This window comes from Alcaligenes phenolicus (assembly GCF_032063905.1).
Taxonomy (GTDB): Bacteria; Pseudomonadota; Gammaproteobacteria; order Burkholderiales; family Burkholderiaceae_B; genus Alcaligenes; species Alcaligenes phenolicus.
This window is the reverse complement of record NZ_DAMBOE010000002.1, coordinates 513,922-569,855: the sequence shown is the minus strand read 5'-3', so window position 1 is coordinate 569,855 and position 55,934 is coordinate 513,922. Positions and strand designations below refer to the sequence as shown.

The following is a 55,934-nucleotide window of genomic DNA, read 5'->3' as shown; positions in this document are numbered from 1 at the left end:
CGATGCCAGTGCTGACCGTTATACCGTGCCCGCGCTGGAGCGGGGCCTGTTGATTCTGACCCAGTTCAGCCGGGATCAGCGCACTTTGGGTGCGCCCGAAATGGCGCGACGCCTGGACTTGCCCCGCTCGACCGTGTTTCGCCTGCTGTCCACGCTGGAAGGCATGGGTTTTGTGGAGCGAACCGAGAATGGCCGTGATTACCGTTTGAGCGTCGGTGTCTTGCGCCTGGGTTTTGAATACGTGGCCTCCCTGGACGTGACCGAACTGGGCCGTCCGGTGATGGAGCGTTTGTGTGAGCAGGTGCGTCTGCCCTGCAATCTGGTGGTGCGCGATTTGCGCTCGATTGTGTATGTGTCCCGCATTGCGGCGCCAACCCCGTTTGCCAGCTCGGTGACGGTAGGGACCCGCTTGCCAGCGCATGCCACAGTGCTGGGCCATGTGTTGCTTAGCCAACTGAGCCTGACTGAGTTGAAAGAGCTGTACCCCGAACCGGAACTGGAGCGCTTTACCTCCCATACTCCAGCGAATGTGCCCCAGCTGTACGAGTTTTGCCAAGCCATACGCGAACAAGGCTATGCACTGAGTGAGGGCTATTTCGAGTCCACGATCTCAACCATTGCGGCCCCTGTGTTCAATGGTGCGGGCAAGGTAGCAGCTGCACTGGGCGTAACCGCCATGGCGGCCAGTTTTGAAGGCGAGCGTCTGGCCGAGATGATTGCTCAGGTCAAGGCCGCCGCCGCCGAGCTCTCGGAGCTCGTCAGGCATTCCCCCCATAGTTAAGACTCCCTTAGACGGGTCGTGGATGAGCGATCGGTCCGGGGCAGGAAGAAAGAGATAGAAAACCATGAATGTTGACAATAGGGTGCAGTTCTCCAGCGATATGCTGGCTGGTCGCGTGGCCGTCGTCACTGGCGGATCTTCAGGCATAGGCCTGGAGACCGTGCGCATTCTGGCGCAGGCCGGTGCCGCCGTTGCGTTTTGCGGCCGCAATGCTCAGCGTCTGGCCAGTGCCCGTGAAGTGGTCCAGCAATCCGTGCCACAGGCGAGTCTGTACACACAAGAGTGTGACGTCCTGGATGCGCAGCAGGTGGCCGACTTTGCCCAGGCCAGTCAGGACGCGCTGGGAGCTGCTTCCATATTGATCAACAACGCTGGTCAGGGGCGGGTATCCACCTTTGCCACGACCAGCGACGAGGATTGGCGTGCGGAGCTGGACTTGAAGTTCTTTTCCGTACTCAACCCCACACGTGCTTACTTGCCACAGTTGCGGGCCCAGCGTGCGGTTCAGGGTGATGCGGCTGTTGTCTGTGTGAATTCCTTGCTGGCACGTCAGCCCGAGCCCCATATGGTGGCCACCTCGGCAGCGCGCGCAGGCTTGTTGAATCTGGTGCGCTCCATGGCCACTGAATTCGCGCCGGACGGCTTGCGTGTCAATGGCATTTTGATTGGGCTGGTGGAATCCGGGCAGTGGCGACGACGTTTTGACGCGCGTGATGACGCCAGCCAGAACTGGGATGAGTGGAGCGCACAACTGGCGCGCAGCAAGCAGATTCCATTGGCACGCCTGGGCAAGCCACAAGAGGCCGCCAACGCCATCGTTTTTCTTTCATCCCCACTGGCTTCCTACACCACAGGCAGCCACATCGATATTTCTGGAGGTTTGTCCCGTCATGCGTAACGCCCCGAATAAACAGCCGCTCGTGACCGTCGGTGCCGTTGTTGCGGCTTTTCTGGAGCAATGCGATGTAAAGACCGCCTTCGGCGTTATTTCCATCCATAACATGCCCATCCTGGACGCTTTTGCCCAGCGTGAGCAGATCCGTTTCGTGCCCGCAAGGGGCGAGGCGGGGGCGGGCAATATGGCCGATGCGTATGCGCGTTCCACGTCCAGTCTGGGTGTGTGTCTGACCAGTACCGGCCCTGCTGCTGGCAATATCGCGGGCAGCCTGGTGGAAGCTTATACCGCTGGTGCGCCTTTGCTGCACATTACGGGTCAGATCGAAACGCCTTTTCTGGACCAGAAAATGGCATACATCCATGAAGCGCCCGATCAACTGACCATGCTGGAAGCCGTGTCCAAGGCGGCCTTTCGTGTACGCAGCGCAGGCAATGTGCTGGGCGTGCTCAAGCAGGCCGTGCAATGTGCGCTGACAGCCCCCAGCGGTCCAGTCAGTGTAGAGATTCCGATTGATATTCAGCAGGCCTTGATCCCCATGCCGCTGGACTTGTCCCCCTTGCCAATTCCTTGCTTTGAGCCGCAGCCTGCTGCGCTGGACCGCCTTGCCAAGTCCTTGCAATGTGCTCGCCGTCCCTTGTTGTGGCTGGGTGGTGGGGCTCGCAAGGCCGGTGCCGCTGTGCGTCGATTGCAGAAGTTGGGCTTTGGTGTGGTCAGCACCGTGCAGGGTCGCGGCATTGTTCCTGAAGACGATGCAGGCACGCTGGGGGCCTACAACATTCACAAGCCGGTTGAAGATTTTTATCAGACTTGCGACGCCATGCTGGTGGTGGGTTCGCGTCTGCGCAGCAATGAAACCCTCAAGTATGAATTGAAGCTGCCCCGTCCTTTGTATCGCTGCGACGTGGATGCCGAGGCACAAGGCCGCGCTTATGTCAGTGATGATTTTGTTTGTGGCGACGCCGAACGTGTGCTCAATGGGCTGGCCGATCGTCTGGAAGCTCAAGGCTATCAGGCTGATCCGCAGCTGTTGAAAGATCTGGTCAAGGTACGCGAAAGCGCGGTGGCCAGTTTGCATGACGGTCTGGGCCCTTACACCGAACTGGTTCAGCAGTTGCAGAAGCTGGCTGGCCGGCAGTTCAACTGGGTGCGTGATGTGACCATCTCCAACAGCACCTGGGGCAATCGCGAACTCCGTATTTTTGAAGCCGATGCAGGAGTGCATGCCACTGGTGGCGGGATTGGCCAAGGCATGCCCATGGCTATCGGTGCCGCTGTAGGCGCACAGGAAACTCAGTCGGGTCGCAAGACGATCTGTCTGGCCGGAGATGGCGGCTTCATCCTGAACCTGGGTGAGCTGGCAACAGCGGTGCAGGAGAAGGCCGACATGCTGATCGTCCTGATGAATGACCAGGGCTACGGCGTGATCAAGAATATTCAGGATGCCCAATACGGCGGCCGTCGCTGCTATGTGGATTTGCACACGCCTGACTATGAACAACTGTGTGCTTCATTGCAGTTACCGCATGCACGAGTGCAGCAGCTGGAAGATTTGCCGCGTCTGTTGCAGCAGGGTTTGCAGGCTCAAGGGCCGTTCATGCTGGAAATTGACATGGTGTCCATTGGCAGTTTCAAAGGCCGTTTTGCAGGCCCGCCCGTCAACACGCTGAACCAGATTCCCGCCCTGGCGGGCAATCCGGAGTGAGGGAGGCGGACATGCTGACTATTGCCGTAATTGGTTGCGGGGCTATTGGTACCGCTTTGCTGGAAACCATCCAGAAGGACCGAAATTTGCGTGTCGGGGCGATTGTGGTGCCTGAGGCCTGGGTGGAGCAGGCTCGGGCCACCGCTTCCCGTTTGGCTCCGCAAGCCTGGGTAGGTGAGCTCGTGCCGGTAGACGGCATTGATCTGGTCATAGAGGTGGCTGGACATTCGGCCATCGAAGGGCATGTATTGCCCGCCTTACGTCGCGGTACCCCGGCTATTGTCGCGTCGGTGGGAGCCTTGTCGTCAGCGGATCTGGCTGAACAGCTGGAAGCGGCAGCCTTGGCTGGCGACACGCGTGTGGAGCTGATCGCCGGCGCGATTGGCGCAGTAGATGCGATTGCCGCCGCTCGTATTGGAGGCTTGGATCAGGTGGTCTATACCGGCCGCAAACCGGCCCATGCCTGGCAAGGCACGCCCGCGGAAGAAAGTTTTGATCTGGAACAGCTGGAAGCACCCACGTTGATCTTTGAGGGCAGTGCCCGCGAAGCGGCTCGCTTGTACCCCAAGAACGCCAATGTAGCGGCCACGATTTCCCTGGCAGGCCTGGGTTTGGATCAGACGCGGGTTCGTCTTTTGGCAGACCCTGGTGCCCAGCGAAATACCCATACGGTTGAGGCCAGCGGCGCATTTGGCGAGCTGTTGCTGACCATGAGCAACAAACCTTTGGCGAGCAATCCCAAGACCTCGGCATTGACGGTATTCAGTGCCGTGCGAGCCCTGCGCAATAGCGCGGATGCCTTGGCGATTTGAGTCAGCAACAGGATTAGAGGTTTTTATGATTTTCCAGAACGTGCTTGATATTTGCGTAGCAGGCCAGTGGCGTCAGGGCGGGGGCGATGTGTATGAAAGCCTGTACCCTGCCACCGGCGAGCCGATTGCACGTGTGCGCGCTGCGTCCGAGGACGATGTGCTGGAGGCGATCGAGAAGGCGGATCATGCATTCCGTCACAGCGGGTGGGCACAAAAACTGCCACATGAACGCGCCACTGTATTGCACAAGATTGCCGCCTTGATTCGGGCAGAGGCAGAAGAGCTGGCGCAAAAGCAGCGCCTGGACAATGGCAAGCCCATTAGCGAAACCCGTGCGCTGGTGGCCAGCGCCGCTGCAACCTTCCAATATTTTGCCGCCGCCTGCGAAACGTTGGAAGAAGCGATTACGCCGTCTCGTGGCCCTTTTGTGACCATGAGCGTGTACGAGCCTATGGGGGTGGTAGCGGCCATCACGCCCTGGAATTCGCCGATTGCCAGTGAAGCCCAGAAGCTGGCACCTGCTTTGGCGGCCGGCAATGCCGTTATCGTCAAACCTGCTGAAGTTACGCCCTTGATGGCGCTGGAACTGGCACGAATTTGTGAACAGGCTGGTGTGCCTAAAGGAATGGTCAGCGTGCTGCCCGGCAAGGGTTCGGTGATCGGAGATGTAATCACCCGTCATCCGCTGGTCAAGCGCGTGTCTTTTACCGGCGGCACGAGCACTGGCAAGCATATTGCCCGTATCGCCGCCGACAAGATGATGCCGGTTTCCATGGAACTGGGCGGTAAATCACCCACCATCGTGCTGGACGATGCGGATCTGGATCACGCTGTCGCTGGGGTGTTGTACGGCATTTTCAGCAGCTCGGGCGAGTCCTGCATTGCGGGTTCCCGCTTGTTTGTATCCGCCCCGATTTACGAAGAATTCATGAATCGTCTGACCGTGGGCGCACAGTCCTTGCGCGTGGGCGATCCGGCGCGTGATGACACGCAGATGGGCCCCCTGATTACGGCTCGTCATCGTGACAGCATCGAACGCTATGTGGAGCTGGGTGTGTCGGAAGGTGGAGTGATACGCAGTGGCGGGGTGCGCCCTGACCATGCTGGTTTAAGCGGCAGTCTGCGCAATGGCTACTTCTACACCCCGACCATTATTGAAGGTTTGACCAATCAGGCACGGACGGCCCAGGAGGAAATCTTCGGCCCCGTGCTGGTTGCCATGCCGTTCGAGAACGAAGAGTCCCTGATCGAAGAGGCCAACGACAGCGTGTATGCACTGGCCGCCGGTATTTGGAGCCGTGATTTCAAGCGGGCCTGGCGTTTGGGCCGGCAAGTACAGGCAGGCACCGTCTGGATCAACACCTACAAGCAGTTTTCGGTGTCGACGCCTTTTGGAGGTTGGCGCGATTCGGGCTTGGGGCGTGAAAAAGGGCGGGCAGGGATTTTGCAGTATATGGAGCAGAAAAGCATGTATTGGGGCACGAATGAGGCCCCCATTGTCTGGGCAGGTTAAGCCTTTTGGGCATGCCGTCTGGCCTGAGACTTGATCGCGCAGGCCTATAAAAGCAGCGCGATCATCTGTAGTACACCGTCAGCACGGCAAGACCCATAAAAAAACAGAAATTTGGATGGAGCGGAGATGAGCATAGTAGGCATTGATCAGATCACCTACGGGGTGGAAACGCTGGACGAATCGCGCCAGTTTTTCCAGGACTGGGGTTTGACGCTGGCAAAAGAAACGGCGGACACCTTGTACTTTGAGTGCTTGAACGGTTGTCAGGTTCTGGTGGTGGATATTGGCAAGGTGGATTTGCCGACCGCCATTGAAGATGGTCCAACGGTACGCGAAGTGGTCTGGGGTGTGGAGAGCGAGGCCGACCTGGATCGCTATGCGGCTGCCCTGCGCGATCAGCCGGGTTTTTCTGATCAAGCAGTTCGGGGTGTACGACAGGTTGCGTGCCAGGACCCCAATGGTCTGGCCATTGCCTTGCAGGTGACTCGCAAGCGCGAGGTAGAGATCGATAGTGCACCCATGAATACCTGGAACGAGCGCCGTCGTGTCAACCAGCCAGCCCCTATCTATGAACGTGCCGTGCCGATTGAAGTCGGGCACGTGGTGTTCTTTGTGGCGGATGTGGATCGCGTGGAACAGTTCTACGTTGAACACCTGGGCTTTGTGTCGTCGGATCGCTATCCGGGCCGTGGCGCCTTCTTGCGCTGCACTGAGGATGGTGGGCACCACGATCTGTTCCTGCTGCAGCTGCCTACTGGCAAGCGAGGCATTAATCACGTCGCCTTTACGGTGCGCGATATTCACGAAGTTTTTGGTGGCGGTTTGCACTTCTCGCGCTGCGGCTGGGAAACCCAACTGGGCCCTGGTCGTCACCCGGTGTCATCAGCCTATTTCTGGTACTTCCGCAATCCGGCTGGAGGCCTGATCGAGTATTACGCGGATGAAGATCAGTTAACAGCGGATTGGGAGCCACGCGAGTTCGAGCCGGGCCCCACCGTGTTTGCAGAATGGGCCATTGATGGCGGCCTGGATGGCAATACCCGCCGTCAGAAAACTGCGCTGGCACCGGAAGGGGCCTTCTTGACCGAGAAAAAATAAGGGATCGGGTCTCAGCCCCGACAAGCGGCTGCCAGGAGTCACTCTTAGCCCGCTCATTTTCAATACATGAACGTATTTCAGGAGGAATTATGTCTGTGCGTTATCTCCAGGCCAATCAAGCGCAACGGCGCGAACCCACCTTGTACGAAGACCTGCTTGGCGATGCAATCGAGCGCGCCTTTGCCAAGGGCGTGCATGATTTGCCCGGCCTGGTTCAGCAATTGAATCGTGAAGGCTTGTCCACCCCTGATGGACAGGCCTGGACAGAAGAAAACTACAGCGACGCGATTGCGGCTCTGGCCCAGTAAGCGCCGGCCCTCGCGTCCACCAAACCTGTTTAAGGAGACTCCCATGAACCATACGCCCGACCAGGCTGTTGAGCATTTACTGAAGGTTGGTCTGAAGAACCTGTGGTATCCGATTTGCCCCGCTTCTTTCATCAAAGAGACGCCCATTGCCCTGCGTCGTCTGGGACAGAAAATTGTGCTGTGGCGCGATACCACTGGCACCGTGCATGCCTTGCTGGACCGTTGTCCGCACCGTGGTGCGCCGCTGTCGCAAGGTGTGGTGCTGGGAGATCGCATCTCCTGCCCGTATCACGGCGTGGAAGTGCGCAGTGACGGGGTAGTGACTCGTGTGCCCGGCAGCCCCGGCTGTTCTCTGGAAGGGTCGCGTGCGGGCCGTCGTTTCCATGTGCGTGAGGCTGTGGACACGATCTTCTTGTACAACGATGTCGAGCCCGTGGATGAACCGCCCGAGCTGGTCTTGCCTGAAGAACTGGCCAACCAGGAGTCCTACTCCAGTTTCCTTTGCTACAACGAGTGGAAGAGCGATTACCGCTATGTGCTTGATAACGTCATGGACCCCATGCACGGCACCTTTTTGCACAAGCAGTCGCACTCCATGGCCGAGGGCGATAGCCAGGCCAAGTTCGTCATTCGTCAGACCGATATCGGTTTTGTCTTTGAAAAAGAAGGCCAGCGTGATGTGAACTTTGACTGGACCGAGTGGGCCGACACCGGCATGCACTGGACGCGTCTGGAGATTCCGTATCCCAAGACGGGTGGCCCTGGTGGCAACTTCATTATTGTGGGTTGTGTCACGCCGATTGATGAAACCCTGTGTTCGGTTTTCTTCTGGCGTATTCGCCGTTTGCCCAAGGGTTGGCAGCGTGATACCTGGCGCTTCCTGTACCGCAACCGCCTGGAAGCGCGCCATTGGCATGTGCTGGAGCAGGACCGCGTCCTGTTGGAGGATATGGAGCCCAATGCTCGTGATTACGAGAATCTGTATCAGCATGATCTGGGCATTGTCCGCTTGCGCCGTCATCTGCGCTCCTTGGCGCAGGACCAGGTAGAAGCAAGCGTTTGATTGCCTGCAGGTGGCCCGCCAGGCGGGCCGGTTTTTCCCGATAAGGTCCGCTGTTGAAGGCGGGCAAGGTGTTCTCTTATGTCAACCCAGACTCTCACAGCGCGCATCCATGCCATGCGTTATGAGGCGGACGGTATCGTCAGTGTCGAATTTCAGCCTGCGACGGAACAGGTATTGTTCCCGTCCTTTGAGCCTGGCTCTCACATTGACCTGCATTTACCCAATGGCCTGGTGCGCAATTACTCCCTGTGCAATCCCCATACGGATCAGCAGCGCTATGTGGTGGCTGTTTTGCATGATCGCAAAAGCCGTGGCGGATCGCGCTATGTGCACGAGCAGTTACGGGTGGGTTCGACCATTGAAATTTCGGCACCACGCAATAACTTCGCCTTGAGTGATCAGGCCCCCAAGTCTGTGCTGGTAGCCGGTGGCATTGGCATTACCCCGCTGTGGTGCATGTTGCAAAAGCTGGCCGAACAAGGGCAGGCGGTCGAGCTGTTTTATTGTGCGCGCAATCGTCGCGAAGCGGCCTTTGTGGCCGAAATCCAGGCGCTGTGCGACAGCCACAACATCCTTTGCCATTTCCACTTTGACCAGGAGCAGGGCGCAGGTCCGCAGCTGGAGACCTTGCTGGCCGGTCATGGTGCTGACACGCATTACTACTGCTGTGGGCCTTCGCCCATGCTGGATGCCTTTGAAGCGGCTTGTCAGTCCCTGGGCTATGAGCACGCGCATATCGAGCGTTTTGCGGCGGCCCCCCTGGTGCAGAGCGCGCCGGACGACGCTTTCGAGCTGCGTCTGGCCAAGAGCGGCCAGACGATTCAGGTGCCCGCCGGCAAATCCGTTCTGGATGCCTTGCTGGATGCAGGAATCCCGATTGAACACAGCTGCAAGGAAGGAGTGTGCGGATCGTGCGAGACGCGCATTCTGGAAGGAGAAGCAGACCATCGTGACGGGGTCTTGTCCAAAAAGGAGCGTGAGGCGGGTCGCAGCATGATGGTGTGTGTATCGCGTTGCAAGCGAGGGCCTATGGTGCTGGATATTTAATTCCCAAGGCAAGACCTGACGTTAGAGGCACAGCGTGAGACTGTGCCGTTTCGCCTAGGCCTTCCACTCTATTTTCAGTTGTCTGGCATATGCCGGTCTTGTTTCCAGGACCTGGGCAGGGGCGGTTTGTGCCTGCAAAAAAGAACGATAAGCATACTTATAAGAGAGGACGGAGCAGATGAAAAAACCTGTCGTTGTGGTGGGTGCGGCATTCAGCTTGGCGGGGGCGGTGCAGGCAGCTCCCAATACGCTGGAGATCTTTGGCACCCTGGATATGGCTGTGACGCATTTACGTACGGATGGCCAGTCCCAAACCGGTCTGGCGCACAGCGGTTCCAATATCTCGCGTTTCGGGTTTCGAGGGCGTGAAGATCTGGGCTCGGGCTATGCCGCCGGGTTCTGGTTGGAAGGGGGCTTGCATCCGAATCTGGGCAAGGGCGCGGCCGAGGATGGTGGTCTGGACTTTCGTCGTCGAGCAACGATTAGTCTATTTAGCCCGTATGGCGAACTGCGTTTGGGGCGGGACGATTCGACCACGTTTCTGAGCACCTTGTTGTTCGACCCCTTCATGACTAATGGGGTAGCCGGTACCAACTCCTTCATGATGCTGGGTGGCCCCATCCAGATCAGCAATGCGATCAGCTATTTTCTGCCGCCCAATCTGGGAGGTGTGTATGGGCAGCTGCAATACGCCTCCGGGCCTACCTCGACACCGACCAGTGGCAACTATCGCGGTGCACGTTTTGGCTATGCACAAGGGGCGCTGAATGTGGCGCTGGCGGCGGGACGGCAGCAGGACAATGTGCAGCCCAGCTTGAGTCTGGCCAACCTGGCCGCAACGTATGACTTTGGCTTCATCAAGCCTTCTTTGATTCTGGCGCAGGAAAAGCGTGGTTCGGCCCGGATTCGAGCTTATCAGCTGGGGGCGACGGCACCGATTGGCCAGCACCTGATTCGCGGCAGCATTGGCAAGTACGACGTCACCGGTCAGCAAGCCAATGCGGACTGGATCAAGTACAGCGTGGGCTACGCCTACAACTTCTCCAAGACCACGCAGATTTATGCCTCCTATGCCTATGTGCATAACCAGTCAGGCTCGGCGCGAGCGATCAGCGTGCAAGGCATGGACTCGCCCATCAACAGCGCAGGTCGAAACTCCCAGGGCTACCAATTTGGTATCCGGAAGTTCTTTTGATCGCGTCCTCCAAGAGCAAGAGAGACATCATGAATCCAAAGACATTTCGTTGGTATGGCGTGATCACCCTGTTGATCGTTGTGGCCATCTCCTACATTGACCGCATCAATATTGCGGTGTTGATTACCGATCAGGACTTTTTGAGGCATATGGGCATGCAGGCCCATGACCGCGTCAGCCAGGGCTTGCTGGCGACGGCTTTTATGGTGGGCTATGGCGTGTCTTCAGTAGTTCTGACACCGTTTTGTTCGGCCTTGCTGGGTGTGCGCCGCAGCCTGGTGATCGGGCTGATTTTCTGGGGGGTAGTCACTTATGTATCTCCCTTGATGCACAGTTATGGGCTGCTGTTGATGTCGCGTGCCTTGCTGGGAATTTCAGAGGGGCCTCTGTTTGCTTTGGCAGGGGCGTATATCAAGGCCCACTTCGAGGCCAGCGAGAACGGCAAACCTAATTCTCTGGTGAATATGGGAACGGGTTTGGGGCTGGCCATTGGCTATCCTTTCATCGGCTTCTTGCTGAGCTCGCATAACTGGGATAACTCCTTTCATATATTGGGCCTGATGAATATTTTGCTGGGTATTCCTCTGGTTCTGGCCTTTGTGCGCATGCCCAAAGTGGAACGCGGGACGGCCAAGGCTTCCAGTGCCAAGGCCAGCTTGCAGCAAGTGGGGCAGATCATTCGCGGCTCTTTGCAAACCCGCCATCTTTTTCTGATCACCTTGCTGACCTCGGCTTTCTTGGCGTACTTGTGGGGTAGCAGCAACTGGCTGCCGGCGTACTTGAAAGAAGCTCGTGGCTTTAATCTGCGCGACCTGGGCTGGATTGCCTCCTTGCCGCAGTACGCAACCATTGTGGCGGTCTTTATTGGCGGCATGATTATTGATCGTTTGCCGCGTGAACGTGTGCCCTTGATCTTTGTTGGTGGTGCAACGGGGGTGGGCTTATGTATCTGGCTGGCGATCAGCGTGCCAGATCGTTATACCGCTGCCATGTGTCTGATTGCCGCCAACTTTTGTTGGGGGCTGGCCAGCCCGGCAATTCCCAGCACAGTCCAGTATTTTTCCCAGGCCCAGCACGTTGCCAGTGCATTTGGGGTGGTTAATGGCGTGGGCAGTCTGTTTGCCGGGTTCATGCCAGCGATCATGGGCTGGGTCATCACGCAGTTTGCCGGCGGTAATGCGGCTAGCGGCGCCGGGTTTGCGGCAGGTTTTGGTGTCTTGATCGGAACCCAGATTGTTGTTGCTGTGTGTGGTTTGGTGCTGTATTTCCAGGAGCGCCATAGCCCGCATCGGCTGGCTGAACCGATCAAGTCATAGCCTGCTTCTTCTTGGCACAAGCCTGTTTACTAAGGAGCATTTACAGCAGCGGGTACTTTAACCTCTGCCAGGTCTGGGTAGAGTTCGACCAGCTCCGATAAAAGCTTGTCTTCGCTTAAAGGGATGATGAATAGATGTTCACCATCCTGACTGGCCAGCGTAGGGTAAGTCAGCTCGAAAGTCTCGCTTTCTTTCTTGAATGTGCGGCTGTAGTTGAACAGCGCGTAGGTGCGGCCCGTGCTGGTTTTGCCGAATCGGGCAGTTTCCAGATCGTAATAGCCGGTAAGGATTTCTACTGGCTGCTGCTCGTCCAGAGCGCGGCCAAACTTCGCAATCTCGACAAGTGCTTCTTGCCGGCTTTTTCCCATGGCCTCCGCCATTTTTTGGATTTTTCGAGGAGGCTGGAACTGCAAGAGGGTTTCCATGTCGCGGGCCATGGTGGCACGCAGCAGGGTTTGCATGGCAAGGTTCAGATTGTCTCGATTTACAGTGGCGCAGACTTGCTGCGCCCCTTGAGCGGCTGCCGAACCCTCTGTCCGCTCTTTGGCAGATACGGTGGTGGAGGGCAGTATTGCAAAGACAAAGGCCGACAGGATGCTTGCGAGCACTTGTCGTGCAAAGAGGGAGACACGTGTCATGGTAATAGCTATTCGGGTTTGTGGAGTACAGTGTGTGCGGCTCACGTTGGTCGATTGTAGGGCTTGGGCGTGAGGATGCTTATCTGCGCAGCAGGACTTGGCAATAAAAAAGCCCGATGAATATTCATCGGGCTTTTTGTATTCGCAGGCTCTGTACGGTGCCAGAGCCTTGTCGCAGTCTTACTTGGCGGCGTTAACCATGTGCTGGATGGCAGCACGGATTTCGTCGTCGGAGGCTTGAGAGCCACCGCGTGGAGGCATGGCGCCTACACCGTGAATGGCTTTTTGAACCATAGTGTCCATACCGGATTCGATATATGGCTTCCAGGCAGCTTGATCGCCAAACTTGGGCGCGCCAGCAACACCGGCTGCGTGACAGGCAAAACAGATGGTGTCGTACAGCTTGATACCGGCTGGGTCGACCTTGTTGTCGTCAGCAGCGGCGGTTTCAGTGGCTTTAGGAGCGTCAGCAGCAGGTGCTTCGGCAGGCTTGGCGTCGGCAGCAGGAGCGGCTTCGGACTTGGCATCAGCCTCTTCACCTTCTGGAGCAGGAGCTTCAGGTTCCTTGAAGTCAGCGCCAGCAGCGTTAGCCATGTAAGCAACAGCACGAGCCACTTCGATATCGTCCAGCGAAGGGTTACCACCCTTGGCAGGCATGGCACGAATACCGTGGATAGCGTTTTTAACCAGTTCGTCCTGACCCAGCTTGAGCAGCTCGCCCCAGGCGCCCTTGTCGCCAAATTTAGGCGCACCGGCTACACCGGCGCCGTGACAGGCGGTACAGGTGGTTTCGTAAACTTGCTGACCAGTCTTCAGCTCTTTGACGGCATTGGCGTCAACCAGTTTGAAACCGGCAACAGGCTGAATGCGGGCTGCAATGGCTTCAGGGGAAAGGGCGGCAGAGCCAGCACCTGCACCCATGGTGGAGGTAACCAGGCTGACCAGCATGACAATAATCGCGATGGGCACCAAGAAAGCCAGAGCCACGGTCACAAGCAATTGTTTAGGGGTTTTGATCATGGCTGAGTGACCCTCGTTGTGTTCTTCGGGTTTTTGTTCCGTGTTGCTCATTATCGGATCCTGCGAGTTCGTACAAGAAATGACGGGAGGGCCTTTAAAGGCCACCAATAAAGGCTTGCGCCTACCTAATGGGTGTGCGCAAGGACGTGTCTACCAAGCCACCGACCCAGATCGCGCAACCATGGATTATAGCGGAGTGTGTCGCTCTTGTATCTGACTCTTGATTTAGCGCACTCATAATTGCCGGATAGATGCTGAAAAAAACTCGAAACTCGCGCTACAATAGCGAGCTTGGCGTCCGTAGTTCAATGGATAGAATTAGGGTTTCCGAAGCCCTCGATACAGGTTCGATTCCTGTCGGACGCGCCAGAACTCCTTGTTTATACGGCTCTTTGGGGCAGTTTTTCAAGGCCTGGTTTGAATTTCCAGTTATAAAGTGTCGCGATGCAAGTAGCCAAAGGCTGCTTTTTTTTTGCCCGTTGTTTGCCAAAACACGGCCTCATGCACGGTTCAGATGAAGTAGGCTAATTATTGATCTCGATCATTTGGCCTGGGACGAAATTGCGTATTCCCCTGCGTTGACAGGCAAGCTTGCGCTTGGGAGTTTGGCCGGGACAACGATCAGGCGTATAGGCAATGGCGATGTCTGGACAGGCAGTGCCTGGAGTCTTGAACTTGTGGCCGTCGCTACAACCAGATGTGCTGCCATCGCAGTCTATGCAAGACAAAAGGGGCCGAGGCCCCCTTTGCTTTTTCCTGAGCAGCTTTCTGGTTTTTAAACAGCTTCGGCACAAATCACATAGTCGTGGCCATGGCGCAGACCACCCAAGGTCTGGTTCAAGGCCAGAGCTTGCTTGCGCAAGGCCTGAACATGCTCGGACAAGGCCATGGCCAGGTTGCGGTCCTTCAGACGGCGCAAGCGCCCGTCACACATATCCAGTTGACCGTGGATAAAGCTGTCGCCGTAACGAATGCCAAAGCGTTGTGTATCCACGCAGCGATAGCCGGATTGCCGCAGATGGCGCAGAACCCAGTCCATCGGGTACTCGCGATACGGGCGCTCGCCTGCCAGCAGCAGGCAGGCATCGCGCAAACGGCCTATTTCCACAATCAATTTGCCCGCCGGGTCCGTGCTGCTATAGGGCACGTAGGGCTCCAGACCAATAATGTAGAGACGCTGGCCGGTCAGCGGCCGCAGGCGGCTGAACAACTGGTCCTGGGTGTAGGGGGCAAAGCCGTCTATGGCACCCAGTAGATAATCGGCCAGAACCGTATCAAAGCGTTCGCCCTGCAAAAATTCAGGGTCACTCCAGTTGCCCACCAGCAGACGGTCCTCGGGGCGTTTTTGATCGCCCAGCTCACGGGTCACCTGTTCGGCCATGCCGGGGGAGGCGGTAATGGCCGTCCAGCATTCTGTGTCCAGCGTCAGCAACCAGCGCAGCGAACCCTTGCCGGTGCCCGCATCCAGAAAGTTGCCCCAAGGGCGCTCGCCCTGCATGTCGGCCACGATCTGGTACAGACGGCTACCCGTGTGTATGGCGGTCTTGCTCAAAATGCCACCTGTATCCCGGCCAGGATGTTGCGTCCCATCAGCGGGGCCTGACGGGCAATAAAGGAGGTATGGCGGTAAGCCAACTTGTTCAGCAAGTTATTTCCTCTCAGGTACAGGGTGTAGGTGTTCTGATCCATATGCAGGCGGTAGCTTAAACCCATGCTGAGCAAACCGTAAGACGGCGAACGCTCTTCATGTTCAGCCAGTCGGTCCTGGGCAAAGGTATGGGTGTAGCCAACAAAGCCGGACCAGTTCTGCCAGTTCAGATCCGTGCGAATACCCAGGCGGGCGGCGGGCATGCGGGGCAGGTTGCGGCCTGGATCTTGCAGTTTACCGCGCACCAGATCGCCATACACGCTGACCGAGGCCCAGGACGTGACGGGGTAAGAGGCTTCTGCTTCCAGACCCCAGAATTGGGCCTTGTCCTGGCTGTATTGAATCAGCTGAAAGTTTTCGTGACGGTCCAGGCTGCGGCCATAAATGTAGTTCGAGCTACGGGTGTAGAAGGTACGCAGATCAAAGCGCAGATCGCCCAGGTGCTTTTGCAGTCCCAGGTCGACAGTATGGCTGGTCTCACGATCCAGGTTCGGGTCGCCACGCTCATAGCTTAGCGTGGCAAAGTGCACGCCTTTGGCAAACAGTTCTTGAGCTGTGGGCAGACGCTGAGAGCGGGACACGGACAGGCTGGCGGCGTATTCGGGTGCGAAGTCCCAGACCGTACCTAAAGAGAAGGAGGTCGCTGTGCCCTTGCGGCGTTCCAGCGTTTGCGAGTCGGGCGTGACGGTTTGCCATTCCTGGCGTGCGCCCAGTTCCAGACGCCAGTCGTCCCAGTTCACGCTTTCCAGAAGGAACAAGCCCTGGCTGCGAGTGCGGGTGGGCGGGATGAAGTTTTCCGAGCCGTCGCGGGACGCAAAATCAGACTGGCTGGTTTGCAGGCCGATTACCCCTTCAAACGGACCCAACGGATTGTGTTCCAGCTCCAGGCGCGTGTCGTAACCGCGATTGGTGAAGCGGGTGCCATCAATATCGCCATCTTTTTCAACGTGCTGGTAGTTGGTCGCACCAGCGCGCAGGCGAGCTCGTTTGAAGCCGGGCAGAGGGTCACGCAGTTCGCCACGGAGATCGAAACGCTGGGTGCGCAGGTGAGCGGTGGCCGAGTGCTCGTGATCATGCTCGTGGCTGTGGCCATGATCGTGGTCATGGCCGTGATCGTGACTGTGGCCGCCGCAATGCAGAGTGGCACCGTGCGGGTGGCAGTCCTCGTATTCGTGGCTGTGACCGGGTAAGCCGTAGCTGCCTTCACGGTAGGAGTAGGCCGCGCCTATATAGCCACGGTCCCCAATAAAGGAGAGGCCAACGCTGCCTGTGTCCGTGCTGGAGTCGGAGTCCTTGACCCGGCCATCGCTCCAGTTGGGGACGCGATAGTCGCGGCTACGGTGCGAGGCACCTTCTACGTGCAAGGCGATATTGCCTTCACCGGCTGTCATTTCCACTGCGCCGATCCTGCCACGATCAGCCGTGGAGCCCTGGGCACGTACCGAGCCTTCAAAACCCTTTTCGGGAATGGCCGTGGGGATCTTGCGATCCAGTACGTTGACCACGCCACCAATAGCACCGCCCCCGTAAAGCAGGGCCGAGGGGCCGCGCAGCACTTCAATGCGATCTGCTTGCCAGGTGTCGACTGTGATGGTGTGGTCGGGCGAGATGGCCGACGCGTCCATGACTTCCGCACCATCGCTCAGAACTTTGACGCGGGGTGCAGTTTGGCCGCGAATGACGGGGCGGCTGGCACCGCTGCCAAAGCTGTCTACATGGATGCCGACTTCACCGTCCAGCAATTCACCCAAGGTGCTGCTGCGGCGCAAATCCAGTTTGGGGCCTTGCAGGACCGTGCTGGCGGTGGCCAGCTCTGTTTGTCGCAAGGCCAGGGGGCTGGCAGAGATTCGGATAGGGGCCAGTTCAGGGACAGCTTCTTCAATTTCATTGGCTTGGGCCGAGGCGCACAGAAGCAGAGCCAGGGCTAGTGGCAGGGGACGGGGTTGGAAACGCATCTCATCTTCCGGTTTGTTAATTTTCGAGATGTTATAACATAACAATAATTATTTGAAATAGAGGAAAAGCCATTTTGAGAAAAGGGAGAAAGAGAAACTTTTTGCTGGGTGACCGGGAAAAGTCGGCTGCTGTATGAGCCTGCAGGTAGCGGCCAAAAAAAAGCCGCCCTTTGGGGCGGCGGTTTGTCGCTGTGTGTCGCTTAGCTGTTTTCCAGTTCAGGCGGAATCAGATTGCGTTCGTAGCGATGGACGTAGTCCTCAAAGGACTCCTGATCCTGCGCTTCGATATCAATCTGGGCTTGCAGAGAATCTTTGGCCTGTTGCTCGAAAGAGGCTTGCTTGTCGGCAGGCAAGGGATGGGCCAGCAAGGTTTGGTGATGCTCGCGGCTGCGTTGCAAGGCGTAGTCGTGAAAGCTCAAACCGGTTTCGCGCAAACGGCTCAGCAATTGGGCCGACGGAGTCAGCTCCGGATTCTCCAGCTTGCGGATTTGGGCTTGCACGGCTTCGGTGTGACCTTGGGTGTTCAGGGCCTGATCCAGCATTTGCGCATACGGCAGCAGCGATTCCAGAATTTCTTGCCCCCAGTCTTGCAGGCTGACGCTTTCTTTTTGCTGATTGGTCAGCATCAGGCCGGGGCGGCGGCCTTCGCGCACGACCGTTGCAAAATTGTTCTTGCTGTCCTGACAGTAGCCGCCGTCCGGGAAGAAGGGGCTGTCTTGCACGGCACAGAACAGCAGGAACGTATCCAGGAAGCGGCAGGTTTGCTCGGATATTCCAGTGGGTGATTCAGGGTCTATATCCAGGCAGCGAACTTCAATGTATTCCACACCGCGCTGGGCCAGGGCTGTAGCCGGGCGCTCGCTGCGCTGGGTGGTGCGCTTGGGGCGAATGCTGGAGTAGTACTCGTTTTCAATCTGCAGGATATGGGTGTTGAGCTGAATCCATTCGCCATTGCGGTGAGTACCCAGTTTTTCGTAGTCCGGCCAAGGGGTCACGGCGGCGTGATACATGCGCATCACAAAGGTGTCCAGGTCGTTGTAGCAAAGCTGAAGCTCGGCCTGGGCTTCCTTGTTGTGATAGCCCAGATCGCTCATGCGCAAGCTGGTCGCCCAGGGCATGGTCAAGGTGTCCTCGTCGATCTTGTCCAGATTGTTGCTGCGACCTTGCAGGAAGTTCGCGTCCAGTACGGGCGAGGCGCCAAACAAGTACATCAATAGCCAGGAATAGCGCGTGAAGTTGCGGATCAGCGCCAAATAGCCGTTGGAGCGCTGGTCTTGCAGATTGTCACCACAGACATTCAACAAGGGCCAGATGCCATCAGGCAGGGAAAAGTTGTAATGCACGCCGGCAATACATTGCATGGGCTTGCCATAACGTTCGGCCAGACCACGGCGGTATACATGCTTGAGCATGCCCGTGTTGGACTTGCCGTACCAGGCAATGGCAATGTCTTCTTCGGCGGGCAGCAATGCGGGCATGGACTGGCTCCAGATAATCTCCTGGTCCAGCTTGCTGGCCACAAAGGTGTGGATGTCGGTCAGCTCCTGCAGCACGTCCTCGACCCGGGCTCGCGGCTCGGTAATCAGCTCCAGCAGGGCTTCGGCGTAGTCGGTCGTGATATGACCGTTGGTCAGGGCCGACCCAATGGCTTGCGGGTGGGGGGTGTTTGCCAATTGGCCCAGCGCATCGACGCGCAGTCCTTCTTTTTCGATGCCGCGCAAGATTCCCGTCAAAATCTCGGGATTCTGTTGCAGGGCAAGGCGGCGTTCGTGGCTGGTGTTCATGGTGGTGTTTCCCACTTTCGAAATCGGGTGCAAGATACGGGACTGTTCAAGGGGGCCTGGCCCCGTCTATAAATAGTAGTCCGACCAGACTTGCTTTGTTAAGTTGCGCCAAAAGGCGTATCGGGCAGGGCGAGTATAAGACGGCTGTTTAGCCAGCCGATGAAAAGCATGAAACGGGATATGGGATTAGCACCATGATGATCAGGCGCATTACCGCGGTACTGGCGGCTTTCTTGATGTTGGCAGCCTGCAGTCCAGAGTTTAACTGGCGCAAGGTTCAGCTTGAACAAACGGGCCTGTCAGCCATGCTGCCCGGCAAGCCCACGACCAGTCACCGACTGTTGGTTTTCGAGCAGCATCAACTGGATTTTTACCTGACTACCGCCACGGCGGGCGGGCAAAGCTACACCGTGGGCCATGTGATTTTGCCCAAGGAACTGCAGCAGGACGAGGCCGCTCGCCAACGCTTGTACGAGGCACTGCACGATTCCCTGCGCGAGAAATTCATACCCGATGGGCAAGTCAGCGAGAAAAACCAGATACAACTGCCGCCACCCGGACAGATCTTCTTCATGACGCGCGATGTGGGCGGTGTGGCCTTGCGCCTGGAAGCGATGATACGCATGGAGCCAGGCTGGCTGGTGCAGGGTTTTGTTATGACGGATTCCGGGAAGGCCCCGGACGCGGCTCAGGCAAAGGTTTTCTTTGACGGCTTAGCTCGCTAGCCGGGTCGCCGCTGATCAGGTGCTGTTGCAAGGCCAGGGTAATGGCAGCTTGGCGGCTATAGACTCCAAGCTTGGCGTAGGCGTTCTGGAAGTGGAAGTTGATCGTGCGTTCAGTAATGCCCAGGATGATGCTGATTTCCCAGCTGGTCTTGCCATGGGCAGCCCAGTTCAGGCAGGACTGCTCGCGTGAAGTTAAGTGCGTCACGGTAAAGCCATTCCTCATGCATTCGTGGTAGACGTCGGGCCAATGTACTCAAATTTAGCTTAGCTGGCAGACAAATGTGCATGAAAATAATGATGTAAATCAAAGCATTGTCTTTTCTCTGACGTTACCGTTGCCCAGAGTTCTGAATCGATCCTGGCTGGTCGATTTGGACGTCGCGCCGCAGCGATGCTAGAATTTTGTCTTATACGTTTTGCGCCGATTTGCCTGATCCGCTTGCGGGCGCTCCATAAATCCAGCTAAAGAGGTCCTGATGGCCACTGATTCCGTCCCTAGCGCCGACACTGGCGCCCTTAGCCCATCCTGCGGTTTGATCCCCGAAGGTTCCGTGGGCCCTGTACATGCCGAACTAATTGCCTTTGACGAACCCCTGCATCTGCGCAGCGGGCAAGTGCTGCCCAGCTACGAGCTGGCGGTCGAAACCTACGGCACCCTGAACGAAGAGCGCAACAATGCGGTATTGGTGTGTCATGCACTCAATGCCTCGCATCACGTTGCCGGTTATTACGACGACGATCCTAAAAGCACTGGCTGGTGGGACAATATGGTCGGCCCCGGCAAAGCTGTTGATACGGATCGTTTTTTTGTCATCGGGGTCAACAATATCGGCTCCTGCTTTGGTTCTACCGGCCCGTCCAGCATCAATCCGGCTACTGGCAAACCTTGGGGCTCCGAGTTTCCCGTTTTGACGGTAGAAGACTGGGTGCGTGCCCAAGCCCGTCTGGCCGACTACTTTGGCATTCGCAAGTTTGCGGCTGTCATGGGTGGCTCTTTGGGGGGCATGCAGGCCCTGAGCTGGGCCATCAGTTGCCCGGAGCGCGTGGAAAACTGTGTGGTCATTGCCAGTACTCCGCGCCTGTCGGCCCAGAACATCGCTTTTAACGAAGTGGCCCGCAGCGCCATTTTGTCCGACCCGCAGTTTCACGGTGGTAATTACTACGAACATGGGGTGGTGCCCAAGGCCGGCCTGGGTGTTGCCCGCATGGTGGGCCACATCACCTACCTGTCCGATACTGTCATGGCCGAGAAGTTTGGCCGCAATCAGCGCGCCCCAGCCCAAGGCGGCGAGTACCACTACAACTACGGCGTGGAATTCGAGGTCGAGTCCTATCTGCGTTATCAGGGCGAAAAGTTCTCGCGTTACTTTGACGCCAATACCTACCTGATCATCACCCGTGCGCTGGATTACTTTGATCCGTCGCGTCAGCACCAGGGGGACCTGGTCAAGGCGCTTGAAAAGGTGCAGGCCAAATTTCTGCTGGTGTCTTTCACCACGGATTGGCGTTTCTCGCCCGAGCGCTCGCGCGAAATCGTGCAGGCTTTGTTGCGCAACCAGCGTCAGGTCACTTACGCCGAAATTGATGCCCCGCACGGGCACGATGCTTTCCTGCTTGAGGACCCTCGTTATCATGCCGTTGTGCAGGGATACTATGACCAGATTGCCGCTAATTTGGGTTTGCCTGCGCGCACCCGTACTACAGGGGTGTTGGCAGAATGACTAAGCCGCAAACTCAGGTGGATGCCGTCATGTTAAGACCGGACTTGCTGCGCATTGCGCAGTGGATTGAGCCAGGTTCGCGTGTGCTGGATCTGGGCTGTAACGATGGCACCTTGTTGGCGCATCTGCGTGACACGCGCCAGGTTGTCGGAACGGGGGTGGAGCTGAACGACCAGTTTGTGATTGCTTCGGTACGCCGTGGAGTCAATGTCATTCAGCAGGACTTGGAAAAAGGCCTGGCGCTGTTCAGCGACCAGCAGTTCGATACCGTTGTCCTGTCCAAGACACTGCAATCCATGCACCATACCGAGCACATCCTGCGCGAGATGGCGCGGGTGGCGCGGTATGGTATCGTCTCGTTTCCTAACTTCGGTTATTGGCCGCATGGCTGGAGCATTTTGCGCGGGCGCATGCCAGTCACGGGCGAAATGCCTTACCAGTGGTACAACACGCCCAACATCCATTTGTGCACCATGAAAGACTTTCAGGATCTGGCCCAGGCGGTGGGCGTACGTATTCTTGATCGTGCTGCCTTCAATGGGCGCGACACGGTGCGCTTTTTGCCGGGCTGGCGCAGTACCTTGGCCATGTATCGTTTCGAGTCTCCCCATTTTCTTGCTGCTTAGCGCTAATAAGGCCTGACGTGTCACGTGTCTATACCAGTCCCCGAGTCTTGCCTTTGCTGATTCTGGGGTTCGCCAGCGGCCTGCCTCTGGCCCTGGTTTCAGGCACCTTGCAGGCCTGGGCAACAGTTGAAAATGTTTCGCTGACCGAAATCGGTTTCCTGACCCTGGTCGGCTCGGCCTACACGCTGAAGTTTCTCTGGGCTCCCCTGATTGATCGCTATGCGCCGCCGTTCATGGGGCGCAGGCGCGGCTGGATCCTGGTCACTCAACTGCTGCTGGCCGCCTCCATTGCGGCCATGGGCCTGTTTTCTCCCTCGGTGAATTTGACCGCACTGGCCTTGCTGGCCGTGTGGGTAGCTTTCTTGTCGGCCACGCAGGACATAGCCTTCGATGCGTATTGCACGGACGTGCTGCAAGCGCATGAACGGGCGGCGGGGGCGGCGGTCAAGGTCATGGGCTATCGCATTGCCATGATTGTGTCCGGCGGCCTGGCCCTGATTCTGGCGGACCGCTGGCTGGGCTGGTCAAACACGTATTTTCTGATGGGTGCCTTCATGGCGCTGTGCGCGCTGGTGACCCTGATTTCACCCGACCCACAGGAACAAAGCCGTCCACCGCGCAGTTTGTCAGAAGCCGTGATCGCGCCTTTGGCCGATTTTTTCTCGCGTCCAGGTGCCTGGAGCGTTCTGGCGCTGATTGTGCTCTACAAGCTGGGTGATGCTTTTGCAGGCGCCTTGTCCACTACCTTTCTGATTCGTGCAGCCGGTTTTACCTTGTCCGAGGTCGGCACCATCAATAAGGTATTTGGTCTGGCTGCTACGGTCGTCGGAGCCTTGATGGGCGGGGCGATCATGGCCCGCCTGGGGCTATACCGGGCCTTGATGATTTTTGGTATTTTGCAGGCCGTCTCCAACCTGGGCTATTGGCTGATCGCGATTGAAACCGCGCCGTCCATGTGGCTGATGGGGATTGTGGTCGGTCTGGAAAACCTGTGTGGTGGCTTGGGCACAGCGGCTTTTGTCGCTTTGCTGATGGCCTTGTGCAATCGAACTTATTCCGCCACTCAATTTGCGCTGCTGTCGGCCTTGTCGGCAGTGGGACGCACCTATCTGGCCGGGCCCTTGACGCCTGTGCTGGTCGAATCCTTGGGCTGGCCGGGCTTTTTTATTTGTACCGTCTTTATTGCTGTGCCTGGCTTGCTGATGTTGCGTTGTTATCGGGGCCTTATTCAACAGCTTGATGCTTAAAAAATATCATGCTTTTACTTGTTCTCTACATTATCGCCATCACCGCAGAAGCCATGACCGCAGCGCTGGCCGCTGGCCGTCGTGACATGGATTGGGTGGGGGTCTGTACCATCGCCTGTGTCACCGCCCTGGGCGGTGGCTCGGTGCGGGACGTGCTTTTGGGGCATTACCCGCTGACCTGGGTACAGCATCCTGAGTACCTCTGGATCACGGCAGGCGCGGCCATCCTCACAGCTTTGATCGCTCCGATCATGCGGCGCTTGCACAGCCTGTTCCTGCTGCTCGATGCCATGGGACTGGTGGTCTTTACCGTGATTGGCTGTCAGATCGCACTGGAAATGAAGCTGCCCATTACGGTGGTGCTGCTAAGCGGCATGATTACCGGTTGTGCCGGTGGCGTCTTGCGCGACATCTTGTGTAATGACATCCCCTTGCTGCTGCGCAAGGAGATGTATGCCAGCGTATCCATGCTGACCGGCGCTTTGTATCTGGGTGCCCAGCATCTGGACTGGCACCCGTATGTGACCCTGCTGGGTCCCATGATTATCGGCTTGAGTTTCCGTATGCTGGCTCTGCACCGCAATTGGCAGATGCCCCGCTTCGTCTATCGAGACGAGTGGCGCTAGAGCCAGCCTGTCTTGCCGGGTCAGGCCACGCCTAACCAGCGCAGGACTATAGGAACAAAAGGCACCAGTACGGCGGTCATGATCCCGTTCAGGCTCAGGCCAATGGCGGAAAATGCCCCAATCGTTTCGTGAACCTGCAAGGCACGTGCCGTACCAATGGCATGTGCCGTTACACCTACCGCAAAGCCCCGAGCCTCGGGGCGATCAATACGCAGCAAGTTCAACAGCGGGCGCGCCATGATCGTGCCCGCAATCCCGGTAATGGCAACCGCTACAGCGGCCAAGGAAGGTTGACCATCAAATTGCTCTGCCAAGGCCATGGCAATCGGCATGGTGGCCGAGCGTGGGGCAACCGACATGATGGTTTCAACTGAACCGCCCAAAGCCCAGGCAATCAGGACCGTGCTGAAAATAGCGGTAACCGAGCCAATGATCAGGGCAATGGTCAGCGGCTTCCAGATCTTGCGCAGCTGACGCAGTTGACTGTAGAGCGGTACAGCCAGGGCGACGGTTGCCGGTCCAATCAGGAAGTGAATGAACTTGGCCCCTTCAAAGTAAACGGGGTAAGGCGTGCGGGTCAGCAAGAGCAGGGCCACAATCACAACGACCGAGACCAGAATCGGCAACAAAAAGGGGCTACTGCCCGACTGGCGGTACATCCAGACCGAGCCCGCGTAGACCGAGCAGGTCAATGTCAGCCATAGCAGTGGTGTACTGGATAAAAAGACCCAGATTTGAAAAAGTCCGTCCGTCATTATTCTTCTTCCTGACGATTTTTAAGCAGACGATTGAGCACCAGGGCTGTGACCACCATGGTGATGACGGTGCCGCCCAGGGTGGCGATCAAAAAGGGCTGCCATTCCTCGGCCACCCGATCAAAATACAACATCACGCCCGTGACAGCGGGGATGAACAGCAGCATCAGGTTCTGCAGCATGACACTGGCCGTGCTCTCCAAAGAGCTGGGCACGCCGCCTCGAATCAGCAAGGCGGCAGTCAGTAGCAGCATGCCGGCCAAAGGGCCTGGCAATGGCAGGGACAAGGTCTGCACCAGAATCTCGCCTAATAGCTGAAAGGCGAAAAGGGCAGTAATCGCGTAGATCATGAGAGTTTCCGTAAAGGCACGAAAACGCCAGGCGGCAAGCCTGGCGTGGGTAAAGGGTCTGGCTAAGGGTGTTAGTGTGCCATACAAGATAGCCGGGCTGTAAGCGTGCTGCTTATATCGAATTGACTATAGTAAGTGGCCTGTATCAATGCTTGGCGGGGCTGTTTTGCGCACCCATCCAGGCCTGAACCTCGATTTCCACATCCACACCACCCGCCAGTTTGGCTTGTACCAGAGAGCGGGCCGGGAAGTTGCTGCCCAGGCGTTCTTTATAGATTTTGTTGAATTGCTCGTACAAGGCAATATCGGATAAATAGACCGTGGCTTTGACGACATGGCTGAAGTCGGCACCTGCCAGCTTCAGGGTCTCTTCAATCCGGTCCAGCGTGGCATTGGTTTGATCTTCAATGCTGCCGCGTATGATTTCGCCTTTTTCATTCAGCGGGATTTGTCCCGACAGGAATAGAAAGTCCCCGGCCTGCACGGCGCGGGAAAAAGGCATGTCCGAGTCGCCCAGATAGCGTTTGATCGCAGTCGGTTCTGCGGTTTTGCCCGTGTTGGCGGCATAGGCGAGGTTGCTGGCGCCAAGACCTAAGGCAGAACAAGCCAGCAAAATGTGACGGGCCGAAGCAAAAAAACGCATCAGGATTCTCCTTGGACTAGGGGAATTCAGTGTGCCATAGCCAGGGCCAGGCAGCGTTAATTTGTGTGACGGCCCGTCGGCCTGAAGGCTGCTTAGGCGCGATCGCCCAGCCAGGCCTGCACTTCGATTTCTACGTCTACGTTTTTGGCCAGCTTGGCTTCAACCAGCGAGCGGGTAGGCAGGGTGTCGCCAAAGCGCTCGGCGTAGACTTTGTTGAAGTCGGCAAACAAGGCCATGTCGGACAACCAGACAGTGGCTTTGACTACATCGGCCAGGGTGGCGTCAGCCAGAGCCAGGCCTTCGATCAGGCGATCAAATACGGCGTGGGTCTGGTCCTGGATGGAACCGCGCACCACTTCACCTTGGGCGTCGTAAGGAATCTGGCCGGACAAGAACAGAAAGCCGCCAGCCATGGTGGCACGCGAGAAGGGCAGTGGCAGTGGGCTGGCAATACGGCGGATACCGGACATGGAATACTCCTGATAGGGATGGTGGAAAATTCGGACTAGGCAGCAATGCGCGTTTATTCGCGTCTCTTGCCTACAATAAGGCGTCACTATACAACTTCAAATGAGGAGCGAGACGACGTGAGCAAGGAAATTTTGCAACGCCTGGACCAACTAAGCCAGGCCGCGCTGGCCAGCGGTGATTTGTTGCCCGTGCAAGCTCAGGAAGAGCTGATGCACGATCAGGGGCTGACATTTTTTGTGCGTTGGGTATCCACTCTGGCGGCCAAGGATGCCGCCAGCGTCTCGATTCCAGGTGGACCACGTGACCCCAACTTCAATCCCTTTTTGCCACCTGCTCCGGCACTGACAGTGGATGACGCCAGTAGTACGCACAATATCGTGCTGAACAAGTTTGCCGTCTGTGATCTGCATCTGGTGCTGGCCGACAAGGTGTTTTCCGAACAGCTCAGCCCGTTGCGCGAGATTGATTTCCGAATTCTGGCGGATTTCCTGGCCGTGCAAGGCGGTCTGGGCTTTTATAACGGCGGTGGCCCGGCTGGGGCCAGTCAGCGTCATAAACATACACAATGGATTCCGCAGGCGGCTAGCAACGGCTCGCTGGCCCTGTATCTGGACAAGCTCCCCGCCCAGGCTGCGGCAGGCAGTGCGCATCAACATCCCGCGCTGGCTTTTGAACACTGTTTTGTGCGGTTGCAGGATGCGCAGGAGCCGGATGTCTTGACAGCCAGTCTTTTGAGTTCATACCGAACTGCCTGCAATGAGTTGGGATTGGAACCGGCAGAAGATGGCTTGTTGCCGCCACATAATATGTTGGCAGGCCAGGGGTGGATGCTGGTGGTGCCCCGCAGCGTGGAGTTAGTTGACGGTATTTCGGTCAATGCACTGTCGTATGCAGGCTGCATTTATGTGCGCACCCCCGAGCAAATAGATCTGGTCCGCCAAATTGGCCCGCTGGGTGTGCTGGCTCGTGCAGGCTATGCTCGCCGCGCCTGATCCTTGGGTTTGACCCTGCTGGACACGATGAACCCCGCTACGGCGGGGTTTTTATTTGGATTTTCCGTAGCTTTATGAATCTATATTTACTCTTTAGAAACAAAAATAAAATATGGGTGATTAATGAAGGTTTGATTTCTATTCGTTGCGCTTTGCTAAGCAATTAATGGGTATTTAAAGAAAGAAATTGAAATGATGTAACTTTTGTTTTTGAAAATTAATTAAATGGGGGATTTAAGAAAAATAGATCATTAATATACAAGTCTTTTTGATTGTCAGAATTTGATCTAACTTGGAGTAATACGGCGTGTCTGAACATGGGTGGATAGCTTATGCATGTCTCGTCTGAAGCTCATATTCTATTTATTGCTCCGGAACCGGCCGGTGTTGCAGACTTGCTGGTTTTATTACGGACTCATTTTGGTCGAATCAGTTTTGCGCTGGATGCGCAACAAGGTTTGGCTCGATGCCAGTTATTGCGGCCTGATTTCATCTTGAGTGAATATCACCTGCCTCGCCTGCGCGGGGATTCTTTCATGCGCCTGTTGCGCGCCGATCCCCAGACGGCGGCTATCCCTGTCGTATTTTTTTCGGCCTTGTCGTGTGCTGACAGCCAGTTGATGGCGTTGCGCAGTGGTGCTCGTGACTTCATCGACTATCGAACGAATGTTCAGTTGGTACTGGAACGGATTCGTTTGCATCTGAGTTTGAAGGAGATGCCTAAAGCGGGTGGTTCTCACGATTCCCCTTCTAACCTGGAGGCTTGTCATGGGCTGCAGGTGCGCCACCATTTGGTGCAGGCTGTGCAGCAGTACGTGCTTCACAATCTGTCTGAGCCCCTGAGCACAGAGAGTCTGGCTGACTTGTTCGGGACGACGGGCAGACGCCTGAATGAGCTTTTCAAGACAAGCTGCGGCTTGACTGTGCATGATTACGTGCGTTCCAGCCGGATGAGGTATGCCATGCATTTGCTCAGGGGCACGGATATAGCTGTCACGAATGTGGCGGTTGAGGCCGGTTATGTGAACCCTGCCAATTTTGCTACTGCCTTCAGGCAGTACAGCGGCTTGTCACCATCAGTCTATAGACAGCAGAACAGAACTAATATTTAAATCGGAATTTTAATCGCCAATTTAATTAATGTTCATGTTTTGCAATAATTCAAACGGCTAAAGTAAAAATTCAAAAGTAATTATTAAAAGATGGTAAGAGAATAAAAGATATCCGAATAGGTGCAAGGGTTCGGTAAGGCTTTTCTGAGTAATAAATTTCAATTTATCGCCATAACGAGGTGAGGGGCTGTGCTGTGCCTTGAAACTTTGTTACGCCAGCGCGAGGAATGAACTCAGGGGGCAGACATGACTAATTACTTTTGTAAGCGAACAGATCATGAACAGAATCTATAAGTCGGTTTGGAACGAGCGGACAGCAACCTTTGTGGCTGTTGCGGAAAATACCAAAACCTGCGGTAAGCGCAGCAACGCAGGGTGCAGTGCATCGCCAGTTTTTGCAGGCTTGCGACCGGCCCTGCAGTTGCGTTCAGTTGTTCTGTCTTTACTGCTCCTGGGTGGACTTTCCTCTCCTGTTACAGCCCAGATAACAGAGGGTTGGGAGCTTAGCGTGGATGGGGCCACTCCCTTTCATGTTATTCCGGGCGGGGCCTTCGTCTTGAATTCGGGCAGTAATATGGTCTTGACACAGACAGGTCAGGCCGTCTCTGTTGCATTGAGTTCTGACCTTAATGTGGACTCTGTCACGGCCACTGGCGCAATTAAAGGGGCGAGTGGGGAGTTCACGGGGCAGTTAAGCGCGGGCTCAGCCGTCTTGCAAGGCGGTTTACAGGCAAGCTCAGCGGCTATCACCAATACTGTCACGGCTGGTAATGTGAACACCGGAAGCTTGACAGTTGCAGGCAACAGCAGCTTGCGCGGGGTGAATGTAAATAACAACAAAATCACTGGCCTGGCGGATGCGACTGTCAGCGCTGCCAGCACAGAGGCGGTGTCTGGCAAGGTTCTGTATGGTGCGTTGAACTCGGGCGATGGAATGAAGTACTTCCATAGTAAGTCAACCAAGGCCGATTCAGTGGCCAGTGCAGCGGATGCGCTGGCTATCGGTCCGCAGGCTTTAGCCTCCGGTGAGGCATCTTTGGCGGCGGGGCTGCAGTCTCAGGCTGTGGGCAAGGAATCGGTTTCCCTGGGGGCTCGTGCTGGAGTCGACAACACGGTTGTCAATGGGGTGATGATTGGCAGTGATGCCGGGATACAGAGCAAGGGCAATGACTTGATTGCTTTGGGTAACAAGGCGGGCCAGCGGCTGGAAGGTAACAATAATGTAGCGATTGGTAATGCGGCAGGCAGCTTGGTCGATCCTCTGGAAGTCGACAACACGGTTGCGGTTGGTAATCAAGCACAGGCCAAGGCAACTGGAGCTATTGCGGTGGGCAATAGCGCGAATGTAGGTTTGTTGGCGACCAATGCCATTGCATTGGGGCATAACTCCACTGTTGCGCAGGATGCTGCCGGGGCAACTGCGGTGGGTTCAGGAGCAAGGGTTTGGGGCGTGGCTGGTACCGCCATGGGTACTGGTGCAAGTAGTTCCGGGACCGGATCCACAGCGATTGGTAACGTGGCCGAGGCCTCCGGCAGTGCCGCTTTTGCCGGGGGGAGCGGCTCCAAGGCATTCGGTAGCAATTCGGTAGCAGTAGGCGCAGGAGCGATGAGCAACACCACTTCAGGTGTGTCTATTGGAGAAGGCGCTGGTTCCAATGCGGGTACACCGGTGATTGGCAACCGTTTCGGTCAGGTGGCTGTTGGGGGGCTGGCAGGCCAGGGTGTATATGGTGGTTATAACGTCGCTCTTGGCTACAAATCAGGTAGTGATATCACGGGCGACGATACGGTTTCTATTGGACGGGAGGCGGGCAACAAGCTTACTGGTGACCGTACGGTCAGCATCGGCTACGGGGCCAATAATCTGCCCGGTCAAACGGGGTCAGGCAGCCCGGTTGCCCCACCCGTGAAAGCGGCACACGCTGTCTCCATTGGTGAGCGGTCTCGTTCAGGCGCAGATGGCTCTATTGCACTGGGTTCCATGGCTACCGTCGCTGATTACGATATTGGCGGCATTGCGATTGGTAATCAGGCCTTGGTTTATGCGGGTACCTCGACCAATGCGGCTGCAGGTGGAATTGCGTTGGGCGATCAGGCACATGTCACGCATGCCAATAGCGTTGCAATTGGTGCCAATTCGCGGTCCGTTCAGACAGTGGGAGCGGGTTACGGCTCCGCATCTGGGGCATTGTTACCGTCATCCAGTGTGTCAATTGGCACGGTAGGAGGGGAGCGTCGCTTAAGTAATCTGGCTGCTGGCCGTTTGGATACGGATGCAGTCAATGTCAGTCAGCTCAAGCTGCTCCATGGCGATCTAACGGCCATTGTGGGTGGCAACTTGAATTGGGACGCAAACGGGCAGATGACTGGCCCGGCATTTATTATTAAAGACGAAAACGGCAATGACCATACCTATACCTCTATCGGGTCCGCATTTGAGGCCATGCGCACGGGGGTGGCAGGAGCGATTTCGGGACTGTCTGCTGTCACCTACTCCAATGCCGATCGCAGCTTGATTGATCTTGACAGTGCGACAGGAGCACCTGTGCGAATTTCCAACCTGGCCGCAGGGGTAGCTGCAGGTGATGCTGTCAACAAAGGGCAGTTGGAAGAGCTGGAGTCAACGCTGATTGCGAGCCGCCAGCGGTATGTCAGTGTCAACTCTTCCAATAATCCCAATGAAAATAATAACGGTGCCACTGGTGCCGATGCGATAGCCATTGGGGCTGTGGCTCGCGGTTCCGGAACAGGGGCAACGGCGATTGGCTTGAATTCATCAGCGGGTGGGTTGACGCAGGCAAATCTGACCACCGCTATTGGTTCACATACCGAGGCCTCGGGCTTGGGGGCTACCGCCGTGGGCACCTCTGCCACGGCAGCGTCCGAGAGCTCCATTGCCCTTGGTCAGGAGTCGCGGGTGTCGGACACTTCGAATTACGCGGTGGCCATTGGCTATAAAGCAGAGGTGATGGGTGATGCGCTGGCGCACGCCAAAGGAGCTGTGGCAATTGGTGAGCAGGCTCGAGTTACCCAGGAAGGGGGGATTGCTTTTGGGCGTAATGCCTACGATCAAGGAGTAGATGGCATCTCGATTGGGACCAATTCCAGTGTTGCTCGGGGAGCAGCGCAGAGCGTGGCCCTGGGCAGCGGCTCCTCGGCCTCGGGCAGCCAGTCCGTGGCGCTGGGCCATCAGGCTTTTGTGGCAGGCAGTGGCTCCCTGGCCTTGGGTCAAGGCAGCAAGACCCGTGCCAGCAATGCTGTGGGTGCCGGTTCGGATGTCGAGGCTGATGGTCGCCGTTCCATTGCTGTGGGCGACAAGGCCAAAGCCGGCTGGATCGAAGAAAAAACAGGTCCCAATGGCTTGATCGAATTCATCATGCACGGTGAAGGGGCGATGAGCGTGGGCGCAGGCTCCAACGCCAAGGAAGATGGTGGCTTGGCGCTGGGCTTCAAGGCCATTTCCGAAGGTCTGGATGCCTCGGCCCTGGGGACTAATGCCCAGGCTTTGGCGGCCGGATCCCAGGTCTGGGGTAAGGATACGCGCGCTTCTGCCGAGAAGTCGTTGGCGATGGGGCAGGGCGCGATTGCCAATGAGACGGCAATTCAGGGGATGGCTCTGGGTGCGGGTGCAACCGTGTCGGCAGCCGGTGCAGTGGCGCTGGGGGCGGGAGCCAAAACGAATGCGGCTTACACGTCCTCGACGGCGCGTTATACCGGCACGGTTACCCAGGAAGCCAGGCAGGGTGTGGTGTCGATCGGTAATGGTTCAGAAAAACGCCGTATCACCAATCTGGCCGGTGGTCAGGATCCGACGGATGCGGTCAACGTTGCTCAGTTGGTCAAGCTGGACGAGGATCTGACGGCCCTGGGGACCAACTACAGCGGCAATAACTTCAGCGGCGGTAACAGCAATACGACGATTCACAAGAATCTGGGGCAACGCCTGGAGATTCTGGGTGGGGCGACGACCGCAGGTAATTACAGCGGTGCCAACCTGCGTACTCAGGTCCTGAACGGTCAGTTGCAGGTTCAGATTGCCGAGACTCCGTTCTTCAAGGGTGCTGATATGGGCAGCCAGAAGATCACCAATGTGGCCAAGGGAACCACAGGGACCGACGCAGTGAATCTGAGCCAGTTGACGGAAGCCGAAGGCGGCTTGACCGCCAAGGGCATGGGTTTTGCTGCACAAAACGGCACGGCCGTACATCGTGATCTGGGCCAGACGCTGACTATCAAGGGCAGCAATGCCAACTTGAGTACCTCTACTGTGGGCGGCGATACGGTGCAAGTTGCTCTGAATGATGATCTGACACTGACTAGCGTCACCACGGGTGATACCGAGATGACGACCGCGGGAGTGAAGGTCAAGGGTGCCACGGGCAAACCTGATGTCATTCTGGGCAATACCGGCTTGACGATCGGGCAAGTCAATCTGACCAATGCCGGTCTGACCGCCTTCAATGTGGTGATCAATGACCAGGGCATCAATGCTGGTAATCAGAAGATTACCGGCGTGGCCAAAGGCGTGGCGCCTACTGATGCGGTGAACGTCAGTCAGTTGGAAGGTCGTGATGATGGTTTGACCGCCAAGGGCATGAACTTTGCGGGCAGCACCGGCACGGCAGTGCATCGTGATCTGGGAGAGACGCTGAAGATTGTAGGCAGCAATAGCAATCTGAGCACCAGTGGCGACGGCAGCGATACCTTGAGCATTGCCTTGAATGACGATCTGGACCTCAAGAGTGTGACCGTGAAAGGCACGGGTGGCGCTCCTGACGTGGTCATGAATAATCTGGGTTTTGCCATCGGGACGAACATTGCCTTGAGCAATGCCGGTCTGCGCGCTGGCAATGTGATGGTGTCGGCAACAGACAATGACATTACCGGCTTGAGCAACCGTACCCTGACGGGGGCCAATTTTGGCAAGAGCGGTCGTGCCGCCACTGAAGAGCAACTGGATCTGGTGCGGGGCGAAACCCAGAATCTGGGGGATCGTGCTGTCAAGTACGACCTGAATCCGGACCAGTCAGTGAACTATGGCAAGGTCACCATGGCCGGAGCCGAGTCTACTGATGGTGGTCGTACGGGTGGCACGGGCATCACTAATGTGGCGCGTGGCGATATCTCCGCGAACAGTACCGATGCGGTCAATGGCAGCCAGATTCACGATATGGGTGAAAGCATCGCCAGCGGCATGGGGGGGGGTTCCAAGTTCGAGAATGGCAAGCTGGTTACGGAGCTGAACGTAGGCGATAAAACCTACAACAACGTGAACGATGCTTTGGGTGGCTTGAATACCAAGGTAGAGAACGTGACCGAGCTGGCCAGTGCGGGCTGGAACATCCAGACCAATGGCGATACGGCCAGCAATGTGGCCCCCAAGTCTACAGTGCAGTTCCTGAATGGCGACAACATCGAAATCTCGCGCTCTGGTACGGACGTGACGGTGGCTTTGGCGCAGGACATCAAGGTGAACAGTGTGGTGGCCAAGTCCGTCACCACCAATGAAGTGAAGATTGTCGATGGCCCAACCATGAATCAGCAGGGTATCGACATGCACGACAAGACCATCAGCAATCTGGCTGATGGTCAGGCACCGCAAGATGCCGTCAACGTGCGTCAGTTGAGCCAGGCGACCTCCAATATCACTAATCAGTTCAACCATCTGGACCGTCGTATCGACAAGGTGGAGAACCGGGCGAGTGCTGGCGTGGCAGCCGCCATGGCAATGGCAGGTTTGCCGCAAGCCTATGTCCCCGGCAAGAGCATGTTCTCTGTTTCTGGCGGTGTATGGCGTGGTGAAAGTGGTTACGCCATGGGTTTGTCCACGGTGACAGACAGCGGCAGTTGGGTCCTGAAGGGCAACGTTGCGGGATCCTCCCGTGGTGATTACGGTGGCTCGGTGGGCGTGGGGTATCAATGGTAAAGGGGTGAGGGCTAAGGGTCGCGTGCCTGGGTACGCGGCCCTTTTTTCTGGGCTATGCCCGGCGTCTTGAAAGGGGCCGCAGCGGCGGGTCAAAGCGGAGAGTGAGTATGGCGACAACGCATAGACAAACAGGCCAGGCAGTACTGGGCACGGCGATAGGCATGATGCTGTTTTTACTGGCCGGGTGCCAGAGCACAACAGCAGGAGGTGGGGCTGATTTGAGCCCGCCTGCACTGGCAAGCAACTATGAGCGGGAAGGGGCAGATGGAACACGCAGTTTTCTGGCCTCTCAGACACAGCGCTCGGTGCAGGTTCCTCAAGTAGATTTCTACGTCGGAATGCGCCAAGCCATCCCCGGTCTGGTGCAGGTGCAGGGACCGCAAGGCCCCCTGTGGTTGTATCCGCAAGTTGTTGTGCAGCGCAGCGATTTGACGCGTGTGGCGTCCTTGCGGACCGAACAGGGACAGCATCTTGTTCGATTCCAATTGAATTCTTTGGGCGCGCGCAAGTTGGCCGAGATCAGCTCTGGTAATGTGGGAGCCTTGCTGGTTTTGGTCATGGAAGATCAAGTGGCACAAGTCGCCCGAATTGGCGAGCCCTTGAAGCAGGGGGTTATTTATCTATCCATGCCTGACGACGCAGCAGCACAGCGTTTGTTAAGGCAGGTCCAAGGGTAAAAAAACATAAAGTGCCTGATAGGGCCAGCAAGGGTGAGGACTATGACGGTAGAACAGATTTTTCTGTTGTATGACGACAAGACTGGTTTGCAGCAGATCGCCTTGGAGTCGGAGCAGTGGGGGGTAAGGATTCAGACGGTGGAGACGATGGAGCAGTGTCTGTCTCAGGCACATGCTTGCGGGGCGGAGACGGTGTTTGCTTTGGTGTGTCAGGCAGACAACGTTTTTTTACACATCAATCGTTTGCGTATGGATTTTCCTGCCGCCGGCGTCATCGTTGTGCGACGCGACAAAATGGCCGGCCTGGAACGTGGACATTTGTTGCTTGCCGGGGCGGACGCCTGCTTCGATCAGGAGGCTTTGCCGGTGGAGGTGGTCGCTTGCGTGCAGGCCTTGCGCCGGCGTGCTTATGCCCTGCAGCGAAGCCTGCGTGGTTCTCCTGCAGAGCCGGTCAAAGCAGGCAATATCGCTTATAGATCCGAGCAGGAGCCAGATTCCCAGCTTTGGGATTTGATGGAGAATGGCTGGACCATGATCACGCCCAGAGGGCACTCGGTCATGTTGACCCGCGGCGAGCGGCGTATTGTCCAGGTTCTCTTTGCGGTCAGCCCCCAAACCGTAGAGCGCGATCGTCTTTTTCCGCTGGAGGAAGGGCGGGAGGCAACTGCCCGTTCCGTGGACGTTTTGATCAGTCGCTTGAAACGTAAATTAACCGCCATGGGAGAGGAGCTGCCCATTCGTTCAGTACGCGGGGAAGGCTACGCCTTTGTGGGTAAAGTGCCCGTAGCATGTCAGGAGCTGGCACGCGTGAGCCTTAATAATGATGAGGTCTAGGAATGACTCGGAAAGGGTTTGATAGCCCGTTCTCGATGCTGAAACAGCATGATATAGACCCTTAAATTTTAAATATGTATAATTGATCGCTCTGGTTCATTGAATCAGCTTCTCGAACAGGCCGTTCAGGTGCGACAAAATTGCATAAAAAAATGACGGCCCGTTCTTCAACAGGTTGTTGCACAACAACCCGGCTTTAGCCCGAAACACCTTGCCCGGCCCTTGGGTCGCGGAACAACCAGCCGACTGTCTCACACGACATCGGCCTGCAACAGAGCGGCTTGTCTCTGGCCATGTTTATTTGCTGTAAGGCCCGCAGACTCGCCGCAATGTGAGGCACTTTGCGCTGTGTCTTGCTTTTTTCTCGCTTTGGCTTGTGCCAAGGGCGGGGGCGTTTGTGCGCGCGTTCGGTTCAAGTGTTTCGGTTCTGGTCCTGGGATGGGTGTCGCCCAGCGCGTTAATGCGGAATTGGCATGCATGCGAGTGAGCCAGGTGGTGCAAGTGGCTCTCGCGCAGAAGAGAAAAGGAAAGACATGCAAGAGGCGGAGTTTTTTACGCTTTCAACCACGACGGCCATATTGTTATTGGTCGGCTTTTATGGCGCGACGTTCCTGATGTCGCTCATGATTGGTCAAAAGAAAGAAAACGTGGACGGATACATGGTATCCAACAGTGCGGTGGGGTTTGGCCTGTCGGCGGCCAGTATGATTGCCACCTGGGTATGGGCGGCGTCGTTTTATGCCAGCGCGACCTCGGGCTTCAAGTACGGGCTATCCGGCCCTCTGCATTACGGGCTATGGGGAGCCTTGATGATCTTGTTCATCTACCCCTTCGGGCGACGTTTTCGCCAGTTGGCCCCGCAGGCACACACACTGGCCGAGGTGCTGCATGCACGGCACGGCTCGTCCAGCCAGATGATTATGGCGATTTCCAACGTGGTAGGCAGTGGTATCAGCCTGATGGTGAACTTCACCGCGGCAGGTGCGTTGGTCTCGATCCTTAGCCCTCTGACATTTATTCAAGGTGTGCTGATTGCGGGTCTGGGCGTCTTGTCCTATACCCTGTGGTCGGGGTTCCGCGCCTCGGTGATGACGGACTTTGCCCAGCTGGTTGCCATGATTTTGTCGGCCGTGGTCATTATCCCGCTGATCTTCTTTAACGCCGGTGGCCCGGAGATGGTGCAGGCCAACTGGTGGCGTCTGGATTCCGAGCAAGCCAACTTCTATTCCACCAAGGCAATTCTGGAGCAGGGGGCGCCGTATTTTGTGGCGGTGCTGGCTTACGCGATTGGTAACCAAACTATTGCCCAGCGCCTGTTCGCAGTACGCGAGGACCTGATCAAACCCACTTTCCTCACGGCCACCATTGGCTATGGTGCCGTGGTGATTGGTCTGGGCATGTTGGGTTTGCTGGCTCTGTTCACCGGCTTGCAGCCTGTGGATGGAAACATGAACAACATCATCCCGCAGATGGCGTCCACCTACTTGCCGCCATTTGGCATTGCCTTGTTCTTCATCCTGGTGGTGGGCTCCTTGTCTTCCACGGCGGACTCGGACCTGGCTGCACTGTCGGCCATTGTGATGACCGACATCTACGCCAAGAACATTGCCCGTGGTCGTCCAAAACCAGCCCGCATGTTGTGGTGGGGCCGTATGACCATGGTGGTTGCCACGATGGTGGGTGTGATCTTCGCCAGTCTGAAGCTGGATATTCTGGTCATGCTGGTGTTTGTGGGTGCGTTGTGGGGCGCGATTGTGTTCCCGGTCATTGTCAGCTTTTACTGGGATCGTGTTACCAACAAAGCCTTTAGCTGGTCGGTGTTGTGTGCCGTCGTGCTGTTTACGATCGTGCGTTTCGAGCTGATTCCTATCGAAGCTGCGGTCGCCGTGTTCTACGAGATTACCGCTTCGATTGGTGGCGGTGTGGTTGCCGGTTTGATGGCTTTTGCCTTCTTCCGCAGCCGTATTGCGATTGCGGTGGGGGTGATTGCCACTGCGATTCTTTTGCCCAACTTCATTGGCTTCTTGCGTGAGTACATTGTTTTGCTGGGTTCCCTGACCGCCTATGGCGTTAGCGCTGTGGTGTGTGTGGCCATCAGCTTGCGTAGTCAGGAACGTTTTGATTTCTCTGTGCTTGCCGAGCGTGTGCAGTCGTTTCACTACGATGACACACCTGCACCGAGCAAGCAGAAAGTTCGGGAGTCGAAACAAGGTGAGCCGGCCTCGGCTCGTGCTTGAGAGTATGAGACAAGACGTTAAAAGGAGAACACTATGCTTATGACGATTTACTTTCTGGTCTGGCCGGTCATGTCGGCCATCATTCTGGTTCTGCTGGTCGGTAACCTGGTACGTGACTGGCGCATCGCCCGCAAGACGGGTGAGTCCATGGTCTAAGGAGTAAAAATCCCCGCCCTGTTTTCAGGGCGGGGATTTTTTTATGATGCGCGGAGCCCAAGCCAAGACCAAAGCGCCGCGCAGACCTTGTCACCTTATCACTCGTAGCCTCAGGCTTCTTGGCTTGTTGGCGGGCTTAAAGCAGGATGCGCTGACCGGCATGGATCAGCAGGCGCAGCGAAAACCCCAGCAGTAAAACGCCTGTCACGCGCTCAAACCAGGTCCCCATACGCAGGAATCGCTGACGTACGCGAGGATTGGTAAAGATCAGGCTGACCACAATAAACCAGCCCGCATTAACCAGGCACATCCAGACGCCGTAGAGCATCTGGGTCGTCAAAGGCGTGCTGGCGCTGACCACCGTAGTGAACACGGCCAGAAAGAACAGCGTAGCCTTAGGGTTGGTGGCATTGGTCATGAAGCCCAGCGTCAAGGACTGGCGCACGCTGACAGCAGCGGGTTTGCCATTGTCGGACTCGGCCAGGCTCACTTCCATCGGCGTACTGGCCTGGCGCAGGAACCCCCAGCCTATATAGAGAAGGTAGGCACCTCCCAATACCTCGGCCACACTCATCAGCCAGGGGTTGGAGTGCAGCAGGGCACCCACGCCCATCAAGGTATAGATCACATGCACGGAGATTCCGGCGCCAATACCAATGGCAGTGGCAATACCGGCCTGGCGGCCTAGCCGCACACTTTGGCGGATGGTGACAGCAAAGTCAGGCCCAGGGGCAATAACGGCCAAAAAATGAATCAAAGCCAGAGTAGCGAACTCCGGCCAATAGGTTTGCAACACATTAACTCCAAAAGGTCAGCGGCATGGCCGGGCCGCGATATCCCACAAAGCAAGACAGGCTCAAGCGCAAATCGCCCTTGCCGGGGGTGACGGCATGCATTTTGCGAGAATTGAAAATAATCAGATCGCCCGGACCGGGACGTATCTGTACTTCGGGGGGGCCCAACAAATCAGGATGGATGCCATAGCTGTCGCCACGCATTTCATCAAATTCATCCGGGCTCAGTTCGGTTTGCCAGATTTGCAGTTCACCTCCTTGGTCGGGCATTTTCAAATAGACATTGGCGGCCAACTGGCCTTGTAGACTGATGGCCTGGTAATTACCGGGGGCGTCCTTGGCCAAAATGTCGTGATGCGCCAGAAAGCGCACATCGGGTTGCACCACGCGCGACAAGCCCACATACATTTTCTTTCCGTACAAGGTCTCCAGCGTGGCTCCGGCAGGCCAGACTTCATCCAGCGTGCAACGCAGCACGTCAATCGGGGACAGGTAGGGGGCGCAGCGGCGGCGCAGTTCGTCGATATTGTCAAAAACCCCCTCGAAATAGGAGGCCATGCGTTCGGGCTGGTTTTCGGCTTCGTAAAAAGCCATGCCAATACGGCCGATGCTGGGAGCGTTCACATAGCGATCAAAGCCTTTGTCTATGATTTGCTCGCCCAGCTTTTGTGAGGTGGGAGCATCAATGAAGCCGGAGAGGCGGATAGCCAGGAGTTCGCCATTTAGCAGGGACTGCATATGCTCAGTCCGCAATCGTTCTGTCTCTAAATACATATCTCACTTCCCTTGGGGGTTCTAAAAGAATTGTTTTTCTTTTCCGATAATAGCCAGAGCTAATAAACTGCCATGGTTTTTATTATTTATTAATTCATCATTTCATAATGAATGCTCAATTCATCTTTTTTGTTTTTTATACGGATTATTTTCAGTCCATTTAATTCGGATGTGTTTTCAACATGTGTGCCGCCGCAGGGGTAGCGCCCCAGGCTGCCAATCGCAACCTGGCGGCGCCCTTCCTGAAAACTGATGGAAATTGGCTGAGCCAATTGAATCTGTTCAGCGCAACGATTGGATAAATCATCCAGGAAGGGGGGCAGAGCATCCTTGGGGTTGCGAAAGACCACCCGTGACTCGCCCCGCCAGTGATGCGCCTTTACGGCCTGCCAGCCTATGCGTTCAACCAGATGGCCGATAAGGTGGCCGGCCGTATGCAGGCGGGCGTGCTCCAGTCGGTGAGCGCGATCAATATGCAGTTCTACGGGCCCCAGCGGCAGGCGCACATGCAGGTAGTGCAGCACGTGACCGTCGCGGTTTTGAGCCACATGCAGGACCTCGTGCCCATTTATCGTGCCTTTGTCGCAAGGCTGACCCCCGCCTTGGGGATGAAATAAGGTTTTATCCAGCCTGACAGCATAACGCTCATTTTCGGAGTGATAACACTCCAGGATTTCCGCTATGCAGGTAAGGCTATTGCTAGTCAAATATAATTTATCTTGCATTTTATTACCTGTAGGTTGGTTTTAAGGCATTGTAGGCATAGTGGGCAGTCCTGATAATTGCAATTCATTGAAATAATTTATTCCCTATGAGCACAAGTAATCTCACGTCCCTGATGAGCGATATGGTGGTTTTTGTCAAAGTGGTGGAGACAGGCAGCTTTTCCGAAGCTTCTCGCCAACTGGGCTATACGCCGTCGGCAGTCAGCCGTTCCATTGCGCGTCTGGAGAAAGGTTTGGGAACGCGGGTATTGCAGCGCACGACGCGTAAATTACGGCTAAGCGACAGTGGCCAGGCGATTTACGAGCATGCCCGTGACATGCTGTCCTGCGCCCAGGCCGCTATGGAGATCTCGGGGCAGTTCCAGACCGAGCCGGAGGGCCAGATACGCTTGAGTGTCCCCAAAGCCGTGGGGCATTTTCTGATTCATCCGCATATGCCGGATTTCCTGGCGGCGCACCCCAAAGTGAATGTGCTGATGAATCTGGATGATCGCTATGCAGACCTGATCGACGATCAGTTGGATCTGGCGATACGCATCACGGATCAGCCGCCGCCCGGTTTGATGGGGCGTCATCTGACGGATATTCGACATGGCTTGTACGCCAGTCCGGAGTATCTGGCCGAACACAGCCTGCCCGTTCATCCCCAGCAGTTGCGCGAACATAGCTGCATCTACTTGGGCGAGGCGCCCAGTGATTCACGTTGGCGTTTCAATAAAGGCGGGCGGGTACTGAATGTGTCGGTTAGCGGACGCTACGCGGCCAACCATACGGGCGTGCGTCTGGATGCGGTGGAGCGGGGCTTGGGGATAGGCAGCCTGCCTTGCTTTGTGGCCAGGGAGCCCGAGCAGGAAGGGCGTATTGTGCGCGTGCTGGCCGATTGGGAGTTCCGCACTCAATATTGCGGTGCCTTGTGGGCCTTGTATCCGCCTACCCGCCATTTGCCTCCCAAACTGCGTTTGTTTGTGGAGTTTTTGGCGGGGCGCCTGGGAGGTGGCCGGACGGATGCGCTCAGGGTGCCGTTTTAACGCGAGTCGTCGGAATGGATGTGCAAGGCTTCCAGGAAGCGCGACACCATATTGTAGGTAGCGATCGTGGCGGTCAGCTCAACCGTCAGTTTTTCATCAAAATACTGGCGTACGTCCTGAAAAACAGCGGGCTCCACTTGCACATTCAGAGTCATGGCATCGGTGTAAGCCAGCACAGCACGCTGAATGGGCGTGAAGGCATCGGAGTCTTGCCAGTCGGGCAGGGCATCCAGTTGGGCTTGACTCAGCCCCTCTGCCAGCGCAATAGGGGCATGTTGATCGGCCTCGTAAGGGGCACGGTTCAATAGGGCTACGCGCATGATGACCAGTTCGCGCAGATCGCCCGGCAGGCTGCTGTTGTGGCGTATGCCGGTCAGGTGATTGAGCCAACCTTTGGCAATGGGCGGGCTGTGCAGCAGCATCTGGTACAGATGCAAGACGCTGCCGCGCTCTGCAATGATCTGTTCTACCAGTGGGGCGGCGTCGGGGGCTTTCAGGTCAGCATAGGGTAGGCGGGCCATGGTTCTCCTTTATGTATAACTAGCGGTGCTTCATGCGGCTGGCTTGCCGCAGCGCAGTCAGCAGAGCGTTCTGACTGCTTGTTCGACGCTCTGCTCGACGGGTTTATCGGGGCAGGATGTGTTCGATGGTTTGGGTCAGACGGGTCACGATTTCGTGAATGTCGGCCTCGGTGCAGATAAAGGGCGGTGCCAGCAAGATATGGTCGCCGTGAACTCCATCTATCGTGCCACCCATAGGGTAGAGCATCAAACCTTGGGAAAACGCATGCTGCTTGATCTTGGCGTGGGTTTTCAAGCCAGGGTCCAGCGCTTGCTTGCTGGCCTTGTCTTGCACCAGTTCGACTCCGACAAACAGGCCACGACCACGTATATCACCCACATTGGGGTGGCTGTCCAACGCCTGATGCAGCTCCCGGCGCAATTGCTCGCCGCGCTGACGGACGTTTTCCAGCAACTGGTCTTGCTCAATCACTTGTTGCACGGCTAAAGCACCAGCGCAGGCTGTGGCGTGACCCATATAAGTATGGCCGTGCTGAAAAAAGCCCGAGCCATTCAGTATGGCCTGGTAAATCCGGTCACTGGCCAGCATCGCACCAATAGGCTGATAGCCCGCCCCCAGACCCTTGGCAATGGCCATGATGTCCGGCACGACTCCGTCCTCTTCGCAGGCAAACAGATAGCCGGTACGCCCCATGCCCGACATAACTTCATCCAGAATCAGCAGCACGCCGTGCTTGTCGCAGACCCGACGGATCTTTTTCCAGTAGTCGCCTACTGGCGCCAAGGCACCAGCGGTCGCGCCCACTACAGTCTCGCCGACAAAGGCCGCGACGTTCTGGGGACCCAGGCTTTGAATCATGTCGTCCAGTTCCTGAGCCAGACGGTCGGCATATTGCTCGGCACTTTCATCATTGCCTTGGTCGCGATAGGGGTAGCAGGGCGAGACATGCTGGGCCGGAGCCAGTAGAGGCAGGAACGGCTTGCGACGCCATTCATTGCCGCCAATGGCCAAAGCTCCCAGCGTATTGCCGTGATAGCTCTGACGGCGTGCGATGAAAATATGACGCTCGGGCTGGCCAATCTCCACGAAATATTGCCGTGCCAGCTTCAGGCTGGCTTCTACGGCCTCCGAGCCTCCGGACAAAAAGTACACATGGTCCAGATCACCGGGGGATCGGCTGGTCAGGAAATCTGCCAGGTCCTCGGCGGCCTGACTGCTGAAAAAAGAGGTGTGGGCGTAGGCAATCTGGTCCAGCTGTTGCTTGATGGCAGCGATCACGACAGGGTGGCTATGGCCCAGGCAGGATACGGCCGCGCCACCGCTGGCGTCTATGTAAGCGTTGCCATTACTGTCCACGATGCGGATGCCATCGCCTTTGACGGCGCAGGGCAAGGTTTGTTTGGGGTTGCGATGAAAGACATGTGTCATGGCGCAGATCCAGAAAGTAGGCCCGGAAGGATTTTCAACGTATGTTGAATATATAATAATACTTTCAACAAATAAATCATCATTGATTTGTCGGGACAGGTGGATAAAGGCCTCACTGTTGCGCCCAGACTGCATTTGCGCCCGATATATACTTGGTGTCCCTTTTTAAAGCGTGTTGGCCCATGAACTCCTTGAGCAATCTGACCGAGCGTATTCAGGCAGCGTTTACCACCATGTCGCCGCAGTTCCAGCAAAGCGCGCGCTATGTGCTGGATCATGCCGATCAGGTGCCCTTGATGTCCATGCGTCAGTTGGCCGCGCAGGCACAGGTGCAACCTGCCACCTTGCTGCGCTTTGCCCAGTCTTTGGGCTTTGGCGGTTGGGCGGAATTCAAGGCTGTGTTCACCCAGGCGCTGCATGGTCAGGGGGGCCGGCGCTATGCCGATCAGGCTCGGGCGGTGGTACGCAATCGAAATAAAGAAGATCGCCTGGCGCAGACGCTGACAGCACAAATGGATACTCTGGCGCTGCTGCGCGAGGCGAATGAAGCACGCTTGCCACAGGCTGTGGAATTGCTGAACAAGGCCAAGCGGGTTTTTGTGGCCGGGTTCAGGGCCTCTTTTGCACCCGCTTTTTCCTTTCATTATCAGTACCGTCTGTTCCGGCCCTCGATTGGCTTGTTGCGTGGCGAGTCCGGTACTCTGGATATGGATCTGCGGGCGCTGCAAAAAGGGGATGTGCTGGTCTTGTTCGGTTTTGCACCGTATTCCCAGGAAGCCGTGCTGGCCCATGCAGCGGCTCGACAGGCAGATGCACAAATCCTGGCGATTTGCGACAGCTTGCTTGCCCCTATTGCGCAGCAGGCAGATGCCACATTATTGTTTGGAACCGACAGTCCGTCTTTTTTTCCTTCTCTGGTTGCTGCGCAGGCACTGGTGGAGGTCTTGCTGGAACAGGTTCTGGCCAAGGCGGGCAGTCGTGCTGTCAGCGGTATTGAGTTGGTTGAAAATCAATTGCACCAGTCCGGTGCTTACTGGAAATAGACGCAATGGCTAAGTTGTCCTATCTGGAGTTAAGTGGTGGTCCCAAAGAAATTGGCCATTCTTTGGGACGTTTCGGAGCCCCCGCCGTGCATGCCTACTTGCTGAACTCAGCAGCATGGCAAGGCATCATGCAATCGAAGGGGGCGGCTGTAGCCGGTCAGCTGGCTCAGTACACCGAGCGTTATTTCCCCCGAATATGGACCGAGCTCCAGGGCCTGGCATTGGGTCTGGAGCTCCCCTTTGAAGACGTTTTCCTGTGGAATTGCCGGGGCGACGTGTGGGCCATGGCTCCCGATGGTTGCACCACCGTGCAAATGCCCGCCCAGGGCGAGCCTCGTCTGGTGCATAACGAAGATGGTGATCCAGGTTTTGCCGGTTACTGCGGGGTGGCCAAATTCATCCCCGACAGCGGCATGTCCTTTGTCTCCTTTCTTTACCCTGCTTCCTTGCCGGGCCATAGCTTTGCAGTGACCCAGGCCGGTTTGGCCATGACGGTGAATAATGTGCGGGCTCGTCATGTGGCCCCAGGGGTGCCGCGCATGGTCCTGACCCGCGCCATGCTGGATCAGCCTGATCTGGATCAGGCAGTAGGGATCTTGCAGGATCACCCACGTTCCGGCGCTTTCCATTTGAGTCTGGCGCAGCGTGGCGATCCACGCTTGCTGAGCGTGGAGTTCAGTGCCGAGGCCGTTTCTGTGCAGACCATTGAGCAAAACCATCTGCACGCCAACCATGCGGTCCATCCGTCCATGAAAGGCTTTGAACAGCGTATTACCCGGTCGTCCGAACTGCGGCAGGAGCGTGGGGAACAATTGTTGGCACAAGCCGGTGCTGCGCTTGATCCTTTGACGGTCCTGGCGGATCAGCACCATGCTGAATTTCCGATCTGGCGCTGTGACCCGGCGGACAGTGACGCGGAAAACACCCTGGCTACCGTGGATATTCAGGTGGGCAGCCAGTCCTTGAAGTGGCAGGTCTACGAAGACCCCACGGACGAACCTGTGCTGAAGTTTGCGGATACCACTCGCATTGATCTGGCCTGAAAAGGAATAGGGCCCTGCTAAAGCAGGGTCCTATTTTTATAGTCGCAGTCGCAGTCGCAGTCGCAGTCGCGATGGGATGATCAGCCCTTGCCAGGCTCGTTGCGCTTGGGCTCCCACAGCACGTCAGAGCGACCTGCATGGCGGTTCAAGGTGCGTGCCAGCACAAACAACAAATCCGACAGGCGGTTCAGATACAAGCGCGGGCCTTCTTGCGGCAAAGATTCTGATGGCACCGCCACGACGCTACGTTCTGCACGACGCGCCACACAGCGCAGTACATGTGCTTGTGCGGCTGCCGGGCTGCCACCGGGCAAAATAAACTCTTTGAGTATGCCCAAGGGCTCGTTGTAGTGACGAATCGCTTGGTCCAGACGTTCCACATGGACGCTGCCTATGACCTGATGACCAGGGATGCACAGCTCGGCCCCCATATCGAACAAGTCGTGCTGAATGTCGGACAGCAGGGCATCAACATCCTCGGGCAGTGCCATGCTGCGCAGGATGCCGATATGGCTGTTCAGTTCATCCACGTCGCCCAGGGCATGAATCAGGGGAGCGGTCTTGGGCAGGCGGCTGCCATCGCCCAGGCCCGTTGTGCCATCGTCGCCGGTGCGGGTGCTAATAATGGAAAGTCGTGTGGACATGAAGACGCCTTATGTTTCGGCAGGAGTAGGGGTGCCTTGAGCCAGATTGACCAGGGCCTCGCCAGTGACGCGTACCACGCGCCAGTCTTCCAGCACTTGGGCGCCCTGATACTTGTAGAAGTCGATGGCGTTCTGGTTCCAGTCCAGTACTACCCACTCCAGGCGGCCACAGCCTTGGGCCACGGCCATTTGAGCCAGATGGCGCAGGGCAGCAGCGCCCAGACCGTGCTTGCGGTGGGCCGGGTCTATATACAAATCCTCCAGATAGATGCCGCGGCGATCCAGGAAACTGGAGTAGTTGTAAAACCACATAATGTAAGAAATTGGTGCGTCGGGCTGATCTTCAGGAGTGATCACCAGGCAGTAGGCACTGGGCTCGTCCGAGAAGAAACTGTTGCGTAGAGACTCAACGCTGGCCTTGAAAATATGCTCCAGTTTCTCAAAGGCGGCCATATCGCGCATCAGGCCCAAAATGGCCGGAAGGTCTGCGGGGGTGGCTGGACGCAGCACATACCCTTTAATAAATTCGCTCATGCTTTTGCAAAGGTTTAGCGTTATGCTTGATCGGAAACAGACGCATCAGGCGTCCGAAAGTAGGCATTATGAGCTAATTGTCTGGCTCTGCCCAATTTGCAGGAGTGAAAAATGACGTGTACGAAACGAAGCGCAGCCTTGGCGTTGGGAACTTTGGGTGTGGTAGCTGGCTCGGCATATGTCGTGGTCGCCCAGGCTCAGGAAGCCAGTGCCTCGGGTGAAGTGCGCCGACTGGATGCCGAGGCCGGCAAAATTACCATCAAGCATGGTGAGATCAGCGACCTGGAACTGCCTGCCATGACATTGGTGTACAAAATTGATCCCGCCTTGCTGGCCAACATCAAACCGGGTGACAAGGTAAAGTTCACTGCCAAACGTGACGGTGGTGATTACGTGGTCACCAAGATCAGCAAGTAAGCCCGCTTGAGTGGGTTGATAAAAGCCGGGTTCGCCCGGTTTTTTTCATCTCCGACGCAGGAGAAACACTGGTGTGGGCTCGTGGTCGGGATGACAGGGTGATGTGATGACCATCGCGTTTACTTTGACAGGGTAGAGCCTGTTGCCGTGTTGGATGTGGTCTGCAAGCGGAATGTAAAAAAAGGGGCAGAGAAATCTGCCCCCTTTTTCATGTCCGACCGAAGTCAGGCTTACAGCACGTAGCGCGCCAGATCCTGGCTGGCTGCGGTTTCCTGCAGCTGTTTGTTCACGTAGTCCGCATCAATGACCACGTTTTGCTCACCGTGGCTGCCAGCGCTGTAGGACAGCTCTTCCAGCAGTTTTTCCATGACGGTGTACAGGCGACGGGCACCAATGTTTTCGGTACGCTCGTTGACCTCAAAGGCCAGCTCGGCCAGACGCTGGATACCGTCGGGACGGAAGTCCAGCTGTACGTCTTCGGTGCCCAGCAAGGCTGCGTATTGCTTGGTCAACGAAGCGTCGGTCGTGGATAGAATCTGTACAAAATCCTGGGCGCTTAGCGATTCCAGTTCCACACGGATGGGGAAGCGGCCTTGCAGTTCAGGAATCAGATCCGAGGGGCGGGACAGGTGGAACGCACCCGAGGCAATAAACAGGATGTGGTCGGTACGTACCACCCCGTATTTGGTGGTGACGGTGGTGCCTTCTACCAAAGGCAGCAGGTCGCGCTGCACGCCTTGGCGGGACACATCGCCGCCGCTACCCTGGCTTTCGCCTCGCGCAGTGATCTTGTCGATCTCGTCCAGGAACACGATGCCGTTCTGCTCGGCATTGGCCACTGCAGCAGTGCGCAAATCGTCCTCATTGACGCGACGGGCCGCTTCTTCTTCGGTCAGTTGCTTGAAGGCTTCCTTGACCGTCAGCTTGCGGGCTTTGGTCTTTTCCTGGCCCAGACCGGAGAACATGCCGCGCAGCTGCTCGGTCATCTCTTCCATGCCGGGAGGGGCCATGATTTCCATACGAGGCATGGCCTGGGCCATCTCGATTTCAATCTCGGTATCGTCCAGCTTGCCTTCACGCAGGCGCTTGCGGAACACCTGGCGGGCAGAGTTGTCCTCGCGTTGGGGTTGACCGTGTGCATCGCGCGAAGGGGGCACCAGCACGTCCAGAATACGGTCTTCAGCGGCTTCCTCGGCCTGGGTGCGCACACGGCGCATTTCGATTTCGCGAGTTTGCTTGACCGAAATATCCACCAGATCGCGAATGATGGTTTCAACGTCGCGGCCTACATAGCCCACTTCCGTGAACTTGGTGGCTTCGACCTTGATGAAAGGCGCGTTGGCCAGCTTGGCCAGACGACGGGCGATTTCGGTTTTACCCACGCCGGTGGGTCCGATCATCAGAATGTTCTTGGGGACAATCTCGCTACGCAGGGGCTCGGCAACCTGCTGGCGGCGCCAGCGATTGCGCAGGGCCACGGCCACGGAGCGCTTGGCCTTGCCCTGGCCAACGATATGCTTGTCCAGTTCGGAGACGATCTCTCCGGGAGTCATATTAGGTGTAGACATGGTGGTGTATCCGGCTGTCAGAGTGTTTCGACGATATGGTTCTGGTTGGTGTAGATGCACAGATCACCTGCGATCTCCAACGATTTCTTGACGATGTCGGCGGGAGCCATATCGGTGTTTTGCAGCAAGGCCATGGCGGCCGATTGGGCATAGGAGCCGCCCGAACCGATGGCAGCCAGGCCATGCTCGGGTTCGAGCACGTCGCCATTGCCAGTCAGCACCAGCGTGTGTTCCTTGTCCGCCACCAGCAGCATGGCTTCCAGACGGCGCAGAACGCGGTCGGTACGCCAGTCGCGCGTCAGTTCGACGGCGGCGCGCAGCAGGTTGCCCTGGTGCTTTTCCAGCTTCGCTTCAAAGCGCTCTTGCAAGGTGAAGGCGTCAGCCGTCGCACCGGCAAAACCGGCCAGGATGCTGTCGTTGTACAAACGGCGAATTTTGCGGGCCGTGCCCTTGATGACGATATTGCCCAGGGTGACCTGACCATCGCCGCCAATGGCGACCTGATCTCCGCGGCGTACACAGACAATAGTAGTGGCGTGAAATTGTTCCATGATTTCCTTCCTTTAAGGTTCCCATCTGGGGGCCGGGCAGGAAATTTCAAGCGCATGACAGCAGGAAGTTTTTGCCGGACGCTCTGTCGCTGCGCTGAACGGGGGTGAAGGAGTGCACGCTGCTGCGTTGATAAGGGCTGCGGTGGCTGGACGAAATGGCAAAAAAAAGCCCGCCAGAATGATCAGGCGGGCTTTTTATCAGGGTGATGGGCGTTGCCGCCTATCAATCCCCAAACATCTTTTGACGCTTCTCGCGACGCTCCTGAGCTTCCAGAGACAGGTTAGCCGTTGGGCGTGCCAGCAAACGTGGCAGGCCGATGGGCTCGCCAGTTTCCTCACACCAGCCGTATTCGCCCGAATCGATCAGGGCGATGGACTGTTGCACTTTCTTGAGCAGCTTGCGTTCGCGGTCGCGGGTACGCAGCTCCAGAGCGTGTTCTTCTTCGATCGTGGCACGGTCAGCCGGGTCAGGAACGAACTGGGTTTCACGCAGGTTTTCCGTTGTAGCACCCGCGTTGGCCAGAATGTCTTGCTCCAGCTGGCGCAAACGATGCTTGAAAAACTCCAGCTGGGCGGCGTTCATGTAGTCTGACTCAGGCATCGCCAAAAGCTCCTGCTCGGTCAGCAGGGTTGTAGTACTGTCATGTGACTTAGTTGCCATGATGCTTACCTCTTGTTGACGTCTGGGAGCCTGTAACTGTCGTCACGCGCAATCGCTCCGCATTTACTGAATAATTATTAATTCAAACCAGGCAATTCTCCAGGCCCTGGGTGAATATGTCTTGTGGCAATTTGCGGCCAATAAAGACCAGCTTGGTGCCCTTTTTATCTTTGGCCAGCCAGGCATTGCCAGGCTCGGCGCTCATCATCATGTGTACGCCCTGAAACAGCATACGGCGATTGATGCCCTTCAGATACAGGATACCCTTGTAGCGCATCAGATCTGGTCCAAATACCTGGACAATGCCCGACAGGAAATCTTCCAGACGCTCGGGGTCGAAAGGACGGTCCGAACGGAACACGAAAGCCCCGATTTCGTCATTGTGAGCTGCGTGCTCGTGGTGGTGATGATGGTGATCGTGTCCGCAGCCCGGACCGCACTCGCCTTCGTCGCCGTGGGCATGATCGTGGTGGTGATCATGGCCGTCCGCCGCATCGGGGTGTTGCTCTGCCAGGAATTGAGGATCAATGTCCAAAATGGAATTCAGGTTGAAACCGCTGACTTCCAGCAAATCCTTGATGTCGGTTTCACCGAAGTGAACCGGCGTAATCGTGGCTCGCGGGTTGATGCGGATCAGACGGGCACGCAGGGCCTCGTAATCCACATCGTTGACCAGATCTTTTTTGGAGATCAGCAGGCGGTCCGCAAAACCAACTTGTTTTTGAGCTTCTTCTTGCTGGTCCAGTGTGGCCATGCCGTGTTTGGCATCCACGACCGTGATGACCGCGTCCAGCCGATAGTAGTCGGCAATATCATCGTCCATGAAGAAGGTCTGGCAGACCGGGCCGGGGTTAGCCATGCCGGTGGTCTCGATGATGACGCGCTCGAACTTCAGTTCGCCCGCCTGGCGGCGAACGCGCAAATCATTAAGGGTGCGCATCAGGTCACCACGCACGGTGCAACATACGCAACCATTGCTCAGCTCAACGATTTCTTCTTCGGAGTCCTGCACCAACAGTTCGTTGTCGATACCTTCCGGCCCGAATTCGTTTTCGATGACGGCAATGCGTCGACCGTGATATTCGCTCAGGATGCGCTTGAGCAGCGTGGTTTTACCAGCGCCCAAAAAACCAGTCAGAACAGTGACTGGAACCATGTTGTTCAGATCTGATGCCGCGTTCATAAACATGCCTCGCAGTGGCGGGCGAAAGGTACAAGGCACGGCACCAACCGCGGCTTCCTGCACCCATCTGCTCCGCACGAAAACAACGTGCGATTACATCACAGCCTTGCCTGTTGGGCAAACGGTGATCTGTAAAAATTCACAGAGGTTTGCCAATAGATCGGGGAATATATACCGATTGGAGGCAAAATGCCACGTTTTAGGGGGCAGATAAGGGTTTTCGCTCGTTTTTAGCGGCAACGCAACGCTGGCACAGGCCACGCAACTCGGTCTCGTGACCGGACAGGGCAAAGCCGGCTCCGCGCACACAGTCAGCCAGCCGCTGGCTCAGGTCCGGAGCGCACAGCTCCACCACGGTACCGCACTGGGTGCAGACAATCAGCAAGTCGTGGGGGTGGCCACCGGCATCCACACAGGCCGTCCAGGCATTGACGGCATCCAGGCGGTGAATCAGACCTTCTTCAGTCAGAAAGTCCAGGGCACGGTAAACGGTAGGGGGTTTGGCGCCGGGCTGGAACTCGCGAACCAGATCCAGCAGTTCGTAGGCGCGCAAACTGCGCTGGGCCTGAATCAGGATTTCCAGCACCTGGCGGCGAATTGAAGTCAGCCGTTTACCGCGTTCCAGACAAAGCTGTTCAGCGGTAGCGAGCTGATCTTCAATGGCGTTGGGCGTAAGAATATGTACAGGCATGGCGCTTGATAGGGTGTTTGTTATGTTATAACATCTTTGGAGAAATTAAATTCCCAATCTAGCCGCATTATCCCTGTTTCATGTCCTGTTCTCAATTTTCCTCGACTCCCCGTAGTCCGGCACCCCGCCGTTCGCTCCTGCTGGCTTCGGCCGGGCAGCGCGTATTGGGCGCTTTGTGCGTGTCAGCAGTCCTGTGGTTGCTGACCACCTGGGCATTGGGTGCGTGGTAGAGGCATGAGTTCACACCAAACCTTGATCGAGCTTGACCATGTGGCGCTGGGCTGGAAAGACAAGATAGCCTTGCGCGACATCAGCGGCTGTTTCAAACGCGGCTCGCTGACGGCCATTGTGGGGCCAAATGGGGCGGGCAAATCCACCTTGTTGAAAGGGCTGACAGGGCAGATCAATCCCCTGAAAGGGCGCATTGCCGTCGATAGCGGTTTTCTGGATCAGTTGGCCTTGTTGCCGCAAATGGGCGATCTGGACAAAAGCTTCCCGGTGACAGTGCATGACCTGGTGGCCATGGGAGCCTGGAAGCGCGTGGGTGCCTGGGGCGGATTTCCCAAGGCAGAACATGAGCGTATTGGTCATGCGCTGGAGCAGGTGGGGTTGGCCGACTTTGCGCGTCGCTCCATAGGCACTTTGTCGGGTGGGCAATTACAGCGAGCCCTGTTTGCCCGCATGATCATGCAGGACGCCCAGATCTTGTTGCTGGACGAGCCTTTTGCTGCGGTGGACCGAGCAACCTCGGATGAATTGATGAACCTGATTCTGGACTGGCACAAGCAGGGCCGTACCGTGATGGCCGTGCTGCATGATCTGGATATGGTGCGTAGCTGTTTTCCGCAAACCGTGCTGCTTGCCGGTCAGGTAGTGGGTTGGGGTGAAACTGAAGCGGTGCTAACTCCCGAGAACCTGCATCTGGCTCGCCATTTGTGTGCGGGGGACTACCTATGATGTCCCTGGTCGATGTGCTGTTTGGCCCCTTCATGGACTTTGGTTTCATGAAGCGTGCGCTGGCCGGTTCGTTTGCCCTGGCCGCAGCGGCCGGGCCTTTGGGTGTGTTTCTGGTGCTGCGCCGCATGAGCCTGATGGGAGATGCCATGGCACATGCCATCCTGCCCGGTGTGGCGGTGGGTTTCCTGACGGCGGGCCTGTCTTTAAGCGCGATGGCCATAGGCGGCATGATTACCGGCTTGGTTGTCGCCTTGCTGGCCGGACTGGTGGCCCGCCTGACACCACAACGGGAGGACGCCAGTTTTGCTGCCTTCTACCTGGTGTCCCTGGGTCTGGGGGTGCTGCTGGTGTCCTTGCGCGGCTCCAATATGGATTTGATCCATGTGCTGTTTGGCACGGTGCTGGGCCTGGATGATGCCTCCTTGCTGCTGGTGACCAGCAGCACGACGGTTACGCTGATTATTCTGGCTCTGGTGTTCCGGCCTCTGGTGCTCGAGTGCATGGACCCGATCTTTTTGCGCACGCAAGGCGGGCGCGGTTCCGTCGTCCATATGTTGTTCCTGTTCATGCTGGTCATCACGCTGGTGGCTGGCTTCCAGGTGCTGGGAACCTTGATGGTGGTGGGGATCATGATGCTGCCCGCTGCCTCGGCCCGATTCTGGGTGTATTCCGTTGGTCGTCAAATGCTGGTGGCGGCCTTGCTGGGCATGATCAGCGCCTATCTGGGCCTGCTGTTTTCGTACTACTACAACGTGCCTGCCTCGCCCGCAATTATTCTGGCCGCTGGCGTGTTTTATTTTCTTTCTGTCACCCTTGGCCCCCAAGGCGGTTTGCTGCGTGCTTATTCCCAATGGCGTGCACGGCGTCGGCGCATGGCCTCTCTCTTGGAGCACGATTGATGAAAATGCGAGACATTTACTCAGGCCGCACGGCGCTGGCCTTGGGCCTGCTGGCGGCCAGCCTGTCGGTGCAGGCGGAGCCTTTGCGTGTGGTCAGCAGCTTCTCGATTTTGAACGATATGGTCAAGGAGATTGGCGGCGACAAGGTCATGGCCAGCACGATTGTGCCCGCCAATGGGGATGCCCATTCGTTTGAGCCGCGTCCCAGTGATGCAAAGACCTTGGCCAATGCGCAACTGCTGGTGATCAATGGTCTGGAGTTCGAGACCTGGTTGCCACGCTTGCAGCAGGCGGCAGGCTATAAAGGGCCGCAAGTGGTGGCGACAGAGGGTATTACGCCTTTAGCATTTGAAGGGGGCGGACACGAGGATCATGCCGGTCATGACCATGACCATGATCACGGTCACAATGCTGAACCCGAGCATGCCCACGACCATGAGCAGACCCACGCCAAAGAGGATACACGGTCCCACAGCGGGCATGACCATAGTCATCAGCACGGCAGCCAGGACCCCCACGCCTGGCAAAGCCTGGGCCTGGCACAGATCTATGTTCGTAATATCAGCAAAGGTCTGGAGCAGGCTGATCCGGCCAATGCCGAGTACTACCAGCGACGCGCCAAGGATTACGCACAGCGCATTCAGGAGCTGGACGATTCCATCAAAACCCGCCTGCAGGCGGTGCCAGTAGAAAAGCGCAAGGTCATCACCTCGCACGATGCGTTCTCTTATATGGGCAAGGCTTACGACATCCGTTTCATTCCCTTGGTGGGGGTATCCAGCCAGGCGGAGCCTTCAGCCCGTGATATTGCGCAGGTCATCCAGCAAGCGCGTAGCGAGCAGATTCAGGCCATTTTTGTGGAAAACACGGTCAGCGCAAAACTGGTCGAGCAAGTGGCACGGGAGACCGGCGCCAAAGTTGGTGGCACCTTGTATTCCGATGCTTTAGGAGCCCCAGGCTCGGGCGTGGATACCTACCTGGGCATGATGCGCTCGAATACAGACCAGTTGGTCAAGGCCTTGCAGCCCTGATTCACTCCTCCGACTTGTCACTGGCCCGGTTCTTGCGTTGCGCCCGAGGGTGGGCCTGATCGTAAGCCTGGGCCAGATGCTGGAAGTCCAGACGGGTATAAATCTGAGTCGTGGAAATATTGGTATGACCCAATAGTTCCTGCACCGCCCGCAAGTCTTGTGCTGATTGCAGCAAATGGCTGGCAAAGCTGTGACGCAAGCTGTGCGGGTGAACATGCACCGGCAGGCCGCTGGCGAGGGCATAGTTTTCCAGTTCTTGCTGCACCACGCGTGGGTGAATGCGGGCTCCACGGGCACCCAGAAACAGGGCCGCACTGGCATCGGCACTAGTCGCCAGCGATGCCAAAGCGGGGCGTTTTTCCAGCCATTGCTGCAAGGCATGCAGGGCTTTTTCACCTACAGGCAGGCGGCGCGTCTTGCCGCCTTTGCCACTGACTACCAGCTCACGATCATCCAGCAGTAACCAGCTCTTGGACTGGTATTGGGTGTCCTGGTGATAGTGCGTGTCCAGGCTGACCAGCTCGGACAAACGTAGTCCACTGGAATAAAACAATTCAAACATGGCCTGATTGCGCCAGCTGACCGGGTCGTCCTGAATGGGGGCGGTCGGGCGGTCCAGTAACTGCTGGGTCTGGTCTACGGACAAGGCCTTGGGCAGAGGGCGGCCTATCTTGGGTGCCTTCAGGCTGGCAGCCGGGTTCAAGGGCCAGCCCAGCTCTTTGGTGCGCGATTGATAGTAGCCACGCCAGGCCGCCAGAATACGGGCCAGGCTGCGCGGCGCCAGGCCCTGTGCATGCAAACGGGCGGCGGCTTGTCGCAACTGGCTTTGAGTCAGAGTGTCGGGGTCTGTACCTGGGTACTGCGCCAGCAAATGACGCAAATCATTACGGTACGCACTGAGCGTGTGTTCCGAATAGCGTTTTTCGTGGCTTAGTTGATGCAGCCAGCTTTGCATGGCCGGGCTGAGGGCCTGGGGGGCGGCTGGCTGCTTTTGGGACTTGTCCCCGGAAGGGGAGTGATCTTGTTTCTTCAGGCCGGACATTCGCTTTGATCAACACTGCTGGGCTTGTACAAACGCTGCAGGGCGGCGCTGCACAGCTCACCAATGCCTTCCAGAAAGTCCGTACCCATATCGGCCGTAAAACGCGTGGCTTCCGGCGAGCCCAGAACCAGCAGACCAAACAAGGTGTTCGACTCGGGAAACGTCAAGGGCACAATGGCCACCGATTGCGCGTCTTGCTGCAAATCAGCCAGGAACTCCTGTTCGCGTCGGGCGCCGCAATAGGGATTGATCAAGGTGTAGGCCCAGCTGACCAGGGCGTCGTCAGCCAGCACTTCGTCCGGATTCCAGCAGTGCAGACGGACAAGGGGCATTTCAAAAATGCGCTCCAGGCTGCTGCAGATCAGTTCGGGCAGGGCTGCCGGGTCGGACTCGGCCAGCATCTGGCAGTTCCATTGGTGCAATTGGCGCGAAATCTTTTCATTGCCACGGGCATTGGCAACCAGCGTGGCTAGTTGGCGCTCGGTTTTCTTGCCGCGCTCGCGCAGCAGCATGATCTGGCGCT

General features: G+C 56.9%; 54 protein-coding genes, 1 tRNA gene, 1 pseudogene and 1 riboswitch (2 of these 57 only partly in view). Of the genes and pseudogenes, 32 read left to right on the top strand and 24 right to left on the bottom strand.

Going from position 1 to position 55,934, the window contains the following annotated elements:
• From U2949_RS06025 to U2949_RS05975, 11 genes are all read left to right on the top strand, one after another.
• On the top strand, positions 1-781 hold the 3' portion of the coding sequence (locus U2949_RS06025) for an IclR family transcriptional regulator (protein WP_321286659.1). Its footprint begins 23 nt before the window's first position; only the last 781 of its 804 coding nucleotides appear in the window; its start codon lies off the left edge, out of view; its stop codon occupies positions 779-781.
• Between the two features lie 64 nt (positions 782-845).
• Positions 846-1,679 (top strand): SDR family oxidoreductase, encoded by an 834-nt coding sequence (locus tag U2949_RS06020; protein ID WP_143241222.1) that lies wholly within the window; start codon positions 846-848, stop codon positions 1,677-1,679.
• Positions 1,672-3,381 (top strand): thiamine pyrophosphate-binding protein, encoded by a 1,710-nt coding sequence (locus tag U2949_RS06015; protein ID WP_257723846.1) that lies wholly within the window; start codon positions 1,672-1,674, stop codon positions 3,379-3,381. The genes U2949_RS06020 and U2949_RS06015 overlap by 8 nt, the downstream gene beginning before the upstream one ends.
• Positions 3,382-3,392: 11 nt before the next feature.
• A complete protein-coding gene (locus U2949_RS06010; RefSeq protein ID WP_321286655.1) occupies positions 3,393-4,193 on the top strand; it encodes an aspartate dehydrogenase in 801 nt (266 codons plus the stop codon).
• Between the two features lie 25 nt (positions 4,194-4,218).
• The gene (locus tag U2949_RS06005; protein WP_321286653.1) at positions 4,219-5,706 is read left to right on the top strand and encodes an aldehyde dehydrogenase; all 1,488 of its coding nucleotides are present in this window, start codon (positions 4,219-4,221) and stop codon (positions 5,704-5,706) included.
• A gap of 126 nt (positions 5,707-5,832) precedes the next feature.
• Positions 5,833-6,804 (top strand): VOC family protein, encoded by a 972-nt coding sequence (locus U2949_RS06000; protein WP_026484081.1) that lies wholly within the window; start codon positions 5,833-5,835, stop codon positions 6,802-6,804.
• 89 nt (positions 6,805-6,893) lie between these two features.
• Positions 6,894-7,112 (top strand): recombinase-like helix-turn-helix domain-containing protein, encoded by a 219-nt coding sequence (locus U2949_RS05995; RefSeq protein ID WP_026484082.1) that lies wholly within the window; start codon positions 6,894-6,896, stop codon positions 7,110-7,112.
• A 43-nt stretch (positions 7,113-7,155) separates the two neighbouring features.
• The gene (locus tag U2949_RS05990) at positions 7,156-8,175 is read left to right on the top strand and encodes an aromatic ring-hydroxylating oxygenase subunit alpha (RefSeq protein WP_083054292.1); all 1,020 of its coding nucleotides are present in this window, start codon (positions 7,156-7,158) and stop codon (positions 8,173-8,175) included.
• Positions 8,176-8,253: 78 nt separating this feature from the next.
• Positions 8,254-9,222, top strand: a complete 969-nt coding sequence (locus tag U2949_RS05985; protein ID WP_026484084.1) for a PDR/VanB family oxidoreductase — start codon at positions 8,254-8,256, stop codon at positions 9,220-9,222.
• 178 nt (positions 9,223-9,400) lie between these two features.
• A complete protein-coding gene (locus tag U2949_RS05980) occupies positions 9,401-10,417 on the top strand; it encodes a porin (RefSeq protein WP_321286648.1) in 1,017 nt (338 codons plus the stop codon).
• A 29-nt stretch (positions 10,418-10,446) separates the two neighbouring features.
• A complete protein-coding gene (locus tag U2949_RS05975; RefSeq protein ID WP_035274997.1) occupies positions 10,447-11,733 on the top strand; it encodes an MFS transporter in 1,287 nt (428 codons plus the stop codon).
• 29 nt (positions 11,734-11,762) lie between these two features.
• On the opposite strand, the gene U2949_RS05970 is transcribed toward U2949_RS05975, so the two are convergent.
• Entirely contained in the window at positions 11,763-12,371 is a 609-nt protein-coding gene (locus tag U2949_RS05970) for a hypothetical protein (protein WP_026484087.1), read from the bottom strand.
• A 180-nt stretch (positions 12,372-12,551) separates the two neighbouring features.
• Entirely contained in the window at positions 12,552-13,442 is an 891-nt protein-coding gene (locus U2949_RS05965) for a c-type cytochrome (protein WP_026484088.1), read from the bottom strand.
• Positions 13,443-13,685: 243 nt separating this feature from the next.
• On the opposite strand from U2949_RS05965, the gene U2949_RS05960 reads away from it, so the two are divergent.
• Positions 13,686-13,760: transfer RNA gene (locus U2949_RS05960), tRNA-Arg, on the top strand.
• A 406-nt stretch (positions 13,761-14,166) separates the two neighbouring features.
• Here the strand turns inward: U2949_RS05960 and U2949_RS05955 are convergent.
• From U2949_RS05955 to gshA, 3 genes are all read right to left on the bottom strand, one after another.
• Positions 14,167-14,943, bottom strand: a complete 777-nt coding sequence (locus tag U2949_RS05955) for a class I SAM-dependent methyltransferase (RefSeq protein ID WP_026484089.1) — start codon at positions 14,941-14,943, stop codon at positions 14,167-14,169.
• The gene (locus U2949_RS05950) at positions 14,940-16,994 is read right to left on the bottom strand and encodes a TonB-dependent receptor domain-containing protein (RefSeq protein ID WP_321286646.1); all 2,055 of its coding nucleotides are present in this window, start codon (positions 16,992-16,994) and stop codon (positions 14,940-14,942) included. The genes U2949_RS05955 and U2949_RS05950 overlap by 4 nt, the downstream gene beginning before the upstream one ends.
• A 200-nt stretch (positions 16,995-17,194) precedes the next feature.
• Positions 17,195-18,778 carry a glutamate--cysteine ligase gene (gene gshA / locus U2949_RS05945; protein ID WP_321286644.1) on the bottom strand — a complete coding sequence of 528 codons (1,584 nt, stop codon included), beginning with the start codon at positions 18,776-18,778 and terminating at the stop codon, positions 17,195-17,197.
• Between the two features lie 194 nt (positions 18,779-18,972).
• Here gshA and U2949_RS05940 point away from each other — a divergent pair, with 194 nt between their 5' ends.
• Positions 18,973-19,503, top strand: coding sequence for a hypothetical protein (locus U2949_RS05940; protein ID WP_321286641.1), 531 nt, complete (start codon positions 18,973-18,975; stop codon positions 19,501-19,503).
• Here the strand turns inward: U2949_RS05940 and U2949_RS05935 are convergent.
• On the bottom strand, positions 19,433-19,708 hold the full coding sequence (locus tag U2949_RS05935) for a response regulator transcription factor (protein WP_009462666.1): 276 nt from the start codon (positions 19,706-19,708) through the stop codon (positions 19,433-19,435). The genes U2949_RS05940 and U2949_RS05935 overlap by 71 nt on opposite strands.
• Positions 19,709-19,911: 203 nt before the next feature.
• A riboswitch (SAM riboswitch) is annotated at positions 19,912-19,990 on the top strand.
• Between U2949_RS05935 and metX the strand changes: the two genes are divergently transcribed.
• From metX to U2949_RS05915, 4 genes are all read left to right on the top strand, one after another.
• Entirely contained in the window at positions 19,980-21,224 is a 1,245-nt protein-coding gene (metX, locus tag U2949_RS05930; protein ID WP_026484093.1) for a homoserine O-succinyltransferase MetX, read from the top strand. Its footprint overlaps the riboswitch before it by 11 nt.
• Positions 21,221-21,850, top strand: a complete 630-nt coding sequence (gene metW, locus U2949_RS05925) for a methionine biosynthesis protein MetW (protein ID WP_321286639.1) — start codon at positions 21,221-21,223, stop codon at positions 21,848-21,850. The genes metX and metW overlap by 4 nt, the downstream gene beginning before the upstream one ends.
• Positions 21,851-21,867: 17 nt before the next feature.
• Entirely contained in the window at positions 21,868-23,097 is a 1,230-nt protein-coding gene (locus U2949_RS05920; RefSeq protein ID WP_080655531.1) for a muropeptide transporter, read from the top strand.
• Positions 23,098-23,105: 8 nt separating this feature from the next.
• The gene (locus tag U2949_RS05915) at positions 23,106-23,723 is read left to right on the top strand and encodes a trimeric intracellular cation channel family protein (protein WP_009462658.1); all 618 of its coding nucleotides are present in this window, start codon (positions 23,106-23,108) and stop codon (positions 23,721-23,723) included.
• Positions 23,724-23,743: 20 nt separating this feature from the next.
• Here U2949_RS05915 and U2949_RS05910 read toward each other — a convergent pair whose 3' ends face one another.
• From U2949_RS05910 to U2949_RS05895, 4 genes are all read right to left on the bottom strand, one after another.
• Entirely contained in the window at positions 23,744-24,478 is a 735-nt protein-coding gene (locus U2949_RS05910) for an LrgB family protein (protein ID WP_257723852.1), read from the bottom strand.
• Complete coding sequence (locus U2949_RS05905; protein ID WP_009462654.1) at positions 24,478-24,828, bottom strand: CidA/LrgA family protein; 351 nt, start codon at positions 24,826-24,828, stop codon at positions 24,478-24,480. Before U2949_RS05905 ends, U2949_RS05910 begins: the two co-directional genes overlap by 1 nt.
• 145 nt (positions 24,829-24,973) lie before the next feature.
• Positions 24,974-25,471 carry a RidA family protein gene (locus tag U2949_RS05900; protein WP_115635281.1) on the bottom strand — a complete coding sequence of 166 codons (498 nt, stop codon included), beginning with the start codon at positions 25,469-25,471 and terminating at the stop codon, positions 24,974-24,976.
• Positions 25,472-25,563: 92 nt separating this feature from the next.
• Positions 25,564-25,941 (bottom strand): RidA family protein, encoded by a 378-nt coding sequence (locus U2949_RS05895; RefSeq protein ID WP_009462650.1) that lies wholly within the window; start codon positions 25,939-25,941, stop codon positions 25,564-25,566.
• A gap of 117 nt (positions 25,942-26,058) precedes the next feature.
• On the opposite strand from U2949_RS05895, the gene U2949_RS05890 reads away from it, so the two are divergent.
• The 8 genes and pseudogenes from U2949_RS05890 to U2949_RS05860 all read left to right on the top strand — a co-directional run bounded on the left by U2949_RS05890 (position 26,059) and on the right by U2949_RS05860 (position 37,876).
• Positions 26,059-26,934: an ATP adenylyltransferase family protein gene (locus U2949_RS05890; RefSeq protein ID WP_026484097.1), complete on the top strand. Its 876-nt coding sequence runs from the start codon at positions 26,059-26,061 to the stop codon at positions 26,932-26,934.
• A 332-nt stretch (positions 26,935-27,266) separates the two neighbouring features.
• Positions 27,267-28,046 (top strand): response regulator transcription factor, encoded by a 780-nt coding sequence (locus tag U2949_RS05885; RefSeq protein ID WP_026484098.1) that lies wholly within the window; start codon positions 27,267-27,269, stop codon positions 28,044-28,046.
• Positions 28,047-28,323: 277 nt separating this feature from the next.
• A pseudogene (locus tag U2949_RS18725) lies at positions 28,324-28,434 on the top strand (ESPR domain-containing protein); the annotation flags it as partial.
• A gap of 186 nt (positions 28,435-28,620) precedes the next feature.
• Complete coding sequence (locus U2949_RS05880) at positions 28,621-33,972, top strand: YadA-like family protein (protein WP_321286634.1); 5,352 nt, start codon at positions 28,621-28,623, stop codon at positions 33,970-33,972.
• 107 nt (positions 33,973-34,079) lie between these two features.
• Entirely contained in the window at positions 34,080-34,649 is a 570-nt protein-coding gene (locus tag U2949_RS05875; RefSeq protein WP_257723857.1) for a SecDF P1 head subdomain-containing protein, read from the top strand.
• A 42-nt stretch (positions 34,650-34,691) separates the two neighbouring features.
• Positions 34,692-35,483 (top strand): winged helix-turn-helix domain-containing protein, encoded by a 792-nt coding sequence (locus U2949_RS05870; RefSeq protein WP_026484100.1) that lies wholly within the window; start codon positions 34,692-34,694, stop codon positions 35,481-35,483.
• A 533-nt stretch (positions 35,484-36,016) separates the two neighbouring features.
• Positions 36,017-37,720: a sodium:solute symporter family protein gene (locus U2949_RS05865; protein ID WP_026484101.1), complete on the top strand. Its 1,704-nt coding sequence runs from the start codon at positions 36,017-36,019 to the stop codon at positions 37,718-37,720.
• A 33-nt stretch (positions 37,721-37,753) separates the two neighbouring features.
• Positions 37,754-37,876: a putative transporter small subunit gene (locus tag U2949_RS05860; protein ID WP_257723859.1), complete on the top strand. Its 123-nt coding sequence runs from the start codon at positions 37,754-37,756 to the stop codon at positions 37,874-37,876.
• Positions 37,877-38,012: 136 nt separating this feature from the next.
• Here the strand turns inward: U2949_RS05860 and U2949_RS05855 are convergent, their stop codons facing one another.
• The 3 genes from U2949_RS05855 to U2949_RS05845 form a co-directional block, all read right to left on the bottom strand.
• Positions 38,013-38,672, bottom strand: a complete 660-nt coding sequence (locus U2949_RS05855; RefSeq protein ID WP_321286631.1) for a LysE family translocator — start codon at positions 38,670-38,672, stop codon at positions 38,013-38,015.
• A gap of 1 nt (position 38,673) precedes the next feature.
• Positions 38,674-39,408, bottom strand: coding sequence for a 2OG-Fe(II) oxygenase (locus U2949_RS05850; protein WP_257723860.1), 735 nt, complete (start codon positions 39,406-39,408; stop codon positions 38,674-38,676).
• 125 nt (positions 39,409-39,533) lie between these two features.
• Positions 39,534-40,169, bottom strand: coding sequence for an alanyl-tRNA editing protein (locus U2949_RS05845; protein ID WP_026484104.1), 636 nt, complete (start codon positions 40,167-40,169; stop codon positions 39,534-39,536).
• 86 nt (positions 40,170-40,255) lie between these two features.
• Here U2949_RS05845 and U2949_RS05840 point away from each other — a divergent pair, with 86 nt between their 5' ends.
• Positions 40,256-41,197, top strand: a complete 942-nt coding sequence (locus U2949_RS05840) for a LysR family transcriptional regulator (protein ID WP_051316329.1) — start codon at positions 40,256-40,258, stop codon at positions 41,195-41,197.
• On the opposite strand, the gene U2949_RS05835 is transcribed toward U2949_RS05840, so the two are convergent.
• Positions 41,194-41,718 carry a carboxymuconolactone decarboxylase family protein gene (locus tag U2949_RS05835; protein WP_026484105.1) on the bottom strand — a complete coding sequence of 175 codons (525 nt, stop codon included), beginning with the start codon at positions 41,716-41,718 and terminating at the stop codon, positions 41,194-41,196. The genes U2949_RS05840 and U2949_RS05835 overlap by 4 nt on opposite strands.
• 103 nt (positions 41,719-41,821) lie before the next feature.
• Positions 41,822-43,147 carry an aspartate aminotransferase family protein gene (locus U2949_RS05830; protein WP_257723863.1) on the bottom strand — a complete coding sequence of 442 codons (1,326 nt, stop codon included), beginning with the start codon at positions 43,145-43,147 and terminating at the stop codon, positions 41,822-41,824.
• 182 nt (positions 43,148-43,329) lie between these two features.
• Between U2949_RS05830 and U2949_RS05825 the strand changes: the two genes are divergently transcribed.
• Both U2949_RS05825 and U2949_RS05820 read left to right on the top strand, forming a co-directional pair.
• Positions 43,330-44,190: a MurR/RpiR family transcriptional regulator gene (locus U2949_RS05825; protein WP_026484107.1), complete on the top strand. Its 861-nt coding sequence runs from the start codon at positions 43,330-43,332 to the stop codon at positions 44,188-44,190.
• 5 nt (positions 44,191-44,195) lie between these two features.
• Positions 44,196-45,233 (top strand): C45 family peptidase, encoded by a 1,038-nt coding sequence (locus U2949_RS05820; RefSeq protein ID WP_321286627.1) that lies wholly within the window; start codon positions 44,196-44,198, stop codon positions 45,231-45,233.
• A gap of 80 nt (positions 45,234-45,313) precedes the next feature.
• Here U2949_RS05820 and U2949_RS05815 read toward each other — a convergent pair whose 3' ends face one another.
• Positions 45,314-45,877 carry a cob(I)yrinic acid a,c-diamide adenosyltransferase gene (locus tag U2949_RS05815; protein WP_321286625.1) on the bottom strand — a complete coding sequence of 188 codons (564 nt, stop codon included), beginning with the start codon at positions 45,875-45,877 and terminating at the stop codon, positions 45,314-45,316.
• 9 nt (positions 45,878-45,886) lie between these two features.
• On the bottom strand, positions 45,887-46,411 hold the full coding sequence (locus U2949_RS05810; protein ID WP_026484110.1) for a GNAT family N-acetyltransferase: 525 nt from the start codon (positions 46,409-46,411) through the stop codon (positions 45,887-45,889).
• A 111-nt stretch (positions 46,412-46,522) separates the two neighbouring features.
• Between U2949_RS05810 and U2949_RS05805 the strand changes: the two genes are divergently transcribed.
• Entirely contained in the window at positions 46,523-46,828 is a 306-nt protein-coding gene (locus U2949_RS05805) for a copper-binding protein (protein ID WP_321286623.1), read from the top strand.
• Positions 46,829-47,058: 230 nt separating this feature from the next.
• Here U2949_RS05805 and hslU read toward each other — a convergent pair whose 3' ends face one another.
• From hslU to U2949_RS05780, 5 genes are all read right to left on the bottom strand, one after another.
• Positions 47,059-48,396: an ATP-dependent protease ATPase subunit HslU gene (hslU, locus tag U2949_RS05800; protein WP_026484111.1), complete on the bottom strand. Its 1,338-nt coding sequence runs from the start codon at positions 48,394-48,396 to the stop codon at positions 47,059-47,061.
• Between the two features lie 17 nt (positions 48,397-48,413).
• Complete coding sequence (gene hslV, locus U2949_RS05795) at positions 48,414-48,947, bottom strand: ATP-dependent protease subunit HslV (RefSeq protein ID WP_009462614.1); 534 nt, start codon at positions 48,945-48,947, stop codon at positions 48,414-48,416.
• A 223-nt stretch (positions 48,948-49,170) separates the two neighbouring features.
• The gene (dksA, locus tag U2949_RS05790; protein ID WP_026484112.1) at positions 49,171-49,608 is read right to left on the bottom strand and encodes an RNA polymerase-binding protein DksA; all 438 of its coding nucleotides are present in this window, start codon (positions 49,606-49,608) and stop codon (positions 49,171-49,173) included.
• A gap of 82 nt (positions 49,609-49,690) precedes the next feature.
• On the bottom strand, positions 49,691-50,791 hold the full coding sequence (locus U2949_RS05785) for a CobW family GTP-binding protein (RefSeq protein ID WP_009462610.1): 1,101 nt from the start codon (positions 50,789-50,791) through the stop codon (positions 49,691-49,693).
• A 199-nt stretch (positions 50,792-50,990) separates the two neighbouring features.
• Complete coding sequence (locus U2949_RS05780) at positions 50,991-51,482, bottom strand: Fur family transcriptional regulator (protein ID WP_009462608.1); 492 nt, start codon at positions 51,480-51,482, stop codon at positions 50,991-50,993.
• 234 nt (positions 51,483-51,716) lie between these two features.
• On the opposite strand from U2949_RS05780, the gene U2949_RS05775 reads away from it, so the two are divergent.
• The 3 genes from U2949_RS05775 to U2949_RS05765 are packed head-to-tail and all read left to right on the top strand — an operon-like array spanning position 51,717 to position 54,369.
• Positions 51,717-52,439, top strand: a complete 723-nt coding sequence (locus U2949_RS05775; RefSeq protein WP_009462606.1) for a metal ABC transporter ATP-binding protein — start codon at positions 51,717-51,719, stop codon at positions 52,437-52,439.
• A complete protein-coding gene (locus U2949_RS05770) occupies positions 52,439-53,338 on the top strand; it encodes a metal ABC transporter permease (RefSeq protein WP_026484114.1) in 900 nt (299 codons plus the stop codon). The genes U2949_RS05775 and U2949_RS05770 overlap by 1 nt, the downstream gene beginning before the upstream one ends.
• Positions 53,338-54,369 (top strand): metal ABC transporter substrate-binding protein, encoded by a 1,032-nt coding sequence (locus U2949_RS05765; RefSeq protein ID WP_321286620.1) that lies wholly within the window; start codon positions 53,338-53,340, stop codon positions 54,367-54,369. The genes U2949_RS05770 and U2949_RS05765 overlap by 1 nt, the downstream gene beginning before the upstream one ends.
• A 1-nt stretch (position 54,370) precedes the next feature.
• Here the strand turns inward: U2949_RS05765 and U2949_RS05760 are convergent, their stop codons facing one another.
• Together U2949_RS05760 and U2949_RS05755 are read right to left on the bottom strand one after the other, a co-directional pair.
• Positions 54,371-55,411: a tyrosine recombinase XerC gene (locus U2949_RS05760; RefSeq protein WP_407654165.1), complete on the bottom strand. Its 1,041-nt coding sequence runs from the start codon at positions 55,409-55,411 to the stop codon at positions 54,371-54,373.
• Positions 55,399-55,934, bottom strand: partial view of a DUF484 family protein gene (locus U2949_RS05755; RefSeq protein ID WP_026484117.1) — the 3' portion only. 142 nt of this gene lie beyond the right edge of the window; only the last 536 of its 678 coding nucleotides appear in the window; the start codon falls outside the window, past its right edge; its stop codon occupies positions 55,399-55,401. The genes U2949_RS05760 and U2949_RS05755 overlap by 13 nt, the downstream gene beginning before the upstream one ends.

Excerpts from the sequence above, each read along its gene's own strand:
- U2949_RS05815 (WP_321286625.1), bottom strand. The coding sequence starts at position 45,877 with ATGTCCACACGACTTTCCATTATTAGCACCCGCACCGGCGACGATGGC.
- dksA (WP_026484112.1), bottom strand. The coding sequence starts at position 49,608 with ATGGCAACTAAGTCACATGACAGTACTACAACCCTGCTGACCGAGCAG.
- U2949_RS05910 (WP_257723852.1), bottom strand. The coding sequence starts at position 24,478 with ATGACGGACGGACTTTTTCAAATCTGGGTCTTTTTATCCAGTACACCA.
- U2949_RS05765 (WP_321286620.1), top strand. The coding sequence starts at position 53,338 with ATGAAAATGCGAGACATTTACTCAGGCCGCACGGCGCTGGCCTTGGGC.
- U2949_RS05805 (WP_321286623.1), top strand. The coding sequence starts at position 46,523 with ATGACGTGTACGAAACGAAGCGCAGCCTTGGCGTTGGGAACTTTGGGT.
- hslU (WP_026484111.1), bottom strand. The coding sequence starts at position 48,396 with ATGTCTACACCTAATATGACTCCCGGAGAGATCGTCTCCGAACTGGAC.
- U2949_RS06020 (WP_143241222.1), top strand. The coding sequence starts at position 846 with ATGAATGTTGACAATAGGGTGCAGTTCTCCAGCGATATGCTGGCTGGT.
- U2949_RS05760 (WP_407654165.1), bottom strand. The coding sequence starts at position 55,411 with ATGTCCGGCCTGAAGAAACAAGATCACTCCCCTTCCGGGGACAAGTCC.
- U2949_RS05870 (WP_026484100.1), top strand. The coding sequence starts at position 34,692 with ATGACGGTAGAACAGATTTTTCTGTTGTATGACGACAAGACTGGTTTG.
- U2949_RS06015 (WP_257723846.1), top strand. The coding sequence starts at position 1,672 with ATGCGTAACGCCCCGAATAAACAGCCGCTCGTGACCGTCGGTGCCGTT.
- U2949_RS05875 (WP_257723857.1), top strand. The coding sequence starts at position 34,080 with ATGGCGACAACGCATAGACAAACAGGCCAGGCAGTACTGGGCACGGCG.
- U2949_RS05865 (WP_026484101.1), top strand. The coding sequence starts at position 36,017 with ATGCAAGAGGCGGAGTTTTTTACGCTTTCAACCACGACGGCCATATTG.
- U2949_RS05835 (WP_026484105.1), bottom strand. The coding sequence starts at position 41,718 with ATGGCCCGCCTACCCTATGCTGACCTGAAAGCCCCCGACGCCGCCCCA.
- U2949_RS05860 (WP_257723859.1), top strand. The coding sequence starts at position 37,754 with ATGCTTATGACGATTTACTTTCTGGTCTGGCCGGTCATGTCGGCCATC.
- U2949_RS05905 (WP_009462654.1), bottom strand. The coding sequence starts at position 24,828 with ATGATCTACGCGATTACTGCCCTTTTCGCCTTTCAGCTATTAGGCGAG.
- U2949_RS05810 (WP_026484110.1), bottom strand. The coding sequence starts at position 46,411 with ATGAGCGAATTTATTAAAGGGTATGTGCTGCGTCCAGCCACCCCCGCA.
- U2949_RS05950 (WP_321286646.1), bottom strand. The coding sequence starts at position 16,994 with ATGCGTTTCCAACCCCGTCCCCTGCCACTAGCCCTGGCTCTGCTTCTG.
- U2949_RS05850 (WP_257723860.1), bottom strand. The coding sequence starts at position 39,408 with ATGCAGTCCCTGCTAAATGGCGAACTCCTGGCTATCCGCCTCTCCGGC.
- U2949_RS05840 (WP_051316329.1), top strand. The coding sequence starts at position 40,256 with ATGAGCACAAGTAATCTCACGTCCCTGATGAGCGATATGGTGGTTTTT.
- U2949_RS05975 (WP_035274997.1), top strand. The coding sequence starts at position 10,447 with ATGAATCCAAAGACATTTCGTTGGTATGGCGTGATCACCCTGTTGATC.
- U2949_RS05970 (WP_026484087.1), bottom strand. The coding sequence starts at position 12,371 with ATGACACGTGTCTCCCTCTTTGCACGACAAGTGCTCGCAAGCATCCTG.
- U2949_RS05985 (WP_026484084.1), top strand. The coding sequence starts at position 8,254 with ATGTCAACCCAGACTCTCACAGCGCGCATCCATGCCATGCGTTATGAG.
- metW (WP_321286639.1), top strand. The coding sequence starts at position 21,221 with ATGACTAAGCCGCAAACTCAGGTGGATGCCGTCATGTTAAGACCGGAC.
- hslV (WP_009462614.1), bottom strand. The coding sequence starts at position 48,947 with ATGGAACAATTTCACGCCACTACTATTGTCTGTGTACGCCGCGGAGAT.
- U2949_RS05880 (WP_321286634.1), top strand. The coding sequence starts at position 28,621 with ATGGTCTTGACACAGACAGGTCAGGCCGTCTCTGTTGCATTGAGTTCT.
- U2949_RS05940 (WP_321286641.1), top strand. The coding sequence starts at position 18,973 with ATGATGATCAGGCGCATTACCGCGGTACTGGCGGCTTTCTTGATGTTG.
- U2949_RS05980 (WP_321286648.1), top strand. The coding sequence starts at position 9,401 with ATGAAAAAACCTGTCGTTGTGGTGGGTGCGGCATTCAGCTTGGCGGGG.
- U2949_RS05830 (WP_257723863.1), bottom strand. The coding sequence starts at position 43,147 with ATGACACATGTCTTTCATCGCAACCCCAAACAAACCTTGCCCTGCGCC.
- U2949_RS06010 (WP_321286655.1), top strand. The coding sequence starts at position 3,393 with ATGCTGACTATTGCCGTAATTGGTTGCGGGGCTATTGGTACCGCTTTG.
- U2949_RS05785 (WP_009462610.1), bottom strand. The coding sequence starts at position 50,791 with ATGAACGCGGCATCAGATCTGAACAACATGGTTCCAGTCACTGTTCTG.
- U2949_RS05770 (WP_026484114.1), top strand. The coding sequence starts at position 52,439 with ATGTCCCTGGTCGATGTGCTGTTTGGCCCCTTCATGGACTTTGGTTTC.
- U2949_RS05885 (WP_026484098.1), top strand. The coding sequence starts at position 27,267 with ATGCATGTCTCGTCTGAAGCTCATATTCTATTTATTGCTCCGGAACCG.
- U2949_RS05965 (WP_026484088.1), bottom strand. The coding sequence starts at position 13,442 with ATGAGCAACACGGAACAAAAACCCGAAGAACACAACGAGGGTCACTCA.
- metX (WP_026484093.1), top strand. The coding sequence starts at position 19,980 with ATGGCCACTGATTCCGTCCCTAGCGCCGACACTGGCGCCCTTAGCCCA.
- U2949_RS05900 (WP_115635281.1), bottom strand. The coding sequence starts at position 25,471 with ATGCGTTTTTTTGCTTCGGCCCGTCACATTTTGCTGGCTTGTTCTGCC.
- U2949_RS05915 (WP_009462658.1), top strand. The coding sequence starts at position 23,106 with ATGCTTTTACTTGTTCTCTACATTATCGCCATCACCGCAGAAGCCATG.
- U2949_RS05995 (WP_026484082.1), top strand. The coding sequence starts at position 6,894 with ATGTCTGTGCGTTATCTCCAGGCCAATCAAGCGCAACGGCGCGAACCC.
- U2949_RS05775 (WP_009462606.1), top strand. The coding sequence starts at position 51,717 with ATGAGTTCACACCAAACCTTGATCGAGCTTGACCATGTGGCGCTGGGC.
- U2949_RS05820 (WP_321286627.1), top strand. The coding sequence starts at position 44,196 with ATGGCTAAGTTGTCCTATCTGGAGTTAAGTGGTGGTCCCAAAGAAATT.
- U2949_RS05825 (WP_026484107.1), top strand. The coding sequence starts at position 43,330 with ATGAACTCCTTGAGCAATCTGACCGAGCGTATTCAGGCAGCGTTTACC.
- gshA (WP_321286644.1), bottom strand. The coding sequence starts at position 18,778 with ATGAACACCAGCCACGAACGCCGCCTTGCCCTGCAACAGAATCCCGAG.
- U2949_RS05780 (WP_009462608.1), bottom strand. The coding sequence starts at position 51,482 with ATGCCTGTACATATTCTTACGCCCAACGCCATTGAAGATCAGCTCGCT.
- U2949_RS06005 (WP_321286653.1), top strand. The coding sequence starts at position 4,219 with ATGATTTTCCAGAACGTGCTTGATATTTGCGTAGCAGGCCAGTGGCGT.
- U2949_RS05895 (WP_009462650.1), bottom strand. The coding sequence starts at position 25,941 with ATGTCCGGTATCCGCCGTATTGCCAGCCCACTGCCACTGCCCTTCTCG.
- U2949_RS05990 (WP_083054292.1), top strand. The coding sequence starts at position 7,156 with ATGAACCATACGCCCGACCAGGCTGTTGAGCATTTACTGAAGGTTGGT.
- U2949_RS05845 (WP_026484104.1), bottom strand. The coding sequence starts at position 40,169 with ATGCAAGATAAATTATATTTGACTAGCAATAGCCTTACCTGCATAGCG.
- U2949_RS06000 (WP_026484081.1), top strand. The coding sequence starts at position 5,833 with ATGAGCATAGTAGGCATTGATCAGATCACCTACGGGGTGGAAACGCTG.